The 56,545-nt window shown below is 39.4% G+C and carries 57 protein-coding genes, 2 tRNA genes and 2 riboswitches (1 of these 61 cut by a window edge); of the genes, 41 read left to right on the forward strand and 18 right to left on the reverse strand.

All coding sequences use genetic code 11. From position 1 onward, the window contains the following. Positions 1 to 201 precede the first annotated feature (201 nt). From HNQ43_RS03705 to HNQ43_RS03725, 5 genes are read left to right on the forward strand one after another with little or no spacing between them, the layout of a single operon-like run. Positions 202 to 861 carry a hypothetical protein gene (locus tag HNQ43_RS03705; protein WP_183374901.1) on the forward strand — a complete coding sequence of 220 codons (660 nt, stop codon included), beginning with the start codon at positions 202 to 204 and terminating at the stop codon, positions 859 to 861. Between the two features lie 38 nt (positions 862 to 899). Then, positions 900 to 2,072, forward strand: coding sequence for an NAD(P)-dependent malic enzyme (locus tag HNQ43_RS03710; protein WP_183374903.1), 1,173 nt, complete (start codon positions 900 to 902; stop codon positions 2,070 to 2,072). Further along, positions 2,072 to 2,923, forward strand: a complete 852-nt coding sequence (locus tag HNQ43_RS03715) for a patatin-like phospholipase family protein (protein ID WP_183374905.1) — start codon at positions 2,072 to 2,074, stop codon at positions 2,921 to 2,923. Before HNQ43_RS03710 ends, HNQ43_RS03715 begins: the two co-directional genes overlap by 1 nt. Before the next feature lie 30 nt (positions 2,924 to 2,953). After that, complete coding sequence (locus HNQ43_RS03720) at positions 2,954 to 3,727, forward strand: HAD hydrolase family protein (protein ID WP_183374907.1); 774 nt, start codon at positions 2,954 to 2,956, stop codon at positions 3,725 to 3,727. Between the two features lie 12 nt (positions 3,728 to 3,739). Beyond that, entirely contained in the window at positions 3,740 to 4,594 is an 855-nt protein-coding gene (locus tag HNQ43_RS03725) for an aldose epimerase family protein (RefSeq protein WP_183374909.1), read from the forward strand. Positions 4,595 to 4,602: 8 nt separating this feature from the next. Here HNQ43_RS03725 and HNQ43_RS03730 read toward each other — a convergent pair whose 3' ends face one another. Next, positions 4,603 to 5,166: a hypothetical protein gene (locus tag HNQ43_RS03730; RefSeq protein ID WP_183374911.1), complete on the reverse strand. Its 564-nt coding sequence runs from the start codon at positions 5,164 to 5,166 to the stop codon at positions 4,603 to 4,605. 179 nt (positions 5,167 to 5,345) lie between these two features. Here HNQ43_RS03730 and HNQ43_RS03735 point away from each other — a divergent pair, with 179 nt between their 5' ends. Together HNQ43_RS03735 and agaF are read left to right on the forward strand one after the other, a co-directional pair. Then, on the forward strand, positions 5,346 to 6,521 hold the full coding sequence (locus tag HNQ43_RS03735; RefSeq protein WP_183374913.1) for an SIS domain-containing protein: 1,176 nt from the start codon (positions 5,346 to 5,348) through the stop codon (positions 6,519 to 6,521). 11 nt (positions 6,522 to 6,532) lie between these two features. Further along, positions 6,533 to 6,961, forward strand: a complete 429-nt coding sequence (gene agaF / locus HNQ43_RS03740) for a PTS galactosamine/N-acetylgalactosamine transporter subunit IIA (protein ID WP_183374915.1) — start codon at positions 6,533 to 6,535, stop codon at positions 6,959 to 6,961. A gap of 37 nt (positions 6,962 to 6,998) precedes the next feature. Here agaF and HNQ43_RS03745 read toward each other — a convergent pair whose 3' ends face one another. Beyond that, a complete protein-coding gene (locus HNQ43_RS03745; RefSeq protein ID WP_183374917.1) occupies positions 6,999 to 8,159 on the reverse strand; it encodes an AraC family transcriptional regulator in 1,161 nt (386 codons plus the stop codon). A gap of 219 nt (positions 8,160 to 8,378) precedes the next feature. On the opposite strand from HNQ43_RS03745, the gene agaB reads away from it, so the two are divergent. The 3 genes from agaB to HNQ43_RS03760 are packed head-to-tail and all read left to right on the forward strand — an operon-like array spanning position 8,379 to position 10,579. Beyond that, the gene (gene agaB, locus HNQ43_RS03750; protein ID WP_183374919.1) at positions 8,379 to 8,855 is read left to right on the forward strand and encodes a PTS galactosamine transporter subunit IIB; all 477 of its coding nucleotides are present in this window, start codon (positions 8,379 to 8,381) and stop codon (positions 8,853 to 8,855) included. A gap of 28 nt (positions 8,856 to 8,883) precedes the next feature. Then, positions 8,884 to 9,681 carry a PTS mannose/fructose/sorbose/N-acetylgalactosamine transporter subunit IIC gene (locus HNQ43_RS03755; protein WP_183374921.1) on the forward strand — a complete coding sequence of 266 codons (798 nt, stop codon included), beginning with the start codon at positions 8,884 to 8,886 and terminating at the stop codon, positions 9,679 to 9,681. After that, entirely contained in the window at positions 9,671 to 10,579 is a 909-nt protein-coding gene (locus HNQ43_RS03760) for a PTS system mannose/fructose/sorbose family transporter subunit IID (RefSeq protein ID WP_183374923.1), read from the forward strand. The genes HNQ43_RS03755 and HNQ43_RS03760 overlap by 11 nt, the downstream gene beginning before the upstream one ends. Before the next feature lie 96 nt (positions 10,580 to 10,675). Here the strand turns inward: HNQ43_RS03760 and HNQ43_RS03765 are convergent, their stop codons facing one another. Together HNQ43_RS03765 and HNQ43_RS03770 are read right to left on the reverse strand one after the other, a co-directional pair. Then, positions 10,676 to 11,254: a hypothetical protein gene (locus tag HNQ43_RS03765; protein ID WP_183374925.1), complete on the reverse strand. Its 579-nt coding sequence runs from the start codon at positions 11,252 to 11,254 to the stop codon at positions 10,676 to 10,678. Positions 11,255 to 11,309: 55 nt separating this feature from the next. Beyond that, a complete protein-coding gene (locus HNQ43_RS03770) occupies positions 11,310 to 12,197 on the reverse strand; it encodes an HNH endonuclease (protein ID WP_183374927.1) in 888 nt (295 codons plus the stop codon). 141 nt (positions 12,198 to 12,338) lie between these two features. On the opposite strand from HNQ43_RS03770, the gene HNQ43_RS03775 reads away from it, so the two are divergent. Genes HNQ43_RS03775 through HNQ43_RS03785 form a run of 3 tightly spaced genes read left to right on the forward strand, consistent with a single transcriptional unit; the run spans position 12,339 to position 13,250 of the window. Next, positions 12,339 to 12,692 (forward strand): DUF6442 family protein, encoded by a 354-nt coding sequence (locus HNQ43_RS03775; RefSeq protein WP_183374929.1) that lies wholly within the window; start codon positions 12,339 to 12,341, stop codon positions 12,690 to 12,692. Then, the gene (locus tag HNQ43_RS03780; protein ID WP_183374931.1) at positions 12,689 to 13,045 is read left to right on the forward strand and encodes a DUF6442 family protein; all 357 of its coding nucleotides are present in this window, start codon (positions 12,689 to 12,691) and stop codon (positions 13,043 to 13,045) included. The genes HNQ43_RS03775 and HNQ43_RS03780 overlap by 4 nt, the downstream gene beginning before the upstream one ends. Next, the gene (locus HNQ43_RS03785) at positions 13,035 to 13,250 is read left to right on the forward strand and encodes a helix-turn-helix transcriptional regulator (RefSeq protein ID WP_183374933.1); all 216 of its coding nucleotides are present in this window, start codon (positions 13,035 to 13,037) and stop codon (positions 13,248 to 13,250) included. The genes HNQ43_RS03780 and HNQ43_RS03785 overlap by 11 nt, the downstream gene beginning before the upstream one ends. Positions 13,251 to 13,284: 34 nt before the next feature. Here the strand turns inward: HNQ43_RS03785 and HNQ43_RS03790 are convergent, their stop codons facing one another. After that, positions 13,285 to 14,613 carry a class II D-tagatose-bisphosphate aldolase, non-catalytic subunit gene (locus HNQ43_RS03790; RefSeq protein WP_183374935.1) on the reverse strand — a complete coding sequence of 443 codons (1,329 nt, stop codon included), beginning with the start codon at positions 14,611 to 14,613 and terminating at the stop codon, positions 13,285 to 13,287. Between the two features lie 186 nt (positions 14,614 to 14,799). On the opposite strand from HNQ43_RS03790, the gene nagB reads away from it, so the two are divergent. The 8 genes from nagB (at position 14,800) to HNQ43_RS03830 (ending at position 22,192) form a co-directional block, all read left to right on the forward strand. Then, positions 14,800 to 15,519, forward strand: coding sequence for a glucosamine-6-phosphate deaminase (gene nagB / locus HNQ43_RS03795; protein WP_183374937.1), 720 nt, complete (start codon positions 14,800 to 14,802; stop codon positions 15,517 to 15,519). 68 nt (positions 15,520 to 15,587) lie between these two features. Next, the gene (srtB, locus tag HNQ43_RS03800; RefSeq protein ID WP_183374939.1) at positions 15,588 to 16,316 is read left to right on the forward strand and encodes a class B sortase; all 729 of its coding nucleotides are present in this window, start codon (positions 15,588 to 15,590) and stop codon (positions 16,314 to 16,316) included. A 42-nt stretch (positions 16,317 to 16,358) separates the two neighbouring features. Next, positions 16,359 to 17,450, forward strand: coding sequence for an undecaprenyldiphospho-muramoylpentapeptide beta-N-acetylglucosaminyltransferase (murG, locus tag HNQ43_RS03805; protein ID WP_183374941.1), 1,092 nt, complete (start codon positions 16,359 to 16,361; stop codon positions 17,448 to 17,450). 1 nt (position 17,451) lies between these two features. Continuing rightward, positions 17,452 to 18,348 carry a UDP-N-acetylmuramate dehydrogenase gene (murB, locus tag HNQ43_RS03810; RefSeq protein WP_183374943.1) on the forward strand — a complete coding sequence of 299 codons (897 nt, stop codon included), beginning with the start codon at positions 17,452 to 17,454 and terminating at the stop codon, positions 18,346 to 18,348. 71 nt (positions 18,349 to 18,419) lie between these two features. Then, the gene (locus HNQ43_RS03815; protein WP_183374945.1) at positions 18,420 to 19,358 is read left to right on the forward strand and encodes an FtsQ-type POTRA domain-containing protein; all 939 of its coding nucleotides are present in this window, start codon (positions 18,420 to 18,422) and stop codon (positions 19,356 to 19,358) included. Between the two features lie 44 nt (positions 19,359 to 19,402). Then, the gene (locus tag HNQ43_RS03820) at positions 19,403 to 19,762 is read left to right on the forward strand and encodes an Asp23/Gls24 family envelope stress response protein (protein ID WP_183374947.1); all 360 of its coding nucleotides are present in this window, start codon (positions 19,403 to 19,405) and stop codon (positions 19,760 to 19,762) included. An 8-nt stretch (positions 19,763 to 19,770) separates the two neighbouring features. Continuing rightward, complete coding sequence (locus HNQ43_RS03825; RefSeq protein WP_183374949.1) at positions 19,771 to 21,405, forward strand: DAK2 domain-containing protein; 1,635 nt, start codon at positions 19,771 to 19,773, stop codon at positions 21,403 to 21,405. A 55-nt stretch (positions 21,406 to 21,460) separates the two neighbouring features. After that, the gene (locus HNQ43_RS03830; RefSeq protein WP_183374951.1) at positions 21,461 to 22,192 is read left to right on the forward strand and encodes a metallophosphoesterase family protein; all 732 of its coding nucleotides are present in this window, start codon (positions 21,461 to 21,463) and stop codon (positions 22,190 to 22,192) included. A 15-nt stretch (positions 22,193 to 22,207) separates the two neighbouring features. Here the strand turns inward: HNQ43_RS03830 and HNQ43_RS03835 are convergent, their stop codons facing one another. Both HNQ43_RS03835 and HNQ43_RS03840 read right to left on the reverse strand, forming a co-directional pair. Then, positions 22,208 to 23,170, reverse strand: coding sequence for an L-lactate dehydrogenase (locus HNQ43_RS03835; protein ID WP_183374953.1), 963 nt, complete (start codon positions 23,168 to 23,170; stop codon positions 22,208 to 22,210). A gap of 247 nt (positions 23,171 to 23,417) precedes the next feature. Then, positions 23,418 to 24,545: a S1C family serine protease gene (locus tag HNQ43_RS03840; RefSeq protein ID WP_183374955.1), complete on the reverse strand. Its 1,128-nt coding sequence runs from the start codon at positions 24,543 to 24,545 to the stop codon at positions 23,418 to 23,420. A 220-nt stretch (positions 24,546 to 24,765) separates the two neighbouring features. On the opposite strand from HNQ43_RS03840, the gene HNQ43_RS03845 reads away from it, so the two are divergent. Together HNQ43_RS03845 and HNQ43_RS03850 are read left to right on the forward strand one after the other, a co-directional pair. Then, positions 24,766 to 25,893, forward strand: coding sequence for a neurofilament protein (locus HNQ43_RS03845; RefSeq protein WP_183374957.1), 1,128 nt, complete (start codon positions 24,766 to 24,768; stop codon positions 25,891 to 25,893). A gap of 72 nt (positions 25,894 to 25,965) precedes the next feature. Then, positions 25,966 to 26,223 (forward strand): hypothetical protein, encoded by a 258-nt coding sequence (locus HNQ43_RS03850; RefSeq protein ID WP_183374960.1) that lies wholly within the window; start codon positions 25,966 to 25,968, stop codon positions 26,221 to 26,223. 3 nt (positions 26,224 to 26,226) lie between these two features. Here HNQ43_RS03850 and HNQ43_RS03855 read toward each other — a convergent pair whose 3' ends face one another. Next, positions 26,227 to 27,231: an isocitrate/isopropylmalate dehydrogenase family protein gene (locus HNQ43_RS03855; RefSeq protein ID WP_183374962.1), complete on the reverse strand. Its 1,005-nt coding sequence runs from the start codon at positions 27,229 to 27,231 to the stop codon at positions 26,227 to 26,229. Between the two features lie 17 nt (positions 27,232 to 27,248). Continuing rightward, on the reverse strand, positions 27,249 to 28,508 hold the full coding sequence (locus HNQ43_RS03860) for a citrate synthase (protein WP_183374963.1): 1,260 nt from the start codon (positions 28,506 to 28,508) through the stop codon (positions 27,249 to 27,251). Between the two features lie 95 nt (positions 28,509 to 28,603). Between HNQ43_RS03860 and HNQ43_RS03865 the strand changes: the two genes are divergently transcribed. From HNQ43_RS03865 to HNQ43_RS03900, 8 genes are all read left to right on the forward strand, one after another. Beyond that, positions 28,604 to 30,523: an aconitate hydratase gene (locus HNQ43_RS03865; RefSeq protein ID WP_183374966.1), complete on the forward strand. Its 1,920-nt coding sequence runs from the start codon at positions 28,604 to 28,606 to the stop codon at positions 30,521 to 30,523. A gap of 108 nt (positions 30,524 to 30,631) precedes the next feature. Continuing rightward, positions 30,632 to 31,771, forward strand: a complete 1,140-nt coding sequence (gene nagA, locus HNQ43_RS03870) for an N-acetylglucosamine-6-phosphate deacetylase (protein WP_183374968.1) — start codon at positions 30,632 to 30,634, stop codon at positions 31,769 to 31,771. Positions 31,772 to 31,890: 119 nt separating this feature from the next. Further along, complete coding sequence (locus HNQ43_RS03875) at positions 31,891 to 32,568, forward strand: transaldolase family protein (RefSeq protein WP_183374970.1); 678 nt, start codon at positions 31,891 to 31,893, stop codon at positions 32,566 to 32,568. Positions 32,569 to 32,610: 42 nt separating this feature from the next. Further along, a complete protein-coding gene (locus HNQ43_RS03880) occupies positions 32,611 to 33,501 on the forward strand; it encodes a DMT family transporter (protein WP_183374972.1) in 891 nt (296 codons plus the stop codon). Between the two features lie 104 nt (positions 33,502 to 33,605). Further along, positions 33,606 to 36,167 (forward strand): ATP-dependent Clp protease ATP-binding subunit, encoded by a 2,562-nt coding sequence (locus HNQ43_RS03885; protein WP_183374974.1) that lies wholly within the window; start codon positions 33,606 to 33,608, stop codon positions 36,165 to 36,167. 367 nt (positions 36,168 to 36,534) lie between these two features. Continuing rightward, the gene (locus HNQ43_RS03890) at positions 36,535 to 37,254 is read left to right on the forward strand and encodes an NAD-dependent protein deacylase (RefSeq protein ID WP_183374976.1); all 720 of its coding nucleotides are present in this window, start codon (positions 36,535 to 36,537) and stop codon (positions 37,252 to 37,254) included. A gap of 42 nt (positions 37,255 to 37,296) precedes the next feature. Next, positions 37,297 to 38,643 carry an MATE family efflux transporter gene (locus HNQ43_RS03895; protein ID WP_342353954.1) on the forward strand — a complete coding sequence of 449 codons (1,347 nt, stop codon included), beginning with the start codon at positions 37,297 to 37,299 and terminating at the stop codon, positions 38,641 to 38,643. A gap of 161 nt (positions 38,644 to 38,804) precedes the next feature. Continuing rightward, positions 38,805 to 39,017 (forward strand): helix-turn-helix domain-containing protein, encoded by a 213-nt coding sequence (locus HNQ43_RS03900; protein WP_183374978.1) that lies wholly within the window; start codon positions 38,805 to 38,807, stop codon positions 39,015 to 39,017. 32 nt (positions 39,018 to 39,049) lie between these two features. On the opposite strand, the gene HNQ43_RS03905 is transcribed toward HNQ43_RS03900, so the two are convergent. Then, positions 39,050 to 39,832 carry an HAD hydrolase family protein gene (locus HNQ43_RS03905; RefSeq protein WP_183374980.1) on the reverse strand — a complete coding sequence of 261 codons (783 nt, stop codon included), beginning with the start codon at positions 39,830 to 39,832 and terminating at the stop codon, positions 39,050 to 39,052. A gap of 91 nt (positions 39,833 to 39,923) precedes the next feature. Further along, on the reverse strand, positions 39,924 to 41,201 hold the full coding sequence (locus tag HNQ43_RS03910) for an adenylosuccinate synthase (protein ID WP_183374982.1): 1,278 nt from the start codon (positions 41,199 to 41,201) through the stop codon (positions 39,924 to 39,926). 163 nt (positions 41,202 to 41,364) lie between these two features. Between HNQ43_RS03910 and HNQ43_RS03915 the strand changes: the two genes are divergently transcribed. The 3 genes from HNQ43_RS03915 (at position 41,365) to HNQ43_RS09085 (ending at position 44,355) form a co-directional block, all read left to right on the forward strand. Next, entirely contained in the window at positions 41,365 to 41,727 is a 363-nt protein-coding gene (locus HNQ43_RS03915; protein WP_183374983.1) for a BlaI/MecI/CopY family transcriptional regulator, read from the forward strand. A 90-nt stretch (positions 41,728 to 41,817) separates the two neighbouring features. After that, positions 41,818 to 41,891, forward strand: a tRNA-Trp gene (locus tag HNQ43_RS03920). A 292-nt stretch (positions 41,892 to 42,183) separates the two neighbouring features. Beyond that, positions 42,184 to 44,355, forward strand: a complete 2,172-nt coding sequence (locus HNQ43_RS09085; RefSeq protein ID WP_244957032.1) for an immunoglobulin-like domain-containing protein — start codon at positions 42,184 to 42,186, stop codon at positions 44,353 to 44,355. A 458-nt stretch (positions 44,356 to 44,813) separates the two neighbouring features. On the opposite strand, the gene HNQ43_RS03930 is transcribed toward HNQ43_RS09085, so the two are convergent. From HNQ43_RS03930 to HNQ43_RS03945, 4 genes are read right to left on the reverse strand one after another with little or no spacing between them, the layout of a single operon-like run. Continuing rightward, the gene (locus HNQ43_RS03930; RefSeq protein WP_183374985.1) at positions 44,814 to 45,134 is read right to left on the reverse strand and encodes a hypothetical protein; all 321 of its coding nucleotides are present in this window, start codon (positions 45,132 to 45,134) and stop codon (positions 44,814 to 44,816) included. A 51-nt stretch (positions 45,135 to 45,185) separates the two neighbouring features. Beyond that, positions 45,186 to 47,291 carry a transglutaminase-like domain-containing protein gene (locus HNQ43_RS03935; RefSeq protein ID WP_183374987.1) on the reverse strand — a complete coding sequence of 702 codons (2,106 nt, stop codon included), beginning with the start codon at positions 47,289 to 47,291 and terminating at the stop codon, positions 45,186 to 45,188. 30 nt (positions 47,292 to 47,321) lie between these two features. Next, positions 47,322 to 48,251, reverse strand: a complete 930-nt coding sequence (locus HNQ43_RS03940) for a DUF58 domain-containing protein (protein ID WP_183374989.1) — start codon at positions 48,249 to 48,251, stop codon at positions 47,322 to 47,324. Then, positions 48,244 to 49,182 carry an AAA family ATPase gene (locus HNQ43_RS03945; RefSeq protein ID WP_183374991.1) on the reverse strand — a complete coding sequence of 313 codons (939 nt, stop codon included), beginning with the start codon at positions 49,180 to 49,182 and terminating at the stop codon, positions 48,244 to 48,246. The genes HNQ43_RS03940 and HNQ43_RS03945 overlap by 8 nt, the downstream gene beginning before the upstream one ends. A gap of 355 nt (positions 49,183 to 49,537) precedes the next feature. Here HNQ43_RS03945 and HNQ43_RS03950 point away from each other — a divergent pair, with 355 nt between their 5' ends. Then, a complete protein-coding gene (locus HNQ43_RS03950) occupies positions 49,538 to 50,239 on the forward strand; it encodes a TIGR00266 family protein (RefSeq protein ID WP_183374993.1) in 702 nt (233 codons plus the stop codon). 46 nt (positions 50,240 to 50,285) lie between these two features. On the opposite strand, the gene HNQ43_RS03955 is transcribed toward HNQ43_RS03950, so the two are convergent. Continuing rightward, entirely contained in the window at positions 50,286 to 50,945 is a 660-nt protein-coding gene (locus tag HNQ43_RS03955) for a hypothetical protein (RefSeq protein WP_183374995.1), read from the reverse strand. Between the two features lie 131 nt (positions 50,946 to 51,076). Between HNQ43_RS03955 and HNQ43_RS03960 the strand changes: the two genes are divergently transcribed. The 5 genes from HNQ43_RS03960 to HNQ43_RS03980 all read left to right on the forward strand — a co-directional run bounded on the left by HNQ43_RS03960 (position 51,077) and on the right by HNQ43_RS03980 (position 54,240). Further along, positions 51,077 to 51,295 carry a hypothetical protein gene (locus HNQ43_RS03960; protein ID WP_183374997.1) on the forward strand — a complete coding sequence of 73 codons (219 nt, stop codon included), beginning with the start codon at positions 51,077 to 51,079 and terminating at the stop codon, positions 51,293 to 51,295. Positions 51,296 to 51,308: 13 nt separating this feature from the next. Further along, positions 51,309 to 51,512: a hypothetical protein gene (locus HNQ43_RS03965; protein ID WP_183374999.1), complete on the forward strand. Its 204-nt coding sequence runs from the start codon at positions 51,309 to 51,311 to the stop codon at positions 51,510 to 51,512. 123 nt (positions 51,513 to 51,635) lie between these two features. After that, a riboswitch (glycine riboswitch) is annotated at positions 51,636 to 51,725 on the forward strand. 50 nt (positions 51,726 to 51,775) lie between these two features. After that, a complete protein-coding gene (locus HNQ43_RS03970) occupies positions 51,776 to 53,167 on the forward strand; it encodes an alanine/glycine:cation symporter family protein (RefSeq protein ID WP_183375001.1) in 1,392 nt (463 codons plus the stop codon). A 64-nt stretch (positions 53,168 to 53,231) separates the two neighbouring features. Beyond that, positions 53,232 to 53,348: riboswitch (FMN riboswitch) on the forward strand. Positions 53,349 to 53,446: 98 nt separating this feature from the next. Next, complete coding sequence (locus HNQ43_RS03975; RefSeq protein ID WP_183375003.1) at positions 53,447 to 54,061, forward strand: ECF transporter S component; 615 nt, start codon at positions 53,447 to 53,449, stop codon at positions 54,059 to 54,061. A 91-nt stretch (positions 54,062 to 54,152) separates the two neighbouring features. Further along, positions 54,153 to 54,240: transfer RNA gene (locus tag HNQ43_RS03980), tRNA-Ser, on the forward strand. A gap of 83 nt (positions 54,241 to 54,323) precedes the next feature. On the opposite strand, the gene HNQ43_RS03985 is transcribed toward HNQ43_RS03980, so the two are convergent. Then, complete coding sequence (locus HNQ43_RS03985) at positions 54,324 to 55,082, reverse strand: hypothetical protein (protein ID WP_183375005.1); 759 nt, start codon at positions 55,080 to 55,082, stop codon at positions 54,324 to 54,326. Between the two features lie 150 nt (positions 55,083 to 55,232). Between HNQ43_RS03985 and HNQ43_RS03990 the strand changes: the two genes are divergently transcribed. After that, positions 55,233 to 55,769 carry a DnaJ domain-containing protein gene (locus HNQ43_RS03990; RefSeq protein WP_183375007.1) on the forward strand — a complete coding sequence of 179 codons (537 nt, stop codon included), beginning with the start codon at positions 55,233 to 55,235 and terminating at the stop codon, positions 55,767 to 55,769. Here the strand turns inward: HNQ43_RS03990 and HNQ43_RS03995 are convergent. Beyond that, a protein-coding gene (locus tag HNQ43_RS03995) for a DUF2238 domain-containing protein (protein WP_183375009.1) crosses the window boundary here: on the reverse strand, positions 55,766 to 56,545 show its 3' portion. It continues 66 nt past the right edge of the window; 780 of the gene's 846 nt are visible here — the last part of the coding sequence; its start codon lies off the right edge, out of view; the stop codon is at positions 55,766 to 55,768. The genes HNQ43_RS03990 and HNQ43_RS03995 overlap by 4 nt on opposite strands.

Below are 56,545 nucleotides of genomic sequence, written 5' to 3' on the forward strand. Positions count from 1 at the left end.
AAAAGGGGTCAATTCACAGACCCCTAAAATGGTCCCCTAGATTGACCCCTAAATAGACCCCCAAATTGAAGACCCCTAATTATTTTGGATACCCGCTTTTTTGTCTTTTTTAGTACGAGAATTCTCAAAACTACCTTCTTATTTACAAAATATATGTTTTAGGGTATTCTGTAAACAGACATTTTAGCATGGAGAGAGAGTATGGGATATATTATAGCGACGGTATTGGTGGCTCTTTGTCTGATAGCGGTACCGTATTATTTAAGAAAACGAACTTGGACTAATTTGAACCAAGAGATCATGGAAGAAGATTTCGATACTTTTTATTATACGTTAGATTCTTTTAAGTGTAAGATGAGCATGAGTGCTTTTGAACGTGAAAACATGCGATTAAGCGGATATATTGCGCAAAATCGTAAGGATGATGTTGAAGAGCAATTGAATATGATGTTGAATATGCGCATCAAAAAACAGCAAAAGTTAGCGCTGTACCAGCGTGCATTTTATTACTATATCGGACTAGGCCGAGCCAAGAAAACGCGCGATATGATCGATTTGGTGCAAAGTATCGACCCGAGTGCATCCCAAGATCTGGAGATTCAATATAGTATCCTGATCAAAAGAGAAAGCAGGTACATTCAAGAGATTCAAGATCGCATTGATCGCTTATGGGATGGCAAGTCTGAAATGGATCCTTCTAAAGAGATGGCCGTTGGAACTTTGGAGTATTTGCTTGGTCTTCAATACTCTTATAATAACGACATCGATAATATGAATCGTGTTTTTGATCTGGCTTTAAAGCATTGTGCCGGAACGCCATACGAAGAATCTATCTTAAAAATCAAGAAACAAAAAGCATAGAGCATTCTATGTTTTTTCTATTTCAGGAGGGAGAAAATATGGATTACGCAAAAGAAGCATTACGTTATCATGCAGAATGGAACGGAAAGTTGGAAACGGTACCTAAAATGCCGATCCAGAATCGAGATGATCTTTCCATAGCGTATACGCCCGGGGTGGCAGCTCCTTGTTTAGAGATCCAAAAAGATCCCAAGCTTTCGTATACCTACACCGGAAGAGGCCATACGATTGCGGTGATCAGCGATGGAAGTGCTATTCTGGGATTGGGAAATATTGGTCCGGAAGCAGGGATGCCTGTCATGGAAGGAAAATGTGTTCTTTTTAAAGCCCTTAGCGGATTGGATGCCATTCCTTTGTGCCTGAATACTCAAGATACCGATGAACTGGTGCAGATCATATCTTCTTTGGAACCTAGTTTTGGAGGAATCAATTTGGAAGATATCGCAGCGCCTCGTTGTTTTGAAGTGGAGAAACGACTGCAGGAGAAAATGCAGATCCCGGTATTCCATGATGATCAGCATGGTACGGCTATTGTAGTCAGCTCCGCTATCGTCAACGCGCTTCGGTTAGTGAAAAAAGAGAATCCGAATATTGTGATCAACGGGGCTGGAAGTGCTGGTTGTGCAATCGCCCGATTATTGCTGGATCTGGAGTTGGGCAATGTGATCTTAGTGGATAAACAAGGAATCTTGGAGAAGAACATGGAGCTGACAAGCGGACAAAGAGCGTTGATCGATCGCTTGAATATTCATCATCGGACAGGCACTTTGGCTGATGCACTAAAAAATGCCGATGTTTTCATTGGCGTCAGCGCAGGGCATATCGTTTCGAAAGAAATGATTCAAAGCATGAATGAAAAAGCGATCGTATTTGCCATGGCAAATCCGATTCCGGAAATTGAACCAGAAGATGCCAAGGAAGCCGGAGCATATGTAGTCGGAACAGGACGAAGTGATCATCCAAATCAAATCAACAATCTTTTGGCTTTCCCAGGGATCTTTAAAGGTGCCTTGGATGCACAGGCTACAAAGATCAATGACGAGATGAAAAAGGCGGCGGTATTTGCGATTGCTTCCTTGATTTCCGAGGAAGAACTGTCCCCGGATAATATTATAGTTTCAGCCTTAGATCCTCGAGTTGTCCCTGCTGTATCAAAAGCTGTCCAGCAGGCAGCGAAAGATTCTGGCGTGATCAGAAAGTGGGATCGGTAATGGTCAAGGCAGGCTTAGTTTGCGAAGGCGGAGGAACCAAAGCGGCTTATTCTGCTGGAGTGTTACATTGTTTTCTAGATTATAAAATATATTTACCTTACTGTGTGGGGATCTCAGCTGGCAGTGAGATCTTGTTGAGTTATACATCTCGCCAAACGGAACGCCTAAAAGTAACTGGAATCGATGCGCCTTGTCAAAAAGGGGTCGTGGGATTGCGACCGCTTCTGAAGGAGGGCAGCATATTCGGTATTGAAGCGACCAATGATTTTATTGAGAGTCGGGAACCGCTGGATTTCAAAGCTCTGAATCAAAGCAGTACCAAAATGGAAATTGGCCTGTATAATATGGAGACTCATCAAGTAGAGTATTATGACCAAAGTTTTGTTGATCCTGAACAGACGATGATCAAAGCAAGCTGTGCTCTTTTGATCTTGTGTAAACCTTATCAGTTTCAAGGAATCAAATATATGGATGCAGGGCTGATCGATATGATCAGCATCCACCAAAGCATTCGTCAAGGAAATCAGAAACATATCGTGGTATCGACTAAAGAAGAGGGTTATGTACGTAAGCCGGCTCCGAAATACCAGTTGGCTTTATCTAATATAATGTATCGCGATCCTGAAATCACAGCGGCTTTGAAAAAAAGGCATGAACGCTATAATGAGCAGTGGGAAACGATTCATGAGTTAGAATCTCAAAATAAAGCCTTAGTTCTTCGCCCTCATCAGGATTTGGGGGTAACTCGTTATACGACGGATCCTAAAAAGCTGAAACCATGGTATCAGCTGGGATACGATGAAACCAAGGCTAGACTTCCAGAAATCAAAGAATTTTTAGAAATCGAGTGAAAACTCGGTTTTTTTGTTTATAATAATCGTATGGCGGTAGGTTATTTTTTTGATCTTGATGGAACACTGTATACCCATCGAACACACGATGTATCTTCAAATACCATCAAAGCTTTGAATATTTTAAAAGAGAAAGGAAATCGGGTTTTTCTGGCAACCAGCAGAACCATGGCAGAATTAGATCATTTACCAAGCTCTTTGCGGCAATTTCCTTTCGATGGACGCATTTTAGAAGGAGGTGCTCGAATTCTTGATAAAGAAGGCAATGATCTTTTTAAAGTGAAGATTCCTTCTTCCAGCATGAAGCAGATCCAGGATCTTTGTCAAAGGCATGGATGGATATGGCGCTACAGCAATTCTTTTGGAAATTTTTGGGCGGTTTTGCCTACGGTGTCAGCACATCATGCGTATTTTAAGCTTTACCTATGTGCACCTACTTATGCCCCTTATACCAATCAGGAAGTGTTGAATGTTTTGATCTTTTTGAATGATCCTTCAAATGTAGAGATGATCAAGAGAGGTGTGAAGGACTGCAGCTTTGTGGATTTTCGACATGCGGTTGAAATTCGTGAAAAAAGTGTTGATAAGATCAATGGCGTCAATTGGTGCAAGAAAGCTTTTGATTTGAGTGAGATCTATTGTTTTGGAGATGGTGAAAATGATATTGACATGCTCAAGGGTGCCGATCATGGACTTTGTATGGGAAATGGACATCCGCGTCTGAAAGCTGTAGCGGATGAAGTGATAAAAAGTGTGGATCAAGATGGAGTCTACCAGTATCTTAAAATGAATCAGTTGATTTAGGAGGAGTACAAAATGGAATATGTATTGGAAAATGAACACGTTCGTTTAGAATGTATGGAACAAGCTGGTCAGATGAAACACTTTATAGATAAAGATCGAAATGTGGAGCTTCTTTATCAAGGTGATCAGGGATGGTCAGGAAGAAATCCTTCTTTGTTTCCAATTGTAGGAAACACTTGGACAAAAGATTATAAAATTGATGGAAAAACATATGCGATGAAAAATCATGGGTTGATTCGTTATGCTGATTTGAAAGGAAAACAAGAAAGGGATGCGATTCTCTTTACTTTTGATTCCAATGAAGATACAAAAGCGCAATATCCCTTTGATTTCCACTATGAAATGAGATATACCCTGGAACAAAAAACATGCAAGATCCACTATTCGATCACAAATACGGGAGTGAGAACCATGCCTTTTACTTTTGGCTTGCATCCTGCCTTTCGCATTCCTCAAAAACCAGGAGAAGTGTTTGAGGACTATTCTTTTGTTTTTGAAAAGGAAGAGCATGCTAAACAGATGCTGATCGATCGTCAGCCGCATGAATTAAAGGATGTGACTTTTAAAGAGTGGAAGCTGAGTTATGAAGAGATTTATCAAGCTTTGACGATTATCTACCAAGATCTGCAGTCAAAATATCTGACAGTTTGTTACAAGGGAGAACCAAGAATCCGGTTCCATTTTGACGGATTTCCTTATCTTGCCATTTGGACACATGAAAAGAAATCCGATTTTATCTGTATCGAACCTTGGTATGGTCATGCGGATTTTGAACCTGGCCATGATGACTTCTATACACGTGAAGGGACGATGTGCTTGGAACCAGGCGAAACTTTTGAAACAGAGTATTCTTATGAAGCATTATAAAAACGCGGTTATCCCGCGTTTTTTCTTGCTTTGACTCTGACAAGGACGACGATTTGAAAGATCGCGTAAGCGATACATAGTGCTAGAACTGCCCAGCTGGCAATAATATAAAGGCCTTGATAATTAGAATAATAACTGTTATAAACAATCAAAGCTCCTAACAGAAGATAAAGAATCGTTTTCAGAACGATTTTTTCGGTGCCCTGGGCTTCAAAATTAGCATAGTAATCTTTATAGGTTTTTGGCTGGAACTTCTTTACCGGTTGTTCGGTCTGCAAAAATTTATAAAACTTCCATTCCAGAAATAACCATACTAAAACAGAAATCGCAATAGATACCCAGAAAGGGACGCCAAACCATTCATTTAATAAAGTAAATAAAACGACGAATACGGAAATCGCCAAGATATATCGCTTTCGATATAATTCAAACGTTCTATAATCATAAGTGGGAATATAAACCGCTTGTTTTAAAAATGGATGTTTATAGATCGTTCGATTTTTTTCATCCTGATATAAGTTGAGTCCAACAGGAGCTGTGATTTCCTGTTTGACTTTTGAATTTCTTGCCATAAATCTTCCCTCGTTTCTAGGGGTTATTATAAAAGAAAGCGCAAAAGATTACAAATTCTATCGAAAAAAGACAACAAATTTGCATATTTTAACCAGAAATGAACATATAAATTTAAAAAGTTAAAAATAAAGGTATAATAAAAAGTACAAGGGAAGCGATTTCAGAGGAGGAAAAAAGCATGTTAGGAAAAGACAAAAATACTTGGGCAGATCTGACTGCAACCTATACAGCACAAGAGATCTACCAGCAGCCAAACACTTGGGCTAAAACGATCGCACAAATTAAAGCAGAAAAAGAGGATTTGAAAAAGTTCCTCGATCCAATCTTGAATGCCGGAGACATTGAGATCATTTTTGCAGGTGGTGGAACGAGTGAATATGTGGGAAACGCGGTGTATTCTTATGTAAACCGTTATACGGACTTCCATGCCAGCAGCTATGCTTCTACCGATATCGTAGAAACACCAGAAAACTATCTTTCTCGTAACAAAAAGACTTTATTGATCAACTTTGCACGTTCTGGAAATTCACCGGAAAGCGTGGGTAGTGTACAAATGGCAGAAGAGATCTGTAAAGAAAATGTATATCATTTGTTCATTACTTGTAACAAAGACGGTGCTTTATCACATTTGGCAGAAAAAATGGATAATGCTTACTGCATCAATTTGACTCCAGAAACTCATGACCAGAGTTTTGCGATGACATCCAGTTTCTCTAATATGTATCTGGCAAGCGTTCTGTGCTTCCGCTTGGATGCTTTAGATGAAATGGAAGCAACTATGAAATCTGTCATCGAACAAGGACAGGTGTTCTTAGATGAAGGATATACTAAAGTTGTTGATCTGATCAATGATTTCTATTATGACCGTCTGATTTATTTAGGAGCAAACTGCTTGAAAGGTGTTGCTCAAGAAAGTCAGTTGAAAACTTGTGAATTAACGGCTGGTCAAGTAACAACATTCTTTGACAGTCCATTAGGTTTCCGTCACGGACCAAAATCCGTAATCAATGACCAGGCATTGACGGTTGTTTACATTTCAGATGATCCATACCAGAGACAGTATGAATACGATCTTGTGAAAGAAATGAGCGGACAGCGAAAGAAAAATCGTATCTTGGCAGTAGCTGGTCATGATTATCCAGAGATTCGTGAACTGGTAGATACTTATATCAGTTTTGATCTGGATGCACCAAAAGACAATATCTTCTTGGGTCTTGACTATATCTTGGTCGCTCAAGTATTGGGATTGTATAAATCCATTTCAATGAACTGTACACCGGATAATCCATGTCCAACAGGAGAAGTAAACCGTGTTGTTCAGGGGGTAACGATTTACCCATACACTGCAAAGTAGGAGGAAAAACGATGATTGGATTGATTGTAACAGGACACGGACATTTTGCTTCGGGACTGACAAGCAGTCTAAAGCTGATTGCCGGAGAACCTCAAAATTATGTAGCTGTTGATTTTGAAGAAACGGATTCAACAGATGATTTGGCAAAAAAACTCACAGAAGCTATGGATTCTCTTTCAGAATGCAAAGAAATTCTGGTTTTAAGTGATTTAGCAGGTGGTTCACCTTTCAAAACGAGCGTGGAAATCGGATTCCCTCGCGGAAATGTTGAAGTCATTGCCGGAACGAACTTAGGAATGTTGGTTGAGATCAATTTAACAAGAACTTTCTCTGAAAGTGTAAAAGATCTTGCGGAATCTGCTGTAAACGTTGGCAAGGATCAAGTCGTTCGCTTCGTTTACAAACCAGTTGAAAAGATCGAAGTATCTGACGGAATCTAAATCGTATAAAAATAAGCGAGCATATGGCTCGCTTATTTTATTGGTTGATCGATTTTGCGTAATCTGTAGGGGACATGCCGTACTGCAATTTGAATTTACGTGAAAAATAATGAATTGAAGTAAAACCAAGCATGTCAGAGATCTCAGATATCGTATATTTATGTTCCTGAATCAGCAATTTAGCTTGATTGAGTTTCAAATTAGAAATGTAGTGTTTTGGCGTAATGTTGATATTTGAACGAAATAGTGTTTGTAGACTGCTTCGTGAGATCGAGAATTTTTGACAGAGGTCTTCCACAGTAAATGCGGTAAAGAGGTTGTTGTGGATGAAGACCAGAATCTCATTGAGCAGTGTATTTTCATAATGTTCCTGCATCGGGTTGATATTAGATTCTTCGTCGCTCTTGGTGTCAAACTGATACAGCAAGATCAACACTTCTTTAAGATAAAGCAAAGCTAATTCTTCACTGAGATATTCTTTGGATTGAATAGCTTTCATAAAAGCGGACAACACATTGTAGATATCTTTTCGAGTTTTAAAAACACGGTTCATTAAAGAGGCGTCCATATCATTCTTCATATCAAAAGTAATTGTTAGATAAGAACAAGTGCTGTGTTCGTCTGTGCTCTGGGTGTGGAATTGTCCAGGATAATAAATGATCAGATCGTATTTATTCAATTGATAAGGCTTGCCATCGATCGTCATATGAAGGGAACCGTGGTCAATGTATGTCAGTTCATAAAAGTCATGGCTTTCTCCGGGAAAATCATAATTCGATTTTCGAACTTGATAAAAACAAGTTAAGATTTCTTTTAAATCGATTTTGGAGACGATTCGCTCATAGATATAAGGCACTTTCATCTTTTTTTGATTTAAGCCGGTAGGGGCATAAGCAATATGGATCTTGCTTGTGTTGGAAATTGATACAAAATTAAAATAAACCCCTGGGTTTAAACGGATGACACGGTGAATAACAAATTCACTGTAGTTGATTCCATCTTTGCTGACAACCAGCATTACGATTCCGCTTTGGCAAGATAAATAAACAGAGGTGCTGGAATAATAATAGGAGTCGAAGCTTTTATTGTCGATTTGAATCGTATTGGAAATGGTGGCACTGTTTTGCCCGGCGCTTTTCATATCATAAAAGACACTTCCGAAGGTTTGGAATAAATAATTTGTTGTTCTTTTTAGCATGAAAACTCTCCTTTTTTTTAAAATCAATCACAATGTGGGTTAAAAATGAATAGAATGAAGTGAATTTTTAAGAAAATTAACTTTAAAAATCATCTTCTCTATTAAAAAGTATAAACAACTAATCAAAATGTGTAAAGGGAAAAATCATTCTCATAGTATAATGATACCAGATAGATTTCCGTGGAAAGAAAGCGCTATCATTCAGAAAGGAGAGAGAATATGCCAAACATTCTGTTGACAAGAATCGACAATCGTTTGATTCATGGTCAGGTTGCTACACAGTGGAGTGGTGTTTTAGGTGCTAACTTGCTGTTGGTGGCAAACGATGCTGTTGCAGGAGATGAATTCCGTCAGGGATTGATGAACATGGCAGCTCCAGCTTATGCTCAGACTCGTTTCTTCTCTATTCAGAAAACGATCGACATTATTGGAAAAGCCAGCCCTGCACAGAAAATCTTTATTATTTGCGAGACTCCACAAGATGTATTAAGACTTGTGGAAGGTGGTGTTCCAATTAAGAAAGTAAATATTGGAAACATGCATATGGCCGAAGGAAAACGTCAGGTTGCAACTTCTGTTGCGGTAAATGATGATGATGTTGCCTGCTTCAAAAAATTGCAGGAACTTGGTGTTGAATTAGAGATTCAACGTGTACCGGATATTGCTCCGGAAAGCCTTGACAAACTTTGGAAATAATTATTGATAATTTAAGGAGAAAGTTTTTATGGACATTAATATTATTGAGTTAGTGTTATTGGCTGTCGTAACTTTTATCTTTGCGATCGACCAGTTCTCATTAACTGAAATCATCTATCGTCCTATCATCGCTTGTCCAATCATGGGTATCATCTTAGGTGATGTTCAGACTGGTTTAGTAGTTGGTGGTACATACGAATTGATGATGATCGGTAACATGCCTGTTGGTGGAGCTCAGCCTCCGAACGCTGTATTAGGTAGCGTTGTTGCTATGGTGTTCGCTGTTAAAGCTCAGTTAGATGTAAATGCTGCCTTAGGTGCATGTATGATCTTTGCTACATTCGGACAGTACATCGTTACATTGCTGTTCTCTGCAGCTTCTGGTTTGATGTCAATGTGTGACAAAGCTGCTGCTGAAGGTAATCCTAAAGGAATCACTAAAGCTTTGAACATTCATATGCTTTGCTTAGGTGGATTATTCGCTGTTATCGCTATCATTGCTTATGTTGGTGGTACTGCAATGTCTGAACCTTTACAGTCTTTAGCTGACAATGCTTCTTGGTTCATGGGTGGTTTGAGTGCCGCTGGTGGAATGATGCGTTTCGTAGGTTTCGGTATCCTGTTGAAGATCATGATGTCAAACGATCTTTGGGGATGGCTGTTGGCTGGTTTCGTATTCGCTTTGGTTATCGGAAATATCGAACCATTGGCTAGCGCTACATTGATCTTAGTTGCATTCGTAGGTGTATGCTTCGCACTGTTAGACTTTAAACTTACAACAATGGAAAAGAATGCTCAGCAAGGAGGTGTAAGTGATGGAATCTAATGTAATGACAACTTATAAAGATACTACTCCAGCACCTAGAGTTGAGAAGAAAATCTTAAATAAAATGGTTTGGCGTTCAATGCAGCTGCAAGCTTGCTTCAACTATGAACGTATGCAATCTGCTGGATGGTTGTGGGCAATGCTTCCTGGTCTTCAAGCAGTTCATAAGAACAAAGATGATTTGGCAGCATCCATGACTCATAACATGGACTTCTTGAACACTCACCCATTTGCTGTAACATTCGTTATGGGTATTGTTCTTTCAATGGAACAAGCTAAAACTGATATTCAGACTATTCGTTCTGTTCGTATTTCAGTTGCTGCTCCTTTAGGTGGTATTGGTGATGCATTGTTCTGGTATACTTTGATTCCTATCACTGCTGGTTTGACTGCAAACATGGCTATTGAAGGAAGTATTATCGGACCGATCCTTTACTTCATCATCGCATTTGGTGTTGAAATGGCATTGCGTTATGGCTTGATGTATTGGTCTTACAACTTAGGTATGAAAGCAGTTCAAATGATGACTGCTAATGCCAAAGCCTTTACACATGCTGCTAGCGTATTAGGTGTATTTGTTGTTGGTGCCTTGATTTCTAACTATGGTTCTGGAACTAAATTAGGTATCTCTATCCCTAATGGACAGACTGTTGCTGAAGATGGCGAAACAATGGTAGACGTATTTATCAACATTCAAGATTACTTGAACATGATCTTGCCTTGCTTGATTCCATTACTGTTTACTTTAATGTGCTACTTCTTAATTTCTAAAAAGGGATGGACTCCTGTTAAGTGTATTGGATTGTTCCTTGTTATCGGTATCGTTGGTGGTATCTTCGGTATCTGGGCAGGAACTTATACACCACTAGTACCAGTTCCTTGGCAGGTAGTTGCTTAATTAAAAGCAAATTCTCTCTAATTTCCACAAAAAGAGGGCTTCGTATTCGAAGCTCTTTTTTTCTTGTTCAAATAAAAAAATGGCAAGCGTTTCTGCTTACCATTCAACGATATCTTCATTACTATCTGATTTGTTTTGAGTATTTTCCTGTTTTAAGAGAATGTATTCTTTAAAAGGTGTAATGATTCCCGAATCAATCTTTTTATGACTACCTTCCAAGATTTGTAATTGATCTTGGAATATCGAAGACTGTGTTAATTTTTCTCCCACCTTGCCGGCTTTAAAAGGAGATGGATCTTTATCCATTTGCATGAACATTGTCTTTAATTCCATATATTTTGCTTGATGATCAGTTCCCGTGCTTTCATACACTTCGTCAAGAATGGCCTGACAAAACATCTTGACAACACGCATATCAACATTGCTTTTAAAGATCAAGAAAGGAATCTTGTCATTGGTTACTTTTAATGGCTGAGACGTGATGAATTTATGGATCAACGCATCATAACATTCATCAACCATCGCATCCATATATAAGTTATAGTCTGCATCGGTTTTAGCCCTTTCCTCGTCTTTGATCATCTCAAAGTAGAGCGTCGGATTGATACTGCAATGTTTAAAAAAGGTCCCTTTAGTTTTTGTGGCATAGAGTACGGGATATTGTTTTTGACTCATAGAAATCCTCCCAAATGTATTCCTATTCTACTATGATTTTTAATATTTGAAAAGTTTAGAGAGGATCTCTAAAAATGTGTTTTCGATGATATTCCATATACAATTGACGACTCTTTGTCATCAATTTAGGATCCAGATCATGGAGGGCAAAATGCTCCGGATGTTTTAAATCTCTGGACATGATGAGTTTTCCGTTGGGGCCAAACGTAATATAGCCCTGGTCAAATAAGAAATCGTGATTTCTGCATAGAAGCAATCCGTTGTTGTGGTCTGCGGCCTCAAAGATATGCGCACAGTCTCGGAAAGGCTTGATATGACTCGCAATCAACATATGCGGCATATGGATCCCGCAGATCGGGCAGGTTCGATCAAATTCATGCATTAGCGTATCTTTGAAAAAAACTTGCAGATCTTTGGAGATATCACGGTTTGTCGGGATCCCTCGCTTTGGCATGATCTTTAAGAGAAAATCTTTGCATTCTAAATTGACCATTTCCCGATCTTGATTCTTATAAGGAATCGAAGAATCTTTGTGAATAATGGAATCCGTATATAGAATGGATAATGTATCACTGATGATCTTGTGGGGATCTTCTTTTTTGATGCGATCGATATACGAATAAATTTTTTTATCTTTGATCTTGATATCACATTCAGCCAATAACTCTTTTTCAAATTTAAACATTTCCCAAAATGCCAGGATCTCGGGAATACTATTATGTTTTGCCCGGGCAAAGATCACAGCACAAGGGAAGAGATCCACTTCATCGCCGATCCATTCTAAGGCATGATGCCTTTGCAAGGTGTTGAGTGTCGATTCAATATATCGTTTAGAAAATTGTGTTTCTTTTTGTACATCTAAGATCAGTTCATGGCGGGTTGGATTTTCTAAGCTGCTTCCATTGATCGCCAGGATCAACTTTTTTAAAGTGTTTTTATTCATAATTCCAGTTTACCATAGTTTATAAAAAAAATATTGGATGACTTGGATCATTACTTGTCTTTTTCGGTCGTCTGATTGACAAGTATACTTGGCAATGTAATAATAGAGTTGACAAGAACACTTGGCAAAGGAGGTATTGTCATGAACAAAGATGAGATTCTGAGAAGAAGTCGCAATGAGAATATAGATGGTGATGAAAGAGAAGTGCTGCTGACAAAATCCGCTGAAAACAACGGATTTAAGGCCATCGCCATTTTGTCGGGAAGCTTAATGGCTTTGGGCTGTATAGGTTTAGCTTCGGGAGATGTAACAATTCTTGGGATCCAAATGCCTTTTGACATATTGATGTCATTGATCTGGTTTATAGGTATGGGTGTCGAATGTTATTCAAAATATCAAATTCGTAAAAAGAAAAAATATTTGGTCTATCTATTCGCGTGTTTTATCCTATGCGCTGGAATTGTGATCAAATCTCTTTGGAGGTATTTTTTATGAATCGAGAAGATGTTTTATCAAAAAGCCGTTATGAAAATAAAAAGGGAGACGAAAGAGAACGTTTATTAAAATACCAATCTTATTCGATCAGTTTTGCGATCCTTGCGGCGAGTTTGATGATTGTTTCTTTTCTTTCCTATCTTAACGTGATTCATGGGAAGATTCGGATGGGGGAAGTCACTTTTTCTCTATACGAATTAACATTGTTTCTGCTTTTTGAATTTGGGATCATATTTGGTCTTTCACGATTTGTTTTATTAAAAAAGAAAGTTTCTTTAATTTGGATCCTGATCAGTTTTGCGGGGTTTCTTATGTTATTTTTAGGAATCTATGGAGTCGGGCATGCAGGATGAGTTGATTTTAAAGAACCGGTTAAAAGAGGTACGCCAAGAAAAAGGACTTTCTCAGGCTGCTTTGGCAGAACTGGTAGGGGTATCTCGTAATACCATCAGCTCGATTGAGACGGGACAGTTTAATCCGACCGCAAAATTGGCGTTGATTTTGTGTATTGCCTTGGATCAGAGATTTGAAGAATTATTTTATTTTGAAGAAGAATAAAAAAGCCGATCGTTTGGGATCGGCTTTTGTCGTATTATTCGTTGACCAGTTTTTCTTGATGGCTGGCGAATGTATATTCTTCGATCGTATAAGCAACGCGGGCTTTGATCAAGGCTTCAGGTGTATTTTCCAGTTTTCCTTCTCGAACTGCCGTATATTGGATCGGCATGTATTGCGACAACAATGGAAGGGAAACCGGATGTTCTTTTAAATTGCTCAATAATGTATCCAAAGCTTTTTGAACTTTTGGATTTGGCATATAGTAACGAGAACGGTCGGAGAAAGAGTATTGACGTTTGAAGGCAATTTCTTTTTCTGTTCCATGATAGTATGGAGCCCATTTACCTGGATTTTCTAACATCACTTCATCTAATACATCTTTAAAATGGCTTGTTTCAAAACCATAGACTTTTGCTAATTCCTCTTCGATCATGCATAAAGAGAAAATCCCTTCGCGAGCAGCATAAGTCAATCCCGGACCAACTTTCAAGATGCCTACACCATCCTCGATGAGTTCCTTTAATTTATACTTTGTTTGATAATCTGTAGAATGGCCTTCAAATACAAGATTATTATAATCTTTGATGGAGGCCATCAACTCTTTGGCTCGTTCACGATCATATTCTTCACATCCGGCATCTTTTTCTTCAACACCAGGCTGAACAACAGCAGCCATAACATATTTCCAGGCATCTTGTATACCCATTTCTTCGAACGCTTTTTCAAAAGTGGAAACTGTTGATTTAAAATCTTCTGGTTTCGTGACTTGCATGCCGGCATCTTCGCTAACGGCACCGCCAGGAATTGGAACTTCGCTTCCAACGATATAGACTGGATGGATCGCATCTGGTTTTTCTTCTAAAAGCTCTTGATAAGCTTCTTCGCATACTTTTGCGAGAGTGGCACCTCTTCGGGCAATAGTTTCATCGCTCAAACGAATATTTGGATCATCATCAGCCACTTTCATACTAGTATCGATATGGATCTTTGTAAAACCAGCACGGACATAATCATGAACCAAAGTCTTTGCGTATTCCATGGCTTCCGCTTCTGGCTTGTTGGAAACTGTCAAAGGTCCAAGATGATCACCACCCAAGAAGATGCGATCTTCTGGAAGGCCGGCTTTTTGTGCTTCGCTCAGGCAATATGCATAGAAATCTTTCGGAGTCATTCCGGAGTATCCGCCATTTTGATCAACCTGGTTTGCGGTGGATTCAATCAATACACATGAATTTTGTTTGACAGCAGTTTCGATGGCCGCCTCGATGACAAAAGCATTGCTGGAGCAGCAAGAATAGATCCCTACGGCTTCTCCTTGTTTTTGCCGTTTTATGATGTTTAATAACGGGTTTTGTTTTGGCATAACATTTCCTCCTACGATATCTTTATTATACTATTTCTATTTGTACAAGTTTATTTTTTTCGTAAAATTTACAAATAAAAAGTATAAAAGTGTAAACCCACTAAAAAAGATAAAACGTTTACAAAAAAAGAGCTTTGAAACGATTTCCTGTATGTTATAATTTGAATAAATGACGGAGGTATTACTATGAATGTAATTGTATGTGAAAATTATGATGAAATGTCGGCTAAGGCTTTTGAAGTCATGAAAGAAGTTGTCGCAAAAGGTAATGTCGTATTAGGATTGGCTACCGGAAGTTCTCCAGTGGGACTTTATCAGTGCATGATCAAAGATCATGAAGAAAATGGTACAAGCTACAAAAGTATTCGAACATATAACTTAGACGAATATGTGGGAATTGACCGAGACAATGCACAATCTTATTACACCTTCATGAAAGAGAATCTGTTTGATCATATTGATATTGATCCTGAGAACACACATGTTCCTTATGGAAACTGCAAAGAAGATTGCGAAGCATATGAAGCACAACTGGATAAAGTTTCCATTGACTTGCAGTTGTTAGGAATTGGACGTAATGGTCATATCGGGTTCAATGAACCAGGTACATCATTTGATGAATTGACTCATATCGTGGATTTGACACCTAGTACGATCGAAGCAAATGCTCGTTTCTTTGACAACGATATGAACAAAGTTCCAAAACAGGCAATTTCTATGGGAATCGGAACAATCATGAAATCGAAAAAGATCTTGTTGGTTGCTTCAGGAAAAGATAAAGCTGAAGCAGTGAAAGCTATGGTCGAAGGGCCTGTGACAACAGATATGCCGGCTTCCGCATTACAAAATCACCCAGATGTTACTGTGGTTGTGGATAAAGAAGCTGCTGGTTTACTGACAAAATAATCCGTATCAGGGAGTGTGAACTCCCTTTTTTATTGCGCAAAAGCAGCCAGATAGTTTAATATGGGGGTATGAAAAAATGGGCATATCGTATATTGATGATTGTTTGTATCGTTGTATTTGGTTTTAGTGCATATCAGTTATGGACAATCTATTCAACCCAGAACACGGTCCAAGAGGAAACAAAAGAATTGGAAAAACTGGTGGTGACCGATCAGGGGTTTGAACCCGATTGGCAAGCGCTGCAGGCGCAGAATCCGGATATTATTGCTTGGATCGTAGTGCCGGATTGTGAGATTTCCTATCCAGTCGTTCAGGGCGAGGATAATTCATACTACTTAGATCATACGGTCAATAAAGAAGCAAATCGCATGGGATCGATCTTTTTGGATGCGGATGCTCCTGCTGATTTTAGTCAGGATAATTCAATTATCTATGGACATTCAGTGGATATCGGCGGTATGTTCACAGCACTTTCTAATTTTGATGATCTTGATTTTTTTGCATCACATCCGTTTTTTTATCTGCTGACGCCTTCTGCCAATTATGAATGCTCTATCGTTTTCTTTGCGAAGGATATAGATGGTTCGGTATACTATACGACTTCATTCGGAGACTTTAGAGAGGAAAGACTATCAGAAATGAAAAATAAGGCTCAATACCAGAATGATGTGGACGTATCTGAGGGAAATTTCGTGACCTTGTCGACGTGTGATTTGGATTACGGGTTCGATAGTGATCAGCGGCTCATCTTGATGGGAAAGCTAAATAAGACAGAAGAACCGATCAATGTAGACTAAAAATCGTTGAATCTAGTTTTTTTGTGATATACTTATTCAGATATGAAAATAGCTTGTGTAACGGGAGGCACGGGAGGACATATTTATCCGGCGTTGGCCTTGATGGATATGTTTAAAGAAAAAGATCCGGCCTGTGATATTTTATTTATTGGAAATGATGATCGAATGGAGGCCCAATTGATTCCAGAAAGAGGGTATCCATTCACATCGCTTCATACATCGGGTTTGGTTGGATCGCCTATTCGCAAGATGAAGGCGGTCGGTCAGCTCTTTTTTGCATATCAAAAAAGCAAAAAGATTTTAAAGTCTTTTCAACCAGATCTAGTGATCGGCTTCGGGGGATATGTTTCTGCGCCTGTCATCTTGGCAGGGCATGCTTTGGGAATCTGCACAATGATCCATGAACAAAATTCGATCGTTGGGAAAGCCAATCAATTGGTTATGAACAAGGTGGATCGCATCATAACGTGTTATGAAAAATGTTCAGAGATTTTCCCGAAAGAAAAAACGGTTTTGTTGGGGAATCCGCGAGCTACGATTGCTAAAGAAGCTAAACTGGATACGGATTATTATGATTCACTGGGTTTGGATCCCGCTAAGAAAACGATTTTGATCATGATGGGCTCATTAGGGTCCAGCAGTGTTAATCAGTTGATGAAGGATGCCCTAAAAGGAGTCACAGAAGATCTTCAGTTTCTCTATGTATGTGGGAAAGATAATTTAGAAGATATTGCTTTATTTGAGGGCATGGATCATGTCCATGTCGTAGGTTATGTGGATACATTAAAAATATATGAGAAAGTCGATGGAATGATCTGTCGGGCAGGCGCAACTACTTTGGCGGAAGTGACTGCTTTAGGTCTTCCTTCCATCTTGATTCCAAGCCCTTATGTGGCTAACAATCATCAGTTTTATAATGCCAGTGTACTGGTTGATCAAGGGGCAGCATTGATGATCGAGGAAAAGGATCTCAATGCCGATTCTTTACACCGGGCGATTGTTGAACTGTTTTTAGATGAAAAGAAGATGCAGCTGGTATGCAAAAATGCTTTGGAGCTGGGGAAACCAAATGCAGCATATGACATTATCGAGGAGTGTCGACAATGTATCATTCTACATAAGAGGGGGAAATAGAATGACGATGAAAGAAAGATTAGAAGTTTATGGGGCAGTGCTATGCGAAGAGCCTATGAAGAAACACACGACCTATCGTATTGGCGGTCCGGTCGATTATTATATTTATCCGAAAAATGAAATGGCATTAATGCGGATCTTACAGATCTTAAAAGAAGAAAAACTGCCTTATTATATACTTGGAAGGGGATCAAACATCTTATGCAGCGATGCTCCTTTTCATGGCGCAATCATCAATCTGGATCGCACTTTGAATGATTTTTTCTTTGAAGACGATCATTTGATTGCCCAAGCGGGATGCTCGTTGATCAACTTATCTGTGGAAGCAATGAAACGTTCGCTAAGTGGTCTGGAATTTGCTTCCGGGATCCCTGGATCGATTGGCGGGGCTCTTTATATGAATGCAGGTGCCTATAAATCAGACATGGCATCGATTCTAAAAGGAGTTTTAGTGCTGCACGATCAGAAGATGGAATGGATGGATCCAAAAGATCTGGACTATAGTTATCGTCACTCTGCGTTTCAAAAAAACAAAGATTGGATTATTTTAGGCGGCTGCTTTCATTTGCAGCCATCGGATCAGAAAGAAATTCGAGAACTGATGGATTCTCGGCGGACAAGACGAATGGAATCTCAACCATTGGAAATGCCTTGTGCGGGAAGTGTTTTTCGTAATCCTGCATCGATTCCTGCGTGGAAGCTGGTCGAACAGCTTGGGCTTCGCGGTCATCAGATCGGAGGAGCGCAAGTGTCTTTAAAGCACGCTAATTTTATTGTGAATGCGGATAGAAAAGCGACATGTCAGGATGTTTTGGATTTGATTCAGTTGATCCAAACACGGGCAAAAGAAGAATATGGTATTGATCTGATCACAGAAGTGGAGCGCTTGATTTGGTAGGTCGTTTAAAAAAGCGAGAATTTCGTTTCAGTATTCGAACGACTTCCATCCTTTGCGTTCTCGTTTTTTGCATGTCTAGTTTTTTTGTTTACTTCTTTTCCGAAGATTCAAGAATCAAGGCTTTGGTTTGTACAGGGAATACCTTTTATTCTGATGCAGAGCTTTACCAGACTGCAAAGATTTCAACGCAGACAAGACCTTTACTGACGCCAAAGTTTGTCTTGGAAGATCGCCTAGAGAGTCTTCCTCTGGTTCAAAGCGCTTCTGTTTATCAAGAAGGCAAGATATTAAAAATAGAGATTACTGAGCAAACAGTTATTGGATATTATGTTTCTGAGAATAAGAATTATGCTCTGCCTTTAGAAGGTGATCCCATTGAAATTACAGAAGATCATCTGGAAGATATTGTGCATTTTCCTTTAATTGCCGGTTTTACAAAAAAACAAAGACAAAATCTCCAAAAACAATTTCAGGAACACCAAGATGTTTTAGGGAAAGAGATCATTGAGAAGATCGCAGAAATTGTTCCGTATGAATCCAGTTATGATGCCAATATGCTTCAAATCACGATGCAAGATGGAAATAAGATTTACACTTCATTGGATTCCTTGTATATGCTTTCGAACTATACGAGTTTGTTATCGTCTTTGCAAGGAGAAAATGCATGTCTTTTCTTAGATTCAGAAAATTCAGCAATCGAAAAAGTAAACTGTGATTCGTTTGATCCTTCAAAAAAAGAAGAAGATAAAAAAGAGCAGGAATCAGAAGAAAATTCTGAAGGCGAAGAAGCATCAGAAGAAACAGCAACCACGGATGAATCATTAGAAGAAGATGCATCTGCAGCAGAAGAACAGCCAGAGGATTATTATTCAACTGCGACAGATTGGGTCGTTGATGATAGCGCTTTTGGGATGCAGTATAGTGCTGCGCTGGATCTTTATTATGATCCTGGAACTTCAACTTATTATCGTTGGAATGAAACGACCTTATCGTTTGATGTGGTAAATTGATAGGGAATAGAGTATAATTATTTGTACGAACAGGAGGTATTTTTATGCCTATTAATAAGTCAACAGAATACGGACAAATTTCTATTTCTTTGGATGCGATCGCATCTTTAGCCGGCGGCGCCATCACAGAAAGCTACGGTGTGATTGGAATGACAAGTCAGAAGACGATCCGTGATGGATGGGCAGAATTGTTAAAGAAGGAAAATTATGCCCGCGGTGTCGTTGTAAGCCAGAAAGAAGAAGGCTTAGTGCTGGATCTATACATCATCGCTTTACAAGGGATTCGTTTAAGTGAAGTGGTGACAGAAGCCCAGAAACGAGTAAAATACGTCCTGGAAAAAACATTGGAAGTAAAATGCCTGGCAGTTAATATCTATGTTCAAGGCGTACGTTTAGAGAAGTAGGTGTAACGATGGAAAGTATCAACAGTGGATTGCTGAAGGATATGCTGAAATCAGGAATGAATAACCTGGCAAATCATTCAGCGGAGATCGATGCATTAAATGTGTTCCCCGTGCCAGATGGAGATACGGGAACAAATATGAATCTGACTTTCTCAAATGGAGTGAAGGATGCTTTAAAGGAAGATGCTCCTACAGTGGGAAAGATCTGTAAAACGCTGTCTCGCGGTTTGTTGATGGGGGCGCGGGGTAATTCTGGCGTCATCACATCACAGATCTTTAGAGGATTCTATCAGGCAGTGGAAGATCTGGAAGAGATCGATGCGATGCAGTTGGCGAATGCGCTTGTCAATGGATCTCGCGTGGCCTATCGTGCTGTTATGCGCCCTGTAGAAGGAACGATCTTGACCGTTGTTCGAGAAGCGGCGGATTATACATATGCATACACAGTGACTGAAGAAGTTGAAGATTGTGTAGCTGTTATGCAGAAAATGGTGGAGGAAGCCAATGAATCCTTATTAAGAACCCCGGAACTTCTTCCTGTTTTAGAGGAAGTCGGCGTTGTGGATAGCGGAGGAAAAGGTTTATGTGTGATTCTTGAAGGTTTCTTATCCGCTTTAAAGGGTGAAGTTGTTGAACTTAGCGAGAGTACATCGAATGTAGATGCTTCTCAGACGCGCGTAGAGGGCCAGGAAGAAGAGTATGGATTCTGTACTGAATTTATCTTGCGATTAAACGAAAACGGTATGCGTCATTTTTCCGAAGAACAATTTAGGGAAGAACTGGCAACGATTGGAAATTCGATCGTTTGTGTGCAAGATGAAGATTTGGTAAAAGTGCATGTTCACACTTTAGAACCGAAAACGGCGATTAAAATGGGGAAACGACAAGGTCGTTTTGTGAAATTAAAAGTAGAAAACATGCAAGAACAGCATGACAACATCTTGGAAAAAGAAGAGACTCTGCCAGAATCAGCACCGCAAGAACACAAGAAATACGCTATTATCACTGTGGCACCAGGATCTGGAGTCGATGCGATGTTCAAAGAACTGCGGGCTGATGTCGTGATAGGCGGTGGCCAGACTATGAATCCGAGCACAGAGGATTTTGTCAGTGCTATTGCAAAGCTGAATGCAGATCATATTCTGATCTTGCCAAATAATTCCAACATTGTATTGGCGGCACAACAGGCACAGCAAGTTTGTGAAGATCAAGATATTCATGTATTACCTACAAAGACGATTCCACAAGGGCTCAGTGCTTGCGTGATGTTTAATCCAGAAGTTGAATTAGAAGAGAACCTGGAAGAAATGCAGGAAGCAATCGATCATGTTAAGTCGGGAGAAGTCACTTATGCGATCAAGGATACGACTTACGAAGGATTGGAAATCAAGAAAGATGAATACATGGGAATCTTTGGAAAAGATATCGTTGTTTCTTGTCCGGATTGTTTAGAAGCAACAAAACGTTTAGTAGATCGGATGCTAGATGAGGACAGTGAACTTGTCACTTTGATCTATGGGCAAGAGTCCAATGAAGAACAGGCACAGGTGATCGCTGACTATATTGAAGAAATCAGTGAAGCAGAAGTCGAGATTCATGACGGTAAACAGCCTGTCTACTCATTTATTCTAGGAGTTGAATAAAACTAGTGCCTGAGAAATCAGGCACTTTCTATGTTTTTAGGAGTTTTACAGATTTATGATTTATTTGACAAGTGATACGCATCGTGAAATCGACATTCATAAGATCAATCCCGATGAGTTTAAAGAAGGATTACAGATGAATCGGGATGATTATTTGATTATTTGTGGCGATTTTGGATGTATTTGGGATGGTGCCAGCGGCGATCGCTTTTGGCTCAATTGGTTGGAAACTCTGCCTTGGACGACCTTATTTATCGATGGCAATCATGAGAATTTTGATGTTTTGAAATCTTACCCTGTAGAAGAATGGAAGGGCGGCAAGGTGCATCGTATCCGCGAGAATATCTATCATTTACAAAGAGGAGAGATTTTTCAGCTTCAGGGAGAGACATTCTTTGCCTTTGGCGGAGGCTATTCTCATGATCGGATGTATCGTACAGAGCACAAGAATTGGTGGGCAGAAGAGATTTGTGATCAAAGAGAATGCCAAAATGCTTTGAAAAATCTGGAACGGGTTGGCTGGAAGGTAGATTATGTTCTCACCCACGATGTGTTCGCATCGCATCCTTTTTCAAAACGTTATTCTGTTTCGATGGATGGGTATCCTGCGGAAACTGTAGAATTGCATTCTTTTTTAGATAAAATAGAAAAGAAATTAGATTATCAAATTTGGTTTCACGGACATTATCATGTGGATGATCTGATCTGGACGAAAGAACAAAGACCTGTTATCAGTTTGTTTGATCGAGTTGTGAGATTAGATAGAATCAAAACGGACCTTCGATAAGAAAGTCCGTTTTTTTTAAAGAATGTCACCTAAATTGTCTTCGATTGTTTTTCTTAATGTATCAAAAGAATTGTTGAATCGTTGCTGATCGTTTTCATTGAGTGGCAATTTTACAATCTGTTCCACTCCATTAGATCCTACAACACTTGGAGTTCCGATAAAATATCCTTCTCGACCATATTCTCCGTTTTGATAACTGGAAACAGGAAGAATAGCTCTTTCGTTATTCAAGATACAAGAAACGATTCGTTTTAAGGCCAAACCGATTCCATAATAGGTTGCACGTTTGAGATCGATGATCTTATATGCTTTGTCACGTACATCAATATAAATGTTTTGGAGTTCGCTAAGATCAATATCGTTTTCATCCAGATATTCCAACAAGTTCTTGGCTCCAATATATGAATGGATCCATGGTACGAAGCTGGAATCCCCATGTTCTCCCATGATATAGGCGTGAATGTTAGAATCTGCGAAGCCTAAACGTTCGCTCAAAGCGTGTCGTAAACGAGCAGTGTCTAAAACAGTTCCTGAACCGATGACATGGTTTTTAGGAAGACCGCTTGTCTTCCATGCGACATAGGTCATGATATCAACCGGGTTGTTGGCTACGACCAGCAGACCGTTAAAATTGTTTTTCTTTAATTCTTCACAAACACCCTTTGTGATGTTGGCGTTGATTTTGACTAAGTCTAGGCGGGACTGTCCTGGCTTTTGGGCCGCTCCTGCCGTTAAGACAACGATGTTGGTGTCTTGTGCATCGGCATATGATCCAGCTGTGATCTTCATTTTTGTGTTGGCGTAAAGAAGACCATCGCTCAGATCCATCTGTTCTCCTTTGGCTTTATCGGCATTCACATCCACCAATACAAGCTCATCAATCCCTTTTTCAGATAAAAGAGAATAGGCGAAACTCATGCCGACAAAACCGGTACCCACCAACATTATTTTTCTTTTTTGGATTTTTTCCTGATTCATTTTTTGAGTACCTCCTCTGTTTGATTCTATGCTCATTATAGTGCATTTTCATAGCCAAAACAAACTAAATACTTAAAAATGCATCTGTATCATTGAATTGAAAAAGACCATTGCCCATATCAGAGGAAAAGTTGAAAAAAAAGCAGTAGATAAGCTTGTTTTAAGTCGGATCATGAGCTAAAGAAGATAAAATGGATCAATCTTTTTTGTACAAAAAGTGTAAAAAAAAAAGAGATCATAAGATCTCTTAAGAAGACTGTTGTCCCAGGGTGACAGTAACGGTTTGAGTTTCGCCATCTCTATCAATTACCATCTCGACCCGATCGCCAATCTGATGTTCTCTTAAAATGGCTTTGACTTCGGCAGAAGTGCTGACTTCTTCACCATCGAATTGAACGATACGATCACCTTGCTGAAGTCCGGCTTGATCTCCGGCACCGCCTTGTACAACTTGAACAATATAGACTCCGTCTTGCATATCACTATTTCCAAGACTTTGACCGGAAGAGTAATCATATAAAGAGACATTCAAAGCAGGACGGCTGGTCACGGATCCGTTTTCAATCAGTTCGTCGATAATATCTAAAGCACCGTTGATAGGAATAGCGAATCCTAGACCCTCGATACCGGTTTGGCTTTCTTTTGCGTTAACGATACCGATTAGATTGCCGTTGCCATCAAAGAGTCCGCCTCCAGAATTTCCGGGGTTAATGGCTGCATCTGTCTGTAACAGTGTCATGGTTTCGTTTTCTACGGTAATTTCACGGTCTAAAGCCGAGATGATTCCGGTTGTCACTGTACCGCCCAGTTCGCCTAAAGGGTTTCCAATCGCAATGGCTGCATCACCGACTTGAAGGCTATCGCTGTCACCGATCGTTGCCGGGACAAGATTATTGGCATCAATTTTGATCACTGCCAAGTCAGTTTGACTGTCTGTTCCTACCAATTGTGCGTTATATTGATCGCCGCTTGCCAGAGTCACAACGATGGAAGTAGCCCCTTCAATGACGTGATTGTTGGTGATGATATATCCATCTTCACTAAAAATGACACCACTGCCGGCTCCTTGTTGAATGTATTGACCAAAGATGCTGTTTCCGCTTGAAACGGATTCCGTAGTGATCTCGACAACGCTGGGGCCACATTTGCTGGCGATATCGCTGACATCGCGAATCACTGAGCCGGATGTAGAGTTTCCGGATTGCTGATTGATCGTAATTCCAGAAGAAGACCCTATGTTATTAGCTAAATAAGATCCTCCAAATCCAGCAAGACCGCATAGCAAGATCACGCCAATACGAATGCCGGTCACTTTATTGAAATGAACTTTTTTCTTGGGCTGAAACTCAGGTGGAATGTTTTGATTTTGATTCATGAAAAAACCTCCTTTATATATCAAAAGGATTTCAGTCGATTCCTTTTTACTTTATGGAGGTAGTATACAACTGAAATATGTCAAAAAACAAATCATAAACATGTGAAATTTTAAGAATATTGCACTAAAAAATCAAAAAAATGTGAAAAGTTTGGACATTTTCTGTTTTTGCTTCGTTTAAAAGTGTTATACTTTAAAGGTAGTACAAGGAGGATCTGATATGCCCGCAAAGAAAACGCAGACAAAAAGTACGACGGAAAAGAAAGGAACCAAGATCGTTGAAGAAACCAAGAAAACAAAGACGGCAGGAACGAAAACTGCGAAAAAAACAACGTCGAGTTCAAAAACAACAACGAAAGCTAAAAAGGCAAGTCCGAAGACAGAAACTCTCAAAAATACTCAAGCTGGCGTGGAAACTAAGACCGAAAAAACAGCCGTGAAAAAAACGGCGGCCAAGAAAACTGCAACGAAAAAAGCGCCAGTGAAAAAAGCACCTGAAAAGAAGACTGCAACAAAGACAAAAAAAGCTGATAAAATCGCTCAATATGAACAATTTTCACTGGATACATGCATCGATATGGCGCGTGCCATGGGAATTGAAATGGGATATGATCAATACGCTTCCATGCTTTTGGAAGAAGCGGATGAAAAAAAGATCGCTAAATCGATTTTGGATACATATCAACTGAATGCTAAAAGTTACAGTTTCGATGAAGATGGATACGATGTTGATTTGATTCCGGTTCTGGTTTCCAAAGTAGCTGGTACCGTGGATATCAAAGCCAGTGATTTTGCTCTGATGCAAAAAGAGATTCAAGATCATGCACAATATGAGATCTTAGCAGATGGTTTAGCTAACAATGATGAATATAGTGCTGCTTTTGATCTAGTTAAGCGCTTGTTGATGATTGCTCAGCATAAAGGGCTCACGACGATGGAGCAACTGGCTGGTATCGTGAAAGAAGATGCTACGACAATGATTGGAAAATTCATGGATGTAGCTTATGTTGTACTGAAAAATTGGCAGTATGATGATGTGAAATATTATGAAAACTTCCTCTATGCCTTATTAAGTCAGTTTGAAGATCTATATCAGATTTATGAGACTCGTGCCATGATGGATATTGCTGATTTATATATCGAACATGGTGATTATGGATTAGGGGATGCCAATTATGGATATATCCTTCGTGAAAACGAGATCAAAGATATGATTTATTACCGCTATGCGAATGCGTATAGAGATATTGATCGTGAAAAATCACGTGCCATCTGTAATGAAGCATTACAGTATGTAGATGACCGATATACCTATTATCCGCAGATCATAGAGTTGTTGGAGAACTAAGGTTCTCCTTTTTTTCTTGATTTCTTGAAAAAGCTTGGTATCATATATAAGAAATTAAGCGAGGTGTATTACATGGCTACTCAGTCAAAGATCCCGGAATGGATCTTACAGTGTCTGGATCAGTATGGAAACTGTGCATGCGGACGAGCAATCACAAAAAAATTAGGCAAGGATAAACTTTTAGAAGAATTAGAAGCTTTGGGATATCCTTGTACCTTAGAGATTTTGGCCGATCAGAAAGAAAAGGCTGCTTATCCTAAGGACGGGACATATATCCTGACAATGAAAACCGAAGATTATTATACAGAAGAAGACGATGAAGAATATTAAACTTCATCGTCTTATTTCTTGTAGAATGGCCTCAACAAATTCTTTTGTGGATGCCTGGCCTCCCAAATCTGGAGTCAATGCCTGTTTTTTTGAAAAGACTTGATCCAAAGCAGTTCGAATAGTTTTTGCAGTTTTTATTTGTCCTATATCGTCTAACATCATGCAGCTGCTCAACAAGAGTGCTGTCGGATTGGCAATTCCTTTGCCGGCGATATCAGGGGCTGAACCATGGACGGCTTCGTACATAGCATATTCGTCTCCTTTGTTGCAGCTTGGCAACAGACCTAAGCCGCCAATCAAACCACTGGTCAGATCACTGATGATGTCACCATAAAGATTGGGCATGACCATAACATCGAATTGTTGGGGATGCATCACCAGCTGCATACAAGTGTTGTCTACGATCAAGTCGTTTGCCTGGATCTCGGGATAATCTTTGGCAATTTCTTGAAATAAGGACAGAAACAAGCCGTCAGTTTGTTTCAAGATATTTGCTTTATGTACACATGTGCATTTTTTACGATGATGCCGGCGGCAATATTCAAAAGCTGCTCGAATGATTCTTTGGCTCGCCGTGCGTGTGATCTTTTTGATAGCGATCACAGTATCTTCGTCAATTTTCTTTTCTTCGCCGATATAGAGGTCTTCGGTATTCTCGCGGAACGTAACGATATCTATATTTTTATAGAGCGTATCTAAACAAGGATTTGATTTTGCGGGACGAATATTTGCCCAAAGATCGAATTGATTTCTGAGAGTGACATTCAAAGAACGGAAGCCTTTCCCAATTGGTGTTGTGATAGGAGATTTCAATAAGATCTTATTTTGGCGAAAAGATTCCAATCCATTCTCCGGAATAAAAAATCCGGTTTTATGATATACCGCTTCTCCCACATCAAAGATCTCGAAGGCAAGGTCTGCTTTTGCTTCTTGTAATATTGTCAGGACGGCATCGGTAATCTCGGGACCGATACCGTCGCCGCGAAATACTGTAATTGTCTGAGTCATATCTGTGTTTCCTTTCTTTATTCATCGCCTACATATACATTGGCAGGACGAATCAATTTGCGATTGTTTTGACGATTTTCCAAGTGATGCGCAACCCATCCGGATGTTCTGGCCATTCCAAATAAGGGCGTGAATAAGCTTTCTTCAATCCCTAATAAAGAGTAGGCAAATCCGGAATAAAAGTCGACGTTGGCACAAGTTTCGATGTGCTTGATTTTGCGCATTTGATATAATGCGGCTTTTTCAAATGCCTCTAAAGTGCGGAATTCATCCATTTTGCCTTTCTCTCGGGCAAGGCTTTTGCAGGCAGTCTTGATCAACTGACAGCGAGGATCGCTTTTTGTATAGATCGCATGACCTATTCCGTAAATCAAGCCAGCATGATCAAAAAAGTCTTTTTCCAGAAGTCGCTTGGCGATTTTGCGCAATATCTTTTCATCCGTTGTGACACCATATTCTTCAAAGATGGCATTGAACATGGCGCTTGTTTTGATGTTTGCTCCTCCGTGCCGAGGTCCTTTTAAGGAGCCTAAGGCAGCACTGATGCATGAATAGATGTCAGTCCCCGTACTGGACATGACGACATTGGTAAAAGTGGAGTTATTTCCGCCTCCATGATCGGCATGAAGCATAAACAATAGATCTAAGATCGAGGCTTCCAAATCTGAATAGTGTGTATTGCCGCGAATAATGCATAATACATTTTCAGCGATTCCTTTATCTGGTAAAGGATATTTATCGATCTTTTCTTTTTTATAATGACTCAGCATGAATAGAGGCATACTGGCCAAAATGTAGATTCCTTTCAACATCCGTTGTTCTAAGGTGTCGCTGTCAGGATCTTGATCATCTCCATAGAGTTTTAAAACTTCAATTTGGATCGCATTCAGAAGATTTGAGGTTTTATACTGGATGTCAACTTGACTGGCATCCGCGGTTTTGATGAGTTCTTTGTGAAAATCTAAAAGTTGTCGATGCGTCGGAAGTTTACCGAAGATCAATAAAAAAGCGGTCATCTCAAAACCAAGGTTTTCTTTTGATCGATGTTGGGCCAGTTCTTCAATGTCGTAGCCGCGATAGACCAGACGGCCTTGAACGTGAGTTTTCTTGCCGTGCTCTACCTTATAACCTACGACATCGCTGATCTTGGTCAGTCCCACTTTAACGCCTGTACCATTTTCGTTTCGCAAACCCGCTTTAACATGGTATTTACCATAAAGAGAAGGGTCGATCCGATTGATCGTTTCGTTTTCTAGATAGATCTCTTTCAGATTCATCGTTTCAATTTCCTTTCATTGATTTTCATATTATATCATAATCTTTCATTTATTTTCATTTTTTGATATAATAAGCGACATGAAGGAGAAAAAATATGGAAAATCTAACGCATAAGATCTTGAAAGCACATATAATCCGCGGGGAAATGATTCCTGGAGAACCGATTGAGATTCGAATTGATCAAACATTGACACAAGATGCGACAGGGACCATGGCCTATATGCAATTTGAAGCGATGGGTCTTCCTAGTGTTAAGACAGAATTGTCAGTGAGCTATGTTGACCACAATACTCTGCAGAGTGGATATATGAATGCGGATGATCATGCTTACCTGCAAAGCGTAGCCTCAAAGTACGGCATTGTTTTTTCAAAACCAGGGAATGGAATCTGCCATCAAGTGCACTTGGAACGGTTTGCGAAACCCGGAAAGACCTTGATCGGAAGCGATTCCCATACGCCTACCAGTTCAGCAATGGGATGCTTGGCAATCGGAGCAGGTGGCTTGGATGTCGCAAAGGCGATGGCGGGGTATCCTTATCGTTTGACGATGCCTAAGGTCGTAGAAGTCCGTTTGATTGGATCTTTACGACATGGTGTTTCCAGTAAAGATATCATTTTAGAATTATTACGAAGATTATCTGTTAAGGGCGGAGTTGGTAAAGTCTTTGAGTATACCGGAGATGCTTTAAAAACGTTGAGCGTGTATCAAAGAGCAACAATCACCAATATGGGTGCTGAATTAGGGGCGACCACGTCGATATTTCCTAGTGATGAAAAAACAAAAGAGTTTTTAGAAAAACAGGGAAGACCAGAGGATTATCGTCCTTTGCAGGCGGATCTTCAGGCTAGTTATGATGAAACAATTGAAATTGACTTGAGCCAGTTAAAGCCGATGGCAGCATGTCCAAATTCTCCGGATGCGGTTCGCCCGATCACAGAATTAGCAGGAATCAAAGTAGATCAGGTTGCCATTGGATCGTGTACGAACTCGGGTTATGAAGATTTGATGAAAGCGGCAATGATCTTAAAAGGAAAAAAAGTGTCACCGCATGTTTCCTTGATTATCTCGCCGGGCTCTCGTCAGGTGCTCTTGAAACTGATTCAAAGCGGTTCACTGCAGATCTTTATCCAGGCGGGAGCCAGAATATTAGAGTGTACTTGCGGACCTTGTATCGGCATGGGACAAAGTCCAAAAACCGAAGGAGTTTCAATCCGTACGTTTAATCGAAATTTCTATGGACGATCTGGTACCTTATCGGCGAAAGTCTATTTGACCTCTCCGGAAGTGGCTGCTGCCAGTGCTGTCAGCGGTGTATTCACAGATCCGTCAATGATCGCATATGAAGATGATTTTCCACCGGAGCCGCAGATCATTGATGACGGCATGATTCTTTACCCTAGTCGTGATCCGGATTCTGTTGAAATCATTCGAGGGCCGAATATCAAGCCGATTCCTCAAAACACTGCGATGCCGTCTTCTCTGAGTAAAAAAGTTGTGATAAAACTTGGAGATAATATTACGACCGACCATATTGCCCCTGCCGGAGCCGAGGTGTTGCCTTACCGTTCAAATATTGAGAAATTATCAACGTTTGTTTTTAAAAACAATAAGCCAGATTTTTACGATGTTTGCCAGAACAACCATGGCGGTATTATTGTTGCGGGAGAAAACTATGGTCAAGGTTCGAGTCGTGAACACGCTGCTTTGGCACCGATGTATTTAGGCATCAAAGCAGTCCTTTGTAAGTCGTTTGCGCGAATCCACAAAGCAAATCTCATCAATTTCGGCATACTTCCTTTGATCTTTGAGAATCCGGAAGATTATGACAAGATTCAGGAGATGGATACTTTACAGCTTTCTGATTTGAAGAATCTATACACTCAACGTTCACTAGAAATCTATGATCAGACAAGCGGCCAAAAGATTCGTTGTCGTGTGGAATGTACCGATGCGGATCTGGATTTGATCATGGCTGGCGGTGCCCTAAACTATATTCGACAAAACGCTTCTTGAGAAAGGAGCGTTTTTTGTACAAAAAACCCATTAAAAAGTGTAACAGGATGGTCGTCAAAGCGCTTTCAGAAAAGGTATAATAATACTGAAGAAAAGAGGTAAATAATCATGATCTTACAAAGTACAAGAGTCTGGGTTTTGAATAATTGGTTAGAAGCTCAGATCGAGATTGAAGATGGAAAGATTCAGGAAATCTATCCATATGGAACGAAACCAGTCGATAAGGATTACGGAGATAAGCGAATTGTCCCTGGATTCATCGATGTGCATACGCATGGAGCTTATGGCTTTGATACCAATGATGCCGAAGAAGAAGGTTTGCGTAACTGGATGAAAAACATCGTTAAGGAAGGGGTAACAGGCATTTTGCCGACGACAATCACGCAAAGTGAAGAAGTGCTGACGAATGCAGTCAAAAATGTTGCGAAAGTAGTACGCGAAGGTTATGAAGGAGCTGAGATCTTAGGAATTCATTTTGAAGGACCTTATTTGGATCAAGTCTATAAAGGAGCTCAGCCAGAGCAATATTGTGTTAAACCGGATGTGGAACAATTCCAGCGATACTATGAAGCCAGCGATCATTTGATCAAAGTTGTTACGATGGCTTGTGAACATGATGAAGGATATGCTTTGACACGTTTCTGCGTGGATCATGACATCGTAGTCAGCCAAGGTCATTCTGGAGCTACTTATGATCAGGCTCGCATGGCTATTGCTCATGGAGCTAAAAGCATGACGCATGTCTATAATGGTATGACGAAGTTCCATCATCGTGATCCGGGATTGGTTGGTGCAGCTTTCCGTTTCCGGGACGTATATGGTGAGATCATTTGCGATGGCAATCACTCTACCTATGATGCTTTGAATGATTATTTTACAGCGAAAGGACCAAATTATTCGGTTATGATCACCGATTCTTTAATGGTCAAAGGATTGCCGGCCGGCACAAAAACTTTATTTGGCGGCAATGAAATTGAGCTGTATGAAGATGGAAGTGCTCACTTGACGGATACGAAAGGATTGGCTGGTTCGACATTGAATGTCAATAAAGGCCTGCAGATCTTAGTAGAAAAGGCTTTGGTTCCTTGGCAGACGGCAATCAATGCCTGCACGATCAATCCGGCTCGCATGATTGGTGTGGATGATCGTAAGGGAAGTATCCAGACGGGTAAAGATGCAGATTTGGTCGTATTGAATGATGACTATAGTGTAGAAATGACATATACGAAGGGAAAAGAAGCTTTCTAAATCGAATGATGGGCCGATACTATATCGGCCTTTTTCTTTCAAACAATAAAAAACAATAAAAAATAATAGACAATCAGTGGTGATTCTGGTATATTAAAGGTACTTAGGAGGAATGAAACATGGAATTGATTATCGATTCAGCTGATATTCAAAAAATCAAAAAATTAAATGAACTTTGTACCGTTTCAGGAGTGACCACAAATCCATCGATCTTGACTAAATCAGGCCGTGAGGCTATGGATGTGATTCACGATTTGCTGGCTATATTAAGCGATGACCAGAAATTGTTTATCCAGGTTGTGAAAACCGATTATGAAGGGATCATGGAAGAGGCGGAAAGAATTGCTGCATTACGACCTAAAAATATGTATGTTAAGATTCCGGTGACTCATGATGGTCTAAAGGCGATCAAGGAGTGTAAAAAACGCGGAATTCATACTTTGGCAACAGCTATTTATTCAGCAGAACAAGGATTTTTGGCTGCTTGTAACGGGGCGGATTACTTGGCACCTTATGTAAATCGGATGTGCAATTATGGCGATGGAGTACAAACCACGAAAGATCTGATTGAGATGCTGAAAGTCAACGGATTGCCGACAAAAGTTGTAGCGGCAAGTTTTAAAAATACATACCAAGTTCATGAATTGATCAAAGCAGGAATTCAGGCGGTAACTGTACCATGTGATGTTTTATTCAATATGATCAATCATCCGGCTACTACGATTGCGGTTGGTGAATTTACAATGGATTGGCAAAGAGCCTACCAGCGTAAACAATTGTTCCCAGAGGCAGAATAATCTGCCTTTTTTTTATATTTGTTCTTTTGTATAATAGGGGACATGAGACAAAAAGGATTTTTACTTTGCGGACTCAGTGCCATAAGTTTTGGCTTTGTTCCCTTATTCACTAAAGTTGTGATGCAGGAGGGAATGGATGTTGTCGCCATCGGTTTTTTCCGTTTCTTAGGGCTAGGTCTTTTTTCTTTGGGGATGATCCGGCTTCAAAAGCGTCCTTTTTCAATAGAAATCAAACGATTCCCGGCCATTGTGGCAGATTCTTTTTTTCAGGTTGTGACCATGCTTCTATTAAGCGCTTCTTACTTGTTTATTCCTACGGGCAATGCTACTTCGCTTCATTTTATGTATCCTGTTTTTGTCTTTTTGATCTTATATCTTTATTATAAGAATCGCTTTTCAGGAATGCAGTGGCTTGCCTTGGTCTTATGTGCTGCAGGTATCGTTTGTTTTATTGATTTTGATAATATGAACAACTGGATAGGGATGGGCATTGCCATCGCATCGGGACTGACATATGCGATATATATGGTGATCTTGGATAAACAAGGTCTGGCGCAAATTGACCCCTTTGTTTTGTCGTTTATCGGTTGTGTTTTGGAAACAGTCTTTTTGGCGATACTGGGGCTAGGGATGGGAAGTTTTCATTTGTCCTTAAATGCTTCAGGTGTTTTAAGTCTTGTGATTTTAGCTGGCTTATCCGTTTGCGGAACTTTATTGTTGCAGGTCGGGACCAGATACATTGGATCAGGAATGGCTTCTTTGTTTTGCCTGTTTGAACCATTGACATCACTGATTTGTGGCTGGATGATCTTGAAAGATCCGCTTCGCTGGGGATCCGTACTTGGATGTCTTTTGATTTTTGGCGGGATTTTATTGATCTTAAAACCTCCAAAACGATCACAGATGAAAAAAATCAAGTGGATCAAAAAATGATCTGCTTTTTTAATATTTAGCACTTTATACTTGCGAGTGCTAAATAATGTGCTATAATACTCTTAGCACATGGATGTATAGAGTGCTAAGAGGAGGGATGCTCAATGGTAAATTTTGAACAAATGTCAGAAAGGCTGCAGAAGGTCTTGATGGATTCTGTGAATCTGGCAAAGAGCCATCAACATGCCAGTGTCGATACGATTGATGTTTTAGAGGCTATCTATAAGGAAGATGTACTGGATGGATTGTATCAGCGTCTAGGTATCGATAAGCAAAGGGCATTACAGTTGATTGCCCAGGAGAATCAGCGTGTAGCACGTTCGAGTGCAGCGAATCTGAATTTTTCTATGGAAGTTCAAAATTCTTTGGAAAAGGCGAGTGAATGGGCATCAAAACATGACGAAACTTACTTGAGTGTAGCCAGTGTATGGTTAGCTTTGATGTTCAATCGTTCATATATATCAAAACAACTTGTCAAAGAATTTGGACTGCGCCAAGAAGCGTGTGAACAAGCTGAACTGGAGCGCCGAAATGGTAAAAAATTTGATAGTCCGAATGCCGAAGAAAATGTGGAGGCTTTAAAAAAATATGGTCGAGATCTTGTGCAGGATGTTCGAGATGGTAAAATCGATCCAATCATTGGTCGTGACGATGAGATTCGTCGTGTGATGCAGATCTTATCCCGTAAAACAAAAAACAATCCTGTATTGATTGGGGAACCTGGGGTTGGTAAGACGGCAGTAGTCGAAGGAATTGCCTGGCGTATCATGAAAAAAGATGTGCCGGAATCTTTAAAAGAAAAACGCTTGATTGAATTGGATATGGGATCTTTGATTGCAGGTGCAAAATACCGTGGTGAATTCGAGGAGCGTTTGAAAGCAATTTTGGAAGAAGTTAAAAATGCCAACGGTCAGATCATCTTATTTATTGATGAGATCCATAACTTGGTCGGGGCCGGAAAAACAGAAGGCTCGATGGATGCGGCTAATTTATTAAAACCTATGTTGGCAAGAGGAGAACTTCATTGTATCGGAGCTACGACATTCAATGAATATCGGAAATATATCGAAAAGGATGCTGCATTGGAAAGGCGTTTTCAACGTGTGAATGTGCAAGAGCCGACCGTTGAAGATACAATCAGTATTTTGCGAGGCTTGAAGGATCGTTTTGAATCCTATCATGGGGTACGAATTCTGGATGAGAGTCTGATTGCGGCAGCGACTTTATCTGATCGCTATATTACGGATCGTTTCTTGCCAGATAAAGCCATCGACCTTGTGGATGAAGCTTGTGCAACATTAAAAGTGGAAATGGAAAGCATGCCGCAGGAATTGGACGAACTGCAGCGTGAGATCTTGCAGCTGCAGATCGAAAAAACGTCGCTTGCCAAGGAAGAAGATAAAAAGGCGATCGAAAGAAGAAATGAAATTGAAGAAAAGTTAGGAAAGCTGCAGAGTGAACGCGACGAGATGCATTCTCGCTGGGAAGATGAAAAAGCACTCTTAGCGCATGCCAAAGAAGACAAACAAGCTTTGGAAAGAGCTCGTTTAGATCTGGAACAGGCGCAAAACGATGCCCGTTATGAAGAGGCCGCGCGTTTACAATACTCCGTGATCCCGGAATTAGAAAAACGCATTCAAAAACAACAAGAGCTCAACAAAGAAGATGCATTGATCCAGGAAACAGTCGATGAAGAAATGATTGCGAAGATCGTATCTCGCTGGACGGGTGTCGAAGTGACGCGTTTGGTAGAAAGTGAAAGAGAGAAGCTCTTGCATTTGAAAGATAGTTTACGTAAACGTGTCGTTGGACAAGATGAAGCATTAGAATTGGTAACGGATGCGATTCTTAGAAGTAAGGCTCAGATCCAAGATGAAAATCGACCGATTGGCTCATTCTTGTTTTTAGGACCAACTGGTGTGGGAAAGACGGAAGTAGCCAAAGCCTTGGCAGAACAGCTCTTTGATGATGAGAGACATATAGTTCGTATAGATATGTCGGAATATATGGAAAAGCACAGTGTTGCCCGGTTGATCGGAGCGCCTCCTGGTTATGTAGGCTATGATGAGGGTGGACAATTGACAGAGGCTGTCCGTCGAAATCCATATAGTATTGTCTTATTTGATGAAGTGGAAAAGGCGCATCCGGATGTTTTCAATGTGTTGTTACAGATTTTGGATGATGGACGAATCACCGATTCTAAAGGCGTTACGGTGGACTTTAAAAATACAATCATCATTTTGACAAGCAATCTAGGATCTCAATATGCTTTTGAAGAAAACAATGTCGATCGTTACATGGAAGAAGTTAAGCGTCATTTTAAGCCGGAGTTTATCAATCGTTTAGATGAGATCATCGTCTTCCACGCATTGGATGATGTTGCCTTTATTCAAATTGCTCATAAATTCATGGATCAATTGGCAAAGCGTTTGGAAAATCGGGATATTCATCTTCATGTCAATGATGCGGTCTATCAGCAGATTGCGAAGATGGGTGTCGATCCTGTTTATGGGGCTCGTCCTATGAAACGTTATATTCAAAGACAGATCGAAACTAACATTGCCAAAAAAATTATTGAAGCAGGTGCTTTTAAAGAATCGGATCTATCTGTTGATTTCATAGGCGGACAATATACTTTCCAGATCAAAGAAGTAATATCGCATTAAGACAGGACTGTTAAGAGATCATCTCTTAACAGTTTTTTTTGATATAATACATGTATATAAGAACGGATGTATTTGTTTCGGCAGCCTGGTTGTAAGTATTGAATGAAGTTAAGAAAAGCAGATGCTTTTTTGCAGAATATCATCATTCCAGCTTGGAACCAGGGTCTGTGTTTCAATGATTTCGTTTTTGTTTTTAAAAGTCTAAAATATAAAAAACGGGGTTTGGCTACTGTTAGTTTTTAGAAATGACCATCAGTTTTTTTAGCGAAGCATAGGATGCGGTTATCGTATGATATGTAAAAGGGTTCAAGAGTCTTGATTTGTGATTAAAGATAGAATCATTTGGGAAGTATAGGAGGGTCCGCTTATGGAATTAAAAGAAATGATCCAACAATCAAATCGAATTGTATTTTTCGGAGGTGCAGGAGTCAGTACGGAAAGTGGGATCCCGGATTTTCGCAGTGATAATGGGCTTTACAAAAAGAAATATCCTTATCCGGCCGAAATCATGGTCTCTCACTCTTTCTTTGTCCAAAATCCGGAGGCCTTCTTCGACTTTTATTTTAATCAGATGGTTTATCCGGATGCAATGCCAAACGAGGCTCATAAAGCCTTGGCTCGTTTAGAAAAACAAGGCAAATGCAAAGCGGTGATCACACAAAATATTGATGGACTGCATCAAAAGGCGGGTTCTAAAAATGTGTTTGAGTTACATGGAACGACGCTGAAGAATACGTGTATGCATTGTCATGCGCATTATTCTTTAGAACAGACAATGGAAAACAGAGATTCAAAGGGGATCCCTCGCTGTTCACGATGTGGAGGAATCATTAAACCGGATGTGGTTCTTTATGAAGAAGGATTGGATCAAAAAGTATTATACGGAGCTGTGCAGGCTATTGAACAAGCGGATCTTTTGATTATAGGTGGAACGAGTCTTGTGGTCTATCCGGCAGCTGGATTGATTGATTATTTTCATGGGAAATATCTGGTATTGATCAATAAGTCAACGACTAATCGAGATGGCATGGCCAATTTAGTGATTCATGATTCTATTGGAGAAGTTTTAAAAGCAGCAGTTGACTAGAATACAGAATTCTGTATTCTTTTTTTGGAAGGAATGATTTAGGTGGATTCACAGTTACTGAGAGGATCTGTATCAAAATCTTTGATTTTGTTTTCTTTGCCCATGATCTTGGGGAATCTCTTACAACAGTTCTATAATGTAGCGGATACTTTGATTGTTGGGCAATGCATAGGAAGTGATGCTTTAGCGGCTGTCGGTTCTTCTTATACTTTGATGACTTTTTTGAATTCTATCGTACTTGGTCTCTGCATGGGCAGTGGAGTTTTGTTTTCTATGTACTTCGGGGCGAAAAAATTCGATCATATGAAGCAGACTTTTTTTGTTTCTTTTGTAGGGATCGGAGTCTTGTCTTTGATCTTGGAAGGATTCTGTTTGATCTGGATGGATCCTATACTTCATATGTTGAATATTCCGGATTCGATTTATTCCATGACGCAGGATTACTTGTTCGTGATTTTTTTAGGGATCTTTTTTACTTTTCTATATAATTATTTTGCATCTGTTTTGCGAGCTTTATCGGATTCACGAACGCCACTGGTGTTTTTGGGAATCGCTGCTGTCATGAATATCGTCTTAGATCTGGTTTTTATCTTAGTATTCAATTTATCGGTAAAAGGGGCAGCGATAGCGACGACGCTTTCTCAAGTGTTCAGCGGCCTGGGGATGATGTTTTATGTGTTCAAGGTGCGTAAAGATCTGATGCCTGCACGTTCACAATGTCATTTTTCTTTTCCGTTATTAAAAAAGGTTGCCGATTTTTCTTTGTTGACATGTCTTCAACAATCGGTCATGAATTTTGGAATTTTGATGATACAAGGTCTGGTGAATCAATTTGGTGTGATCACCATGTCTGCTTTTGCGGCGGCTGTTAAAATCGATTCTTTTGCTTATATGCCTTTGCAGGATTTTGGAAATGCCTTTTCCACTTTCATCGCACAAAATCATGGGGCTCAACAAGCGGATCGCATTCGCAAAGGGTTGTCTCGAGCCATCCTGATCGCTTTTGTGTTCTGTGTTGTGATTTCTTCTTTGGTTTTTGGCTTTGCCCAGCCTTTGATGGGATTATTTATCGATCTTTCACAGACTGCGATCATTGCGCAAGGAGTAGAGTATTTGCGCATTGAAGGCTCTTGTTATGTGGGAATCGGATGCTTATTCTTGTTGTATGGCTATTATCGGGGGATTGGCAAGGCAGGCATGTCTTTGGCTTTGACGATTCTTTCGCTGGGGACGCGGGTTGTTTTATCTTATTCGTTCGCAAATACTTTTGGAACCTGGATCATATGGTGGTCGATTCCCATCGGGTGGTTTCTGGCTGATTTTGTGGGAATTCTTTATGGATTCATTCATGAAAAAGAGTATTTCAAAATTTCTTTTAAAGATTCTTAGAGTCCCCACTTTTTAATTTAAATCGCTAAATTTTAACGCTTTCTTAACATAAACAGTCAGTTTTAGTGGGGAGGGTGGTAGTCCGTTTCGAGCTAATATTAAAAATTTGGCACCCATTAAGATATAATTTAATAAATAAAGAAGTGTTTAGAGGATACGTTATGAAGTTAAAGAGGATTAGAGATCTAAGAGAAGACAACGATCTGACGCAAGCCGAAATCGCTAAGTATCTTAATGTAACCCAAAGAACTTACTCCAGGTATGAAAATGATGACCGGGCGATTCCCCTTGAACAACTTGTAAAGTTGGCCGATTATTATAGTACGAGCGTTGACTATCTCTTAAATCGTACCGACAAAAAAGACCCATATTAAAAAGTACAAGTTTTGCTTGTACTTTTATGGCGTTATATTTTGTTGAACCATCCTTCTTTTTCACAAATACGATATATTCCATCATCTATATTCGCATCCGTGACAATGGATGCTTTTTCTTTAAGCTCTTCGCAGGCATTTCCCATCGCAATACTTGTCCATTGGGGATCAAACATTACTAAATCGTTGGTGTCGTCTCCAAAGACGACGACGTCCTTGAGATCTCCTTGTATCTCTTTCATCATATCCAATATGCCTTGATGTTTGGCATCGTATTGAAAAATAAAATACTCTGGAACAAATCGCAGATGGCCTATGGTATTTAAGAGTTTCATTTCGCTTTCTTGTTCTGGTTTGATCGACATGTAGATTTTATAGATGACTTTGAGTTTATCATAATCTAAATCGGGTTGAATAAAATAGCGTGTAGGTTCTTGGCGTTCGCCTACTTGCTGGCGGAAAAGATCATTTTTCGCATAGACATCAATGGAATCGTCCAGCTGTAATAGAACGCCGATATTGTGCTCTTCTGCTTCTTTGATCAATGCGATGGCTTTATCACGATCTAAAGGGATGTTTCGAATCAGGGTATCGTTGATGACAAGACCTCCGCCTCCGCAGCAGACCATGTTATGAAGACCGACTTCTTTCATAAAATTGATCGATTTATAATGTGCTCGTCCGGTTGCGATGGCTACAAAATGCCCAGCTTCCTGTAATTTGTCTAATGCGGTCTGAGCACTGGGAACGATCTTGTTGGTTTTGCGATCTGTTAGAGTTCCGTCAATATCAAAGAAAAAATACTTTTTATGCATAAAGGTTCTCCTTTCTGAATATTTGTTAGTTTGATTATATATAGAAAAAAGGATTTCTTACAAAAAAACAGAGAAAAATTGATTTTCTCTGTTACATTTGATGAATATAGATGTTGTTGACACGATCCGGTCCAACAGAAACCATAGAGATTCTGACACCTGTAAATTCTTCAATGAAATGGATGTACTCTTGGCATGCTTTAGGAAGAGCGTCAAAAGAATCGATTTTTGTGATATCTTCTTGCCAACCTTCCAAAACCTTGTAAACTGGTTTTGCTTTTGCGACATCTGCCTGATCACTTGGGATATAGTTATAAAGTTTTCCGTTGATCTCATAACCTGTGCAGATATAAAGTTTTTCAAGTCCACTGAGAACATCGATTTTAGTCAATACAATATCTGTTAATCCGTTCATCATAGCCGCGTGTTTGACAACTAATAGATCAAGCCACCCGCAACGTCTAGGACGTCCGGTAGTAGCACCATATTCAAATCCTTTTTCACGGATCCATTGTCCTGTTTCATCATTGAGTTCTGTAACAAAAGGGCCTTCGCCGACACGCGTTGAATAGGCTTTGACAACCCCAATCACATTTTGAATTTTGCTGGGGGCTACGCAGGCACCTACGGTTACACCGGCACTGGTTGGAGAAGAACTTGTCACATAAGGATATGTTCCATAGTTAATATCCAGCATGGCAGCTTGAGCGCCTTCAAATAAGACAATCTTATCTTGATCTAGAGCATCATTGACGATATGTGTTGTTTCTTTGATCATTGGAACGATTTTATCGTAGATCGCTTCAAAATCTTTCACCATTTGATCATAGTCCATGGCTTTTCCGTCATAGACTTTTGTAAAGAGTTTATTCTTAAAATCAAGGCATTCTTTTAAACGGATTTTGAAATTGTCAAAGTCGATGAACTCATGATAACGGATGCCTCGTCTTGCGTATTTGTCAGCATAACAAGGACCAATCCCTTTTTTAGTGGTTCCGATCTTATGGCTGGCGGCCTGTTCTTCCAGTTCATCTTGATAACAATGATAAGGCATTAACATTTGTGCGCGATCACTTATAACAATGTGATCACAAGGGAATCCTCCATCTTCTAATGTCTTCATTTCTTGAAGCAGTACAAATGGATTGCAGACGACACCAGGACCGATGATACAAGTTGCCTTAGGATTGAGCACTCCACTTGGAAGCAGATGCAGTACGTGTTTTTGACCATTGACGATCACGGTATGACCTGCGTTGTCACCTCCTTGGAAGCGAACGATCATGTCAGCTTTTTGCGCTAAGACATCAACGATCTTTCCTTTTCCTTCATCACCCCATTGGGTCCCTACAATTACTTGGCTTGACATATGAAAAAAGCCTCCTTAAACAATACAGAAAAATTATATCAAAACTGAAAATATAGTCAATTTGGATTCCTGAAAACCCGAAGCATTCCATATAGAAAAATAAACTTAATCTTTTGATTTTACTATATTTATCGTATAATTAATCCGAATGGGAGATAGTGAGATGAAAAATAGATTATCAAAACGAGAGTTAGATATCATGGAAGTTTTGTGGAGCAGCGAAAAACCTCTATCGGCCAATGATATCTTGCATGCTATTCCGGATATTACAATGAATACTATTCAGCCAAATTTGAAAAAGTTGATGAAAAAAGGATATATTGAGGTAAGTGGTGTAGGTTATACAAAAAACTCTATCACAAGACAATTCTCTCCTTTGATCACACAGGCTACTTATATTTCTCGATATTTGGATTCAAAAGCCTTTAAGGATCTGGCTTTATTCTTTGTAGATCAGACCTCGAGCGTTGAAGTGCTCGATCAGCTTCAATCTTATATAGAACAAAAGAAAGAAGAATTACAATAGATATAAAGGGTATGTTACGTGCCCTTTTATTTTGTTGATTAAAAATTAATTGAAACCCACTGGAAAGTGTGCTAGAATAAACGAGCGCTTAGGGGTATAGTTCAATGGTAGAACAGCGGTCTCCAAAACCGTTGATGTGGGTTCAACTCCTGCTACCCCTGCCAGTTAGTAAACATAAGCTCGAAATATCCTTTATTTAAAGGCATTTCGAGCTTTTTGTTTTACTTTTATACTATCACTGACCAGATTTCTGACCAGATTTATTAATTTTTATCTCTAATTTGTATGTTTTCAATCTCTTTTTTCTTCATACATTTTTTTAAACCAAACATTTTTTGAGGCAAGGTGGCAGTACTGCCACCTTTTATCTTGGATCTTCAATTGTTTTTTATAGCATAGATTGTTATACTTTTTCTATAAATAAGGCGATTTAACTATTTAAAGGAGAAAAACAAAATGAAGAGAAAAGACATATTACCTGTTCTTTTGACTGGAGCTTTATCTGTATCTACATTTGCCAATACATTAAGTGTATTCGCTCAGGAAGAACAGTCAAATGAAACTAATACAGTAGTAGATAAAATAGATGATGGTAATATACAGAATATAGAAAATGAAATTGCAGATGCGAATACATCTACAGAAACAGAGAAGAAAGATGAAGAATCTATTGAAACCAATAACGTTGTAGGAAATCAAATCCATGAAATAGAGTCGTTAGAAGACAGTAATTCTATCTCTATAGAAAATTCATCAGAAGAGCCATCAAAAAAGGAGGTTAAAAACAATGATAAAAATCAAGCCGGAGATTTCCTTGTTGAAGGTGGAGAGAAAGGAATAGATTGGGATTTTACTATACAGCATGATGGAAACAGCCCAATAACCATAAAAAAGAATGGTTCTTATACAATTATAGGAAATGGAACAGCAGCAAAGAATTATCAAATTAATATCGATGCCAATGTCACATGTACGCTTACTTTAAATAATGTAAATATTGAAGCTATGTATGCAGGTATGAATATAAATGGAAATGCGAATGTCACATTAAATTTGGTTGGAAACAATAGAATTGTTGCCGGCAATGTATATAATGCAGGAATCCAATTTAATGGTAGTGGAAATGTGTTGACCATCAATTCGGATGGTACAGGAACATTATATGCAAAAGGAATGAGCCAAGCTGGTATAGGTGGTGGAAGTGTCGATGGTATTATCAAGATTTTAGGAGGTACCATTACTGCAACGTCAGACCATAGTTATGGCATAGGAGGAGCATCTTCGCAAAATATAATAATTGCAGGTGGAAGTGTAAAAGGAAGCGTTTCTAGCACTCCTACCGATGAACAAGGTAACAATCTTTATCTTGCAAGGTTAGACGGGCTTGCTGGAGTGAACAATGTTACGGTTGATGGAAAAGAATATACTCGATCTGGTAATCATTCGGATGGAGATGGAACGTTCTATCTTTATTTGACTGGTCAGGATCATACGATTACCGCAAATGGGAAAACTTATGCGGTGTCTTGGAATGGGGAAAGCAAAAATTTTGAAATTGAAGACGCTAGTTACTCTGCATCAGTTACTCCTGCTAAAATAACCTTGCCTTCAGTTAAAGAAGGTTATGATCCGCAAGATCCAGAATATATAACTATTAAAAATACCGGCAATCAAACGATTAAATTAGAAGATCATGGAGCAAATCCTTGGCTTATCATTACGCTTGATAAAAATACTTTACAACCAAATGAAGAAGCCAAAGTTTCGATCAAACTAAAAGATGGTCTAAGCGCTGAAAAAAGATCTACTTTATATGCCTTTATCACTTATACCAGCGAAGATGATAGTTATAGAGATCATGCCAGCTTTAAAGTAACTTATGAGATAATACACGATATGAAATATGTCGAAGCGAAAGAGCCAACTCATACGAGCGAAGGCAATATCGCCTATTGGTATTGTGAACACTGTGATAAATACTATGATGATGCACTTGGCACTAATGAATTAAGTTTAGAGGATATAGCTATCCCAAAACTAACGGATCATACAGCAACCGATACTTGGTATCATGATGAAAACAGTCACTGGCATACCTGTGAATGTGGAGAAGTCTTAGATAAAGAAGCTCATGAGTATAAATGGGTCATCGATAAAGAAGCTACTGCAACAAGTGAAGGTTTAAAACATGAAGAATGTAGTATTTGTGGTTATCAAAAAGAAGCAATTGTCATTCCGGTTGTTGGAACAGAAAACCAAGCACCCGTTATTAACGCCAAAGACCAGACTTTAACCGTAGGTGATAAGTTTGATCCAATGAAAGGTGTTACAGCTACGGATAAAGAAGATGGTGACTTAACAGATAAGATCGTTATTACCAAGAATACGGTCGATACTTCAAAAGCTGGCAAATATACTGTTGATTATGAAGTAACCGATAATGGTGGTACTCGTGTTCGTAAGACGATCGTTGTGACTGTAAAAGAAAAGACTGCAGCAGATTCTAAGAGAACAAACGGCACAAAGACCAGTGCTGGATTCGGAATTGGACTGTTCTCTTCTTTAGCAGGTGCATCTGCTGTAGGAGCAGGAATCTTGTCTGTTCTTAAAAAGAGAAATGGTAAGTAAAACGATTTAATGATATACTTTCATTGACATACATTAATACCTTACATAAGAAGAAGCTGAAAATGGCCTCTTCTTTTTTTGTATGATTCAGAAATTCGAAAAGTAAACTTAATAACCGACTATTTTTAAATTTCCATTTTGACCAGATTTTGACCAGATAATATAGTAAAAATACAGGTAATTACACAAAAATGATGCAAACAATATTGAATTAAACTTCATAAAAATAGATAAAATTAAATAAAAATTGTTTTTTATTTTTCCTGCTACCCCTGCCAGTTAGGAAATAAGCACTAAATCGGCTTGATATAAAGTTGATTTGGTGCTTTTTTATTTCATGTTAATGATCGATTGTTTTTTCGACTTAAAATAACTCATTATTTTTTCTTCTAGATAGAGAAAAGAAAAAGAGCTGAAACGCTCAATGATTCGTGAAAATCATCTGTTCATTACAGCTCCTACTCTTCGATCCATCCGACTGGTGTCGTATATGTATATTGGAATACTTCGAATTCTGGATCGTATTCTTCATATGTAGCTTCAAAAACGATCTTGATGGTTGTGTTTGGAATGCCCATGGTCACAAGATTGAAATGAATACTGTCCTCATTGGATTTTAAAGGAGTCAAATCTATAAGAGTTCCATCCAACCAGTCATTTTCGATCTGAGAGATCGTATCTTTGATGGCTTCTTCTGATAGATCAGAAGAGAATGGGGAATCGATTCCCAGTTGTTCTAAACGTTTTGGCAAATCTTGAAGTCTTTTATATTGAATCATGTTATTTCCTCTTTTCGTCCTCTCTAAGATAATCTTTTTTGAGGCAATCTGTCAAATGATAAGACATCGAATATATCGATAAAAGAGAAGTTTAGGTTTAGGTAATTTCTTTTCTATCACTTTTTTATATAAGTTATGAAACCGAGGAAGTTCATTTTTCGAAATCGAGTGCGAAGAATAATAAACTTGATGAGCCAGATCTTGCAGCTTTTGGATCGTTTCGAGCTGGAGCTCTGGTAAGGCTGAATGCACTTGATGCACGAAGTCTTTTTGCGTAAAGCTGGTTTCTTCCAATCCTGGGACGATCTTTAACATATCCAAGATGGAGGCAATATAATTTTTTGCCTTCCAATGCCGCATTGCTTTTAGATGATGCCGATAACGAATCGCAAACACAATGATCAAGCCCAGGCATAGAATGATCAACGTTATCATGAACAAAGGTTTCATCTTGTTCCAGTTTCTTGAACCTGCAAATTGATTTTGATTCAATAGGGAGAAATTGGAAGTATCCTTTTTGATCAAATCTTGGAGTTCTTCTTGATCCAGTCCTGGATATGTCGCATGGATCTGTCCGTTAGAATCTGGAGTCATTTCGACTGGGGTCCAGCCGACGCCTTCAAAATATAGTTCGACCCAGGCATGTGCATGATCTTCTGGGATCGAGGCGATATAATGGCCATGATCTTCTTGGAAATCATCAGGGTAGACGACATATCCGCTTACATAGCGTGCCGGGATGTCATACATTTGATACAACAATGCGGCTACCGATGCATAGTGGATACAATATCCTTTTTGTTGGTCAAAAAGAAATGCTTCTACGACATCCTGGCTTTGTGACATATAGCCAGGGGTCCGTGTATATGTTGTATATTCTTGGAGCAGACGTACGATCATGGCGGTAACGGCATTGCGATCGGTCTTGGGATTCTCTTTGACCAGTTGTTCTAATTTTGGAAGATTTTCCGTTTCGACATCTGTATACGCAAACTGGATCGATTCTTCGTATGCTTCATTAAAAAAACGCTGATCTTGCGAATATTTATCCTCGGCAATCCGATCTTTTTGATTCAGATCCAGATAACTGGTCGCATAAAGAGTCTTCTCTTTGATAAAAGAACCTAAGGAATAATAAGGCAAAAGATTCTCATAATCGATCAGATCCGATTGAATCATGATTTGCTGCGGCTGACAGTCGGTTTCTTCTGCCAAGGTCATTTGTAAAGAGGTGAGTCTATTCTTGATTTGATACGGGGATATATACCCAGAATAGGCGCTTTGGATCAGAGATTCCAGCCGGTTTTCCGTATCTTGTTCCCATTGACCATCCTGATAAGTTGAGCCGGTAAAGCTCTTAAAATAAAGAGGGCTCTCAATGGGCTCATCGCTTTCGACAGTAAACAACAGAGCATCGTCCGGATAGTTGTTTCCTCTCCAAATCACACCGGAATTCGCATGGTGAGAATCAATTTCTCCTTTTTGAAAAACGTCATTGATCGTTTCTTCAAAACGCGTGGCCATTTGCGTGGCCGGTGTTTCGATCACAAAAGTGAGCATCCATCCTAAGACACAACCCATTCCGATTAACCCAAGAGGAAGGATCCAATTCTGGGATTGGGTTTGAATAAGTGGTTTGTACCAGACGAAAACCAGAAATCCAAATAATAAAGGGACCCAGTATCCTGAAAAAGAATATCCAGATAGGGCAAAGACACTTAAAAAGAGAAGGATACCTAGCGTAAAGATCCAAGGTTTTGGCCATAGAACCAGAAAAGTAAATAACCATATCATCAAAAAAATGACGATGAGGCTAAGAAAGGTATTGATCTCTATAGGCATTTTTGTCGCATAAAGAATCAGATCCATCTCTTCAATCAATTTGTCCCAAAGAAAAATGGAACTCAACAGGATCAGAAAATGACCAATGGCCAAGATCCATATAGATCGATCGGGAAACAAGAAATTGAGTGCTAAATAGATGGTTCCGATACCAAAGAAGCCTAAATAAAGAATAAAGGGCACTTCGATCAATGTGATCGAGGCGATGCATGTGCAAAGAAAAAGAATCGCACCATAAAACAACACACTATCCAAAAGGGTTAGTTTGTGCTGTGATGGGGTGCGATTTTTCTCGATCAGTTTGGAAGGGCGCATAGGGTTCTCTTTCTGTATAAATCAACGATTTTATTGTGATGAGATCACTAGATCCGGTGGCTCGCCAGGTAAGGCCATAGGAGATGGTTCTTGATGGGCCAAGAGATTCGCAAAAGTATGATCTAATTCTCTTTGATGATCGATACGATAGGCGGTATCATTCTGATCTTGGTTCCACCATAAGATGACTGGCTGTTTCTGAATTAAAAATCCCAGAAGGATCGAATAGACTTTTTGATAGAAACGAGCATCTTCGAGTTCATCTTGCGGCGTAAAACAAGCTTGGATCAAAGGTGTCTTGGCTTGTTCTTTTTCATAGTCTTTGACCCATATCGTGTCGGTGCGGGAACTCAGTTTCCAGTGAATATGATGAAGCGGATCTTGTTCCTGATATTCGCGAATATTTTTGATCTCAAAAGAAGGTTCGCCCACTTGGCCGATCCGCGTTTCAATTTTTAAATCTTGTGATCCTTGTGAGGCTTGTTTCATTTCTAAAAAGATTGGGACCGGATCTGGCAGGATCACGATCGGGATTGTCGTGTTTTCCTTCGTGCTTTTACGATGAAATAAGCCTAACCAGTCATAGATCCAGATCTTATGAAGGTTCAGTTCAAAGAAACCGCAGTCTTTTGCGGTAAAAAGCAGAGAATCTTGTAGATTAAATCGTAAAGATGTTGAACTGTACGGATTTTTCAGTGTACAGAACAAACGGATCTTTCCGGGTTGCAGACTCCCTTTTTTAACATAAAAAGGGTTGGAAACGCATTCGTTTTTATGAACAACGACCATCGATTCTTTTATCGAAAGATGGGTTCGTTTTTGGAAAGTCCAAGTCGAAAGCCATAAGAAGAGGGCGATGATCAATTCGGCACAAAAAAACCACAGGCCCCAAAGACTTTGAAAGAGGGCACAGATATAGAAAAATAGGATATGGATTACAAGCAGGAATAGTTTAATCATGATCTTTAACCTTGATCGTTTCTAAAAGTTCTTGAATGATATTTTCTTTGGTGCGTTTCTGGGTATACGCTTTAGCGCTGAGAACAAGCCGGTGAGAGAGAATATAAGGGACTTGGTTTTGTACATCTTGAGGAATGACATAGTCTCGTCCTTGAATCCATGCCGAGGCTTTTGAGCATTTGACTAATGCCATAGTGGCACGAGGACTGGCGCCCATTTGAATTGTGTCGAGTTCTCTTGTTTTACGCACCAAATGCACAATATATTCATAAATGGATGAATCCATATAAATGGATTGAATCTCATCATGGGCTGCTTTGATCATCCAAGGATCGATGGAAACGGGCATTTTCTCTATCTTTGGTTTGGAGTCTAGTTCATGTGCGAGTTTCAGCTCATCCTGATAAGTTGGATATCCTAAAGAACACTCTACTAAAAAACGGTCCAGTTGCGCTTCAGGCAACGCTTGCGTGCCGATTGCTTGATCTGGATTTTGGGTTGCGATAACAAAGAAAGGGTTTGGGACAGATCTGGTGATGCCATCGACTGTCACTTTACCTTCTTCCATAACTTCTAATAAAGCAGATTGGGTTTTTGGCGAAGTTCGATTGATTTCATCCACAAGAAGAACATTGCAAAAGACAACACCGGGATGATACAAGAATTTTTTGGATTCACGATCTAAAACAGAGAAACCAGTTAAATCGGTAGGCATGACATCCGGGGTAAATTGAATTCTTTTGAAATCTAAGCCCAATCCTTTAGCAAAAGCCAAAGACAATGTAGTTTTACCAACTCCGGGAAAATCTTTGAGCAGAACGTGACCTTGGCATAAAAAGGCAAGTAAGATCTCACGGATCACTTCGTTTTTGCCAAAGATAATTTTTTGCAAGTTTGATAAAAAGGGTGAGAAATAATTTCTGGTGTTCATAGACCTTTCTCCATTCTAATTTTATTCTATCATGGATTATTTGATTATGATTTCTAAAACACGGTTTAGAGGTATTATCGGGCATCAAAAGCTTTTTTTCATGATGCGAAAAACGGGAACAAAGAGAAGAAAATATTCACAAAACTTAGCGGTTGACAATGCTGGATATGGATCCTGATAATACACTCAAAATCTTGGAAGATTATTAAGAGAAATATCCAGATTACGTCTACAGATGAATATACAGGTATAATTGCGATTCTGCAGAAAACTATGAGTGTTGGCATTACATACGAAAAGATTCATATTCGCTCTAGTTTTTTTATGGTAGAATGAGCTCAGGAGGAAACATATTATGAAATATCAGGTTATTGGCGACAGCGATTGCCCTCTCGTTCAGATTGCATTGGGAAATCAAGAGACAGTTAAAGTGGAAAGAGGATCCATGGTCTATATTTCGAATGTTAGTTTGGAAGGGAAGATGAATAGTTCCAAAAAGGGAATTGGAGGTGTACTAGGAGCAATTGGCCGCAGTATGACCAGTGGGGAAAGCATGTTTATTACTATGGCTACAGGTACTTCAGATCAAGGTGTAATTGGTATTGCACCACCAATCCCGGGGAAAATTCATGAGTTGAAAGTAGGGGGACCTACTCAATACCGTTTGAATACGGGTGCTTTTTTGGCATGTGATCAAAGTGTGGAATATCTGATGAAAAAACAAGATTTGGGTAAGGCAATATTTGCCGGCACTGGCGGTCTCTTTGTGATGGAAACTCAGGGAGAAGGCGATGTTCTGGTTTCTTCGTTTGGTGATATTCTAGCTTTGGAAGTTCGTGAAGATCAGCCGCTGACCATAGATAATGAACATGTGGTGGCTTGGGATGCATCTTTACAATATGATATCCGTGTCGCATCCGGAACGTTTGGTTTTACGACCGGTGAGGGTTTTGTCAATGAATTCCATGGGAATGGAACCGTATTGATTCAAACGCGAAATGTACATAATTTTGCGGATGCGATTCGTCCATTTCTGCCAACTTCTTCAAGCAACTAAATAAAGGCTGAACCTCAAAGAATTCGAGGTTCAGCTTTTTTAATGATTATACACGATGTTTATGTGCTTTTTTTAGAATCATTAATGCAAATAACAAGGTTATACCTATCCAGAATCCGAGTATCAAAGTGTTGAGCCAGACACCTGGGGCAACCATCGGGTCGCGTACATGTGTGCCAGGAGTGATCATGAATTCGGGATTGTAGAATACAAAAGGACAAAACGGTATCATCCAGTTTGGAAGAATCTCCTGCAGGGCAACAGGACCAATCAAAATGGCAAACATGAATATAATCGTCAAGTTTTTTGTAAAATATGAGAATAAACTTGTGAACGCAGCTACAAAGAATGCACCTGTTAGCCATGCTTTGATACAAGCCCAAAAATATTCCAAGTATGTGATGTAGTAAAAATCATCTTGATAACACCATAGAAAGGAAGCGCGACATGACCATCCTCTGGGAACCATAAAAATACAGGCAATCACCAAGTATAAAAGGATGATCCCCACAGTAAAGCTCAAGCATAAACACAGATTCGCTAGAATTTTTGCGACAGTAATTCGGGTGCTCCCGGTTTTGGTACAAGTGATGATCGAATCCATCTTTGTTGTTTTTTCTTGCGAGAAAGTATTCGCACAAAGTATGGAAAGAACGATCAAAGTGAATATCAATGACGTTTGTACGACAACCCGAAGAACACTCATAGAAACATTGCTGGTATAGGTGTTATCTAAAGAAGTATAAGTGTTGTCGATGTATTTTTCGATATTGGTTTTTTTGGCATGGGGATCCAGATGTAAGATGGGGTCTTCATCATCGTGAAGCGCTCGTGTTCATGGTGGCGGGATTGATCGTTTGCTGTGTGAGCATTGTGGGGGCACCATTTGTGATGTCATCCAGTTTTATGACAGGCTTGTTACAATTGGGCATTGGATTTCTCGCTGCTGGTTTTTCAATATTGGCAGGACTCTTTATGGTCATGGTATCGCGTTTCTTTGTACGGATGACCGGTGGTTTTAGTTGCTGGCTAAAAAACATCTGTTTTGTCGAATGAAGGAGGTCCATTTATGGAAAAGCTAAAACTTTTATTGGTAAGTGCTGTTGGCTGTATCGTTTTAGGTTTAGCTTGTAGCGCTTATGCATATTTTTCAGGACAAGATCTGCAATACGAGAGTGGGCAATGGTACCAAAGTGTGCATTTAGATGAATCAAAGAATCTAAATGTGAGTATTCAATGGAATGATATATCGATTGTTTTATTAAGGAAGTAAATTTATACTTGCACTCTTTGTGTTTTTTCTTTACAATGCATGGGTAGAGTTCGGATGACGAATGCTAGAGAGAGTCTTTGGACCACCGAAGAATTTATTATTTCAGGTAAAAGGATAGTATTCTGACGAGCCTCTGGAGAGTTCCTTAAATGGACGCCGAAGGAGCAAGCCCTTAGGGGTGAAACTCTCAGGCAAAAGGACAGGGGATTAGATAGTTTTTATATTTTCTAATTCCTCTTTTTCTGATAAAGGAGGATTTTTTTATGGACACTCTTTCCAATGTTTTAAGTCAGATCAATGATCTTGTCTGGGGATTGCCTTTGATTTGCTTGCTGCTGGGAACTGGTTTGTATTTTACTTTGCGTTTAGGTCTTTTACAATTTCGCCGGCTTCCGTTAGCGTTTAAACTGATGTTTAAAAAAGAGGATCATAAAGAAGGGGATGTTTCTAGTTTTCAGGCTCTTTGCACTGCCTTATCCAGCACGATCGGAACAGGGAATATCGTCGGGGTGGCAACGGCGATAATTGCCGGAGGGCCAGGTGCACTATTCTGGATGTGGATTTCTGCGTTTTTAGGAATGGCTACAAAATATTCTGAAGGACTTTTGGCTATTGTATATCGTCAACGTGATGAAAAAAGACAGATGTCTGGGGGTCCTATGTATTATTTAGAGAAAGGTTTAAAGAATAAAACCCTAGGGAAAATATTGGCGCGTTTATTTGCGGTCTTTGGTGTAGGTGTAGCTTTATTGGGGATCGGGACTTTTACTCAGGTTCGGTCGATTTCTGATGCAGCTCAGATGACTCTGAATATTCCGCCTGTTATAACAGGAATCTTTCTTGTAATTACTGTTGGTTTTATTACGATTGGAGGAATCAAACGGATTGCTTCAGTTTCAGAAGTCATAGTTCCATTTATGAGTGTTGCTTATATCGCGAGTGTCGCATTGATCATGATCACACATTATCAGGAGATTCCGGGAACGTTGGCACTCGTGCTTCAATCCGCATTTACTCCTTCGGCAGCTTTTGGCGGAAGTGTCGGAATTACGATGCAGATGGCTATGCGAAGTGGTATCAGTCGAGGGATTTTCAGTAATGAGTCTGGGCTGGGAAGCGCACCGATTGCTGCCGCAGCTGCTAAAACAGATTCTTGCGTAGAACAAGGCTTAGTTTCTATGACGGGAACTTTTATTGATACGATTTGTGTCTGTACAATGACAGGAATGGCCATTATTATTACACAGTCTTATTTACTTGGCGTAGAAGGATCGGCTATGACGACGATTGCCTTTCAAAATGGATTTCCTATTGGTGAGATTGGCGTTTATGTTGTGAATATTGGTTTATTGTTCTTTGCGTTCACAACTATCATCGGCTGGAACTATTATGGTGAAAAATGTATTCAGTATCTGTTGGGAGAAAAGGCAATTCTTCCTTATAAAATCCTTTTCATAGTTTTAATTGGGGTAGGACCTTTCATGTCCTTAGACTTTGTCTTCACTTTAGCGGATATCGTCAATGGATGTATGGCATTTCCGAACTTAATCGGTCTTGTTGCATTGCGTAAGGTTGTTTATCAAGAAACAAAAGCTTATTTTATGAATTATCGTTGTTTGAAAGATGCTCAAAAACTGGAAGTTCGATCAGTTTGATTTTACTAAAAATTTCACAAACAAATTGACATCCCCACGAGGATGGTCTAGTATATGTACGTACAAAAAACTTCAGGGTCGGGTGGAATTCCCAATCGGCGGTTATACTCCGCGAGCCTTTAGGCAGGAACCGGTGTGATTCCGGTAGCGACAGTTACAGTCTGGATGGAAGAAGATTTTTTGAAATCCTTTTTTATCGTTTTTGTATCCTGAGAGGTTTTGTGACAAACCTCTTTTTCTTTTTGAAAAAGGGGGACTGATCGATAAGGAGGTTAATGTATGTCAACAGAATCGATTGTCCAGTCTAAAACATCTCGTGTGCAATGGATCGCAAAAGTTTCGATTTTATCTGCCGTTGCGTTTCTATTGATGCTCTTTGAGATTCCGCTGCCGTTTTTTCCGCCTTTTTACAAGTTAGGCTTTGATGAAGTGGCCGTTATGATCGGCGGCTTTGCGATGGGGCCTTTGGCCGGAGCGGTGATTGAAACACTCAAAATAGTTTTGAATCTTTTATTTCAGGGAACAGACACTGCCTGTGTTGGAGAGATATCTAATTTATTGATTGGATTATCGTTGGTTATCCCTAGTTCTATTTATTATCAACGTCACAAGACAAGAAAGGGTGCGTTGGTATCTCTTGTAATTGGTACTCTTTCTTTAGCGGTGATTGGATCGCTATCGAATTACTTTATTGCGTTGCCGGCATATTCTTATTTTTACGGATTGCCTATGGATGCAATCGTTGGTATGGGTACGGCTTTGTTTCCGCTAGTTTCCAACACCTTTACATTTGTATTGTTTATGACACTGCCTTTCAATATTTTAAAAGGTGTTATCGTCGGTATTATTGTATTTGTGCTGTATAAACGAATCTCACCTCTTCTGCATCGTTGATTTTCTAGGGTGAGAGATGTTCTCCTGCAGGGTTTATCCCTGCTTTTTTGTTTGACAGAAAAAGTATTCCTTAGTATTATATTTAGGCACTGGAGAGTTGTCCGAGCGGTTTAAGGTGCAGTCTTGGAAAGGCTGTGTGGTTAACGCCACCAAGGGTTCGAATCCCTTACTCTCCGCCATGAGTAGATAAGTCCTTTATTGAAAGGACTTTTTTTATGGCGTGATTGTTGAGAATAGAAAGCCTTTTTGGATTTTGAATCTCTTAAAATAAGATTTGATTTATCGAAGAAAGGCTGATGAAGACAAAAATAGCGATGATTAAGAAGATCAAAATGCCAGACACGACTTTCCAATCTTTTTTTGAAACGGTATTATTTATATCTTTTTCTGCTTGTTTACAGAGATCGATATATGCAAGCTGTTGTTCTTTATATTTATCGATCCTTTCTTTTTTAGACTCTTCTATACGTTGTTGTTTTTCTTCTGCTGATTCTTGTTTTGAGAGAATCAAATCAATTTTATAATGTTTATGATTTAAGTTTTGTCTTTTGAAAGTCCGGTCTTCTTGCAGGCATTTGGTTTCTCCTCCATATACAATAACGGATAAGGTGTCAAATTGTTGGTTGGTGTAAAGAGAAAATAAGCCTGTAGACTTTGTTTTTTCAATCATACCAACAGGTTTATGTTCTAAAATGAGAAGGAGCTGATCATTTTGGTATTTTAAATCAAATTTCGATTTTTCGTATTTTTTCATAAAACGATAGATCGTTTGGCCTTGTTTTTTATGAGATAGAATACTCCTAGAATCCAAATAAAAATCTGGATTTTCATTCTCTTCTTGAAATAAGTCTAAAGATTCTAAATGGGAAAGATATTGATCCAGATTTTGAATGGAGTAACATATCTTGGAAGAAACTTCTTCTGGTTCTATATAATAAGATACTGGCTTGATAGTTTTTTGGGGAATTTTCTTAGGCTTTAAAAATTGAGCCATAAAGGGAGAATTTGTTTTATTAGTCATGGATTTGCCTCTTTTTCTAGCTTCATTATAGGAAAAGTAAAGTAGGGATTCAATCAAAAAGGGATTTCTGTAATTGTGTGAAAATATAGAATTTTCATGACTTTTACATAAAAGATGTTAGAATACTCTGTATGAAAGGAATGTGTGTGTATGCGAGACCCTTATGAAGTGTTAGGTGTATCCCGTGATGCTTCCGCAGATGAAATAAAATCCGCTTACCGGAAACTTGCCAAAAAATATCACCCGGATCTTCATCCTGGAGATGAAGAATGTGCTAAAAAGATGCAAGAAGTCAATGCGGCTTACGATCAAATCACAAATCCAGAAAAGTATCGTTCTACTTATTCACAATATCAACAAGGACAATCCAATCCTTATGGAAATGCATATCAAGACCCTTTTAGCTTCTTCTATGATCAGCAATCCAATCAGGGCCCTTTTCAGAACACGCATTTTTATTACTATGGGCCTTTTGGGTTTGGTTCATCCAATGGATCTACGCAACGAAGAAGCAGCGGTTCGTTTTTGCGAAACTTTATTATTTTGATTTTTATCATTAATATGCTTTCGTATTGTTCGCGCTGGTATTATCCTATGTATTATTATTCTGGGGATTCCAGATCGGCTGAACAGACACAGGAAGAACAAAGAAATCAGTGGAATACAGAAAACAGCGTGGAAGCCTAATCGGATTCCACGCGATTTTTAATTTCCTGTTTTAGATAATCCTTGTCTTGCTCTTTCTTTTTGGGAATAAAATTTTGTATGAAGACAAATCGGTCTTGGTTTTTCACATAAAAGAAACTGCAGATGGAGAAGATTCCGGCACCTATAAAATTGACGAACAGATCTTCCATGGTATCGATAAGACCGATATCAATATATCCTTTTTCAGAAACTACCTCTTTGTTCAATGTGACTTCATGAATATCTTCCATGGTAAAACCAGGAATTGATTCATCTACTCCGGCTGAATGAATGGTCGTGATCAACGTATCTTTTTGTGTATCCATTTCAAAGAATCGGTCCATAGAAAACTCAAAGAATTCCCAAAGGACGCCAATTGTCATTGAAAAGGTAAAAGAGACAATAGCCATATAGATTGGTGAAAGAGTAAATTGAATCTTTTGACTGCGGTTGAGTAAGTTGACTGTAGAGAATCCAACAGCGGCACATACAAACCCGTTGATTGTATGTAGAATTGTATCCCAATAAGGAATCGAAAAATAATAGTTGTCGATTTCACCTAGGATTTCAGCGGCATAGATAAAGACTAAGATCAAAATCTCTAAAAAAATAGGCAGTTCAACTTTAAAAGTCAATTGCACAAAGCTGGGAACTAGAAATAAGAGCAACGTCAAAATGCATGTAAAGATATTTTCGTAGTTTCCTAACATAATTTGACGAATTAAAACCAATATAACAAGGAACCGCAGAATAGAATAGACCAAAAAGGAAGATCG

Source organism: Faecalicoccus acidiformans (assembly GCF_014202635.1).
Taxonomy (GTDB): Bacteria; Bacillota_I; Bacilli_A; order Erysipelotrichales; family Erysipelotrichaceae; genus Faecalicoccus; species Faecalicoccus acidiformans.

Excerpts from the sequence above, each read along its gene's own strand:
- HNQ43_RS03705 (WP_183374901.1), top strand. The coding sequence starts at position 202 with ATGGGATATATTATAGCGACGGTATTGGTGGCTCTTTGTCTGATAGCG.
- HNQ43_RS03710 (WP_183374903.1), top strand. The coding sequence starts at position 900 with ATGGATTACGCAAAAGAAGCATTACGTTATCATGCAGAATGGAACGGA.
- HNQ43_RS03715 (WP_183374905.1), top strand. The coding sequence starts at position 2,072 with ATGGTCAAGGCAGGCTTAGTTTGCGAAGGCGGAGGAACCAAAGCGGCT.
- HNQ43_RS03720 (WP_183374907.1), top strand. The coding sequence starts at position 2,954 with ATGGCGGTAGGTTATTTTTTTGATCTTGATGGAACACTGTATACCCAT.
- HNQ43_RS03725 (WP_183374909.1), top strand. The coding sequence starts at position 3,740 with ATGGAATATGTATTGGAAAATGAACACGTTCGTTTAGAATGTATGGAA.
- HNQ43_RS03730 (WP_183374911.1), bottom strand. The coding sequence starts at position 5,166 with ATGGCAAGAAATTCAAAAGTCAAACAGGAAATCACAGCTCCTGTTGGA.
- HNQ43_RS03735 (WP_183374913.1), top strand. The coding sequence starts at position 5,346 with ATGTTAGGAAAAGACAAAAATACTTGGGCAGATCTGACTGCAACCTAT.
- agaF (WP_183374915.1), top strand. The coding sequence starts at position 6,533 with ATGATTGGATTGATTGTAACAGGACACGGACATTTTGCTTCGGGACTG.
- HNQ43_RS03745 (WP_183374917.1), bottom strand. The coding sequence starts at position 8,159 with ATGCTAAAAAGAACAACAAATTATTTATTCCAAACCTTCGGAAGTGTC.
- agaB (WP_183374919.1), top strand. The coding sequence starts at position 8,379 with ATGCCAAACATTCTGTTGACAAGAATCGACAATCGTTTGATTCATGGT.
- HNQ43_RS03755 (WP_183374921.1), top strand. The coding sequence starts at position 8,884 with ATGGACATTAATATTATTGAGTTAGTGTTATTGGCTGTCGTAACTTTT.
- HNQ43_RS03760 (WP_183374923.1), top strand. The coding sequence starts at position 9,671 with ATGGAATCTAATGTAATGACAACTTATAAAGATACTACTCCAGCACCT.
- HNQ43_RS03765 (WP_183374925.1), bottom strand. The coding sequence starts at position 11,254 with ATGAGTCAAAAACAATATCCCGTACTCTATGCCACAAAAACTAAAGGG.
- HNQ43_RS03770 (WP_183374927.1), bottom strand. The coding sequence starts at position 12,197 with ATGAATAAAAACACTTTAAAAAAGTTGATCCTGGCGATCAATGGAAGC.
- HNQ43_RS03775 (WP_183374929.1), top strand. The coding sequence starts at position 12,339 with ATGAACAAAGATGAGATTCTGAGAAGAAGTCGCAATGAGAATATAGAT.
- HNQ43_RS03780 (WP_183374931.1), top strand. The coding sequence starts at position 12,689 with ATGAATCGAGAAGATGTTTTATCAAAAAGCCGTTATGAAAATAAAAAG.
- HNQ43_RS03785 (WP_183374933.1), top strand. The coding sequence starts at position 13,035 with ATGCAGGATGAGTTGATTTTAAAGAACCGGTTAAAAGAGGTACGCCAA.
- HNQ43_RS03790 (WP_183374935.1), bottom strand. The coding sequence starts at position 14,613 with ATGCCAAAACAAAACCCGTTATTAAACATCATAAAACGGCAAAAACAA.
- nagB (WP_183374937.1), top strand. The coding sequence starts at position 14,800 with ATGAATGTAATTGTATGTGAAAATTATGATGAAATGTCGGCTAAGGCT.
- srtB (WP_183374939.1), top strand. The coding sequence starts at position 15,588 with ATGAAAAAATGGGCATATCGTATATTGATGATTGTTTGTATCGTTGTA.
- murG (WP_183374941.1), top strand. The coding sequence starts at position 16,359 with ATGAAAATAGCTTGTGTAACGGGAGGCACGGGAGGACATATTTATCCG.
- murB (WP_183374943.1), top strand. The coding sequence starts at position 17,452 with ATGACGATGAAAGAAAGATTAGAAGTTTATGGGGCAGTGCTATGCGAA.
- HNQ43_RS03815 (WP_183374945.1), top strand. The coding sequence starts at position 18,420 with ATGTCTAGTTTTTTTGTTTACTTCTTTTCCGAAGATTCAAGAATCAAG.
- HNQ43_RS03820 (WP_183374947.1), top strand. The coding sequence starts at position 19,403 with ATGCCTATTAATAAGTCAACAGAATACGGACAAATTTCTATTTCTTTG.
- HNQ43_RS03825 (WP_183374949.1), top strand. The coding sequence starts at position 19,771 with ATGGAAAGTATCAACAGTGGATTGCTGAAGGATATGCTGAAATCAGGA.
- HNQ43_RS03830 (WP_183374951.1), top strand. The coding sequence starts at position 21,461 with ATGATTTATTTGACAAGTGATACGCATCGTGAAATCGACATTCATAAG.
- HNQ43_RS03835 (WP_183374953.1), bottom strand. The coding sequence starts at position 23,170 with ATGAATCAGGAAAAAATCCAAAAAAGAAAAATAATGTTGGTGGGTACC.
- HNQ43_RS03840 (WP_183374955.1), bottom strand. The coding sequence starts at position 24,545 with ATGAATCAAAATCAAAACATTCCACCTGAGTTTCAGCCCAAGAAAAAA.
- HNQ43_RS03845 (WP_183374957.1), top strand. The coding sequence starts at position 24,766 with ATGCCCGCAAAGAAAACGCAGACAAAAAGTACGACGGAAAAGAAAGGA.
- HNQ43_RS03850 (WP_183374960.1), top strand. The coding sequence starts at position 25,966 with ATGGCTACTCAGTCAAAGATCCCGGAATGGATCTTACAGTGTCTGGAT.
- HNQ43_RS03855 (WP_183374962.1), bottom strand. The coding sequence starts at position 27,231 with ATGACTCAGACAATTACAGTATTTCGCGGCGACGGTATCGGTCCCGAG.
- HNQ43_RS03860 (WP_183374963.1), bottom strand. The coding sequence starts at position 28,508 with ATGAATCTGAAAGAGATCTATCTAGAAAACGAAACGATCAATCGGATC.
- HNQ43_RS03865 (WP_183374966.1), top strand. The coding sequence starts at position 28,604 with ATGGAAAATCTAACGCATAAGATCTTGAAAGCACATATAATCCGCGGG.
- nagA (WP_183374968.1), top strand. The coding sequence starts at position 30,632 with ATGATCTTACAAAGTACAAGAGTCTGGGTTTTGAATAATTGGTTAGAA.
- HNQ43_RS03875 (WP_183374970.1), top strand. The coding sequence starts at position 31,891 with ATGGAATTGATTATCGATTCAGCTGATATTCAAAAAATCAAAAAATTA.
- HNQ43_RS03880 (WP_183374972.1), top strand. The coding sequence starts at position 32,611 with ATGAGACAAAAAGGATTTTTACTTTGCGGACTCAGTGCCATAAGTTTT.
- HNQ43_RS03885 (WP_183374974.1), top strand. The coding sequence starts at position 33,606 with ATGGTAAATTTTGAACAAATGTCAGAAAGGCTGCAGAAGGTCTTGATG.
- HNQ43_RS03890 (WP_183374976.1), top strand. The coding sequence starts at position 36,535 with ATGGAATTAAAAGAAATGATCCAACAATCAAATCGAATTGTATTTTTC.
- HNQ43_RS03900 (WP_183374978.1), top strand. The coding sequence starts at position 38,805 with ATGAAGTTAAAGAGGATTAGAGATCTAAGAGAAGACAACGATCTGACG.
- HNQ43_RS03905 (WP_183374980.1), bottom strand. The coding sequence starts at position 39,832 with ATGCATAAAAAGTATTTTTTCTTTGATATTGACGGAACTCTAACAGAT.
- HNQ43_RS03910 (WP_183374982.1), bottom strand. The coding sequence starts at position 41,201 with ATGTCAAGCCAAGTAATTGTAGGGACCCAATGGGGTGATGAAGGAAAA.
- HNQ43_RS03915 (WP_183374983.1), top strand. The coding sequence starts at position 41,365 with ATGAAAAATAGATTATCAAAACGAGAGTTAGATATCATGGAAGTTTTG.
- HNQ43_RS09085 (WP_244957032.1), top strand. The coding sequence starts at position 42,184 with ATGAAGAGAAAAGACATATTACCTGTTCTTTTGACTGGAGCTTTATCT.
- HNQ43_RS03930 (WP_183374985.1), bottom strand. The coding sequence starts at position 45,134 with ATGATTCAATATAAAAGACTTCAAGATTTGCCAAAACGTTTAGAACAA.
- HNQ43_RS03935 (WP_183374987.1), bottom strand. The coding sequence starts at position 47,291 with ATGCGCCCTTCCAAACTGATCGAGAAAAATCGCACCCCATCACAGCAC.
- HNQ43_RS03940 (WP_183374989.1), bottom strand. The coding sequence starts at position 48,251 with ATGATTAAACTATTCCTGCTTGTAATCCATATCCTATTTTTCTATATC.
- HNQ43_RS03945 (WP_183374991.1), bottom strand. The coding sequence starts at position 49,182 with ATGAACACCAGAAATTATTTCTCACCCTTTTTATCAAACTTGCAAAAA.
- HNQ43_RS03950 (WP_183374993.1), top strand. The coding sequence starts at position 49,538 with ATGAAATATCAGGTTATTGGCGACAGCGATTGCCCTCTCGTTCAGATT.
- HNQ43_RS03955 (WP_183374995.1), bottom strand. The coding sequence starts at position 50,945 with ATGAGTGTTCTTCGGGTTGTCGTACAAACGTCATTGATATTCACTTTG.
- HNQ43_RS03960 (WP_183374997.1), top strand. The coding sequence starts at position 51,077 with ATGGTGGCGGGATTGATCGTTTGCTGTGTGAGCATTGTGGGGGCACCA.
- HNQ43_RS03965 (WP_183374999.1), top strand. The coding sequence starts at position 51,309 with ATGGAAAAGCTAAAACTTTTATTGGTAAGTGCTGTTGGCTGTATCGTT.
- HNQ43_RS03970 (WP_183375001.1), top strand. The coding sequence starts at position 51,776 with ATGGACACTCTTTCCAATGTTTTAAGTCAGATCAATGATCTTGTCTGG.
- HNQ43_RS03975 (WP_183375003.1), top strand. The coding sequence starts at position 53,447 with ATGTCAACAGAATCGATTGTCCAGTCTAAAACATCTCGTGTGCAATGG.
- HNQ43_RS03985 (WP_183375005.1), bottom strand. The coding sequence starts at position 55,082 with ATGACTAATAAAACAAATTCTCCCTTTATGGCTCAATTTTTAAAGCCT.
- HNQ43_RS03990 (WP_183375007.1), top strand. The coding sequence starts at position 55,233 with ATGCGAGACCCTTATGAAGTGTTAGGTGTATCCCGTGATGCTTCCGCA.